Below are 57671 nucleotides of genomic sequence, written 5' to 3' on the forward strand. Positions count from 1 at the left end.
AGCCCCAAGGAACAGCCCGCCATAGTTGGTCATGTGCTGCAGGAAGTAATCGGGGTCGCGCGTCATCACCTGGACGTGCTCGGAGGCGATCCGGTCGGCCTCTTGCACCATCTCCTCGTACGAATCACAAAGGATGATCTCGCCATACTCCTCCCAGGCCACTCGTGCAACGGGGGCTGTTTCCAGTTTTGCCAGTTGTCGCTCGATCTCGTCGGGAACAGCCCGCGCCAGTGCTTCGCAATTGGTCAACAGGATCGCCGGGGAATTGGGACCATGTTCCGCCTGCCCCAACAGGTCGGCCACTGCCAACTCGGCGTCGCAGGTTTCGTCAGCGATGATGAGGGTTTCAGTGGGACCGGCCAGCAGGTCGATGCCGACACGCCCGAACAGCTGACGCTTGGCTTCGGCCACATAGGCGTTGCCCGGCCCGACGATCATATCGACGGGCGCGATCTGCTCGGTGCCCAACGCCATTGCCGCGATGGCCTGGACGCCGCCCATGCAATAGATTTCGTCGGCACCCGCCAGGTGCATTGCGGCGACGATGGCTGCCGAGGGTTTGCCATCGAATGGCGGTGCCGCCGCAATCACACGTTTGACCCCGGCTACTTTCGCGGTCAGTACGCTCATGTGCGCCGAGGCGACCAGGGGGTATTTGCCCCCCGGGATGTAGCAACCCACGCTGTTGACCGGCAGGTTTTTATGACCCAGAACGACGCCCGGCAGTGTCTCGACTTCAACTTCCAGCAACGAGTCCCTTTGCACTTGGGCAAAACGACGGATCTGTTCCTGGGCAAAACGGATATCGGCCAGCGTCTGCTCCGACAGCGAGGCGATGCAAGCGTCGATCTCAGCCTGGCTCAGGCGAAAATTCTCCGGCGCCCATTGATCAAACTTCGAGGAGTAATCCCGCACCGCGCTATCGCCCCCTTTGGCGATATCAGCCAGGATCGTCGTGACCGTGTCGCGCACCTGCGCGCTGATTTCTGCCTTCACTTCTTGCGACTTCGATGCTTTCAGATGCTTGGCCATAAGAACTCCTGCTGACGATTATTGTTGTGGGCCACGAGTGAGTTCGAGTGTATTGGCCAAGGACGCTGGACTTGCCCCCTGCAAAGGAGTGGGGGGCGCGTGACGCCTGATGTGCGGGAAAACACCTGAACCCCGGTGCCGAAAGCACCGGGGTTCAGGTGGAAAGCAGGACGCAAAGGTTGAGAGCTACTACTCGAAAATCACTCGTTGCCCGCTTGCGCACCACGCCTCGATACGGTCGAGATAGTGCTCCTCGATGATACTGCGGCGGATTTTCAGGGTTGGCGTCAGCAGCCCGTTCTCGATGGTCCAGGTTTTTTTAACCACCACAAGGCAGTCCAGGCGCTCATGGTCCTCGAGCTGCTCGTTGACCTGATCGAGCAACGCCTCCAGCTCCGCAACCAGATCGCTATGCTGCATGCCGGTAGCCAACGCTGCGCGAGTTTCTTCCGACAGGGTTATCAGGGCAAAGGGTTGTGGCAGCCCAACCCCGGTCACGCAGACCTCACTGATGCGAGGATTTCCCCCCAGCTTCGCTTCAAGCGGTACCGGGGCGACATACTTGCCTTTGGCGGTCTTGAACAACTCCTTGACCCGGCCGGTGATACGCAGGCGCCCCGCTTCGTCGAATTCGCCACGGTCACCGGTCTTGAAGAATCCGTCGGGCAGGTAACTGGCAGCCGTCAACTCCGGCTGCTTGAAGTAACCCATCATCTGACCGGGACTTTTCACCAGGATCTCGCCGTCTTCGGCGATTCGACATTCAACGCCTGGCAGGCACTCACCGACATAGCCAACGCGCACGCGACCGGCGCGACTGAAATGGGAGCAGGCAAAGTTTTCCGACATGCCATAGCCGTCCAGCAGCTCGAGCCCGAGCTGGCGATACCAGTTGATGATCGGGATAGGCAATGGTGCTGAGCCGGTGAACGCGGCATGCACATGACGCAGTCCCAGCGCGTCGAGGATTTTCGCTTTCATCAACCCCGCTGCCTGTGGATCGGCGAAGGCCGCTTCCTGCTCCCGGGTGGGTATTTGCGTGTTGATGCCTTGATAGAACTTGGTCCACAAGCGCGGGACCGAGAAAAATACCGTCGGTTGGGCCCGACGCAAATCCGCACCGAAGGTTTGCAGCGAATCGTTGAAAAACACGTGGATGCCGTAACGCAGCGAGGTCGACTCGACGCCTTGGCGCTCGGCAGCATGAGCCAGTGGCAGATACGACAGCAGGCGTTCCTGGGAACCCGGTCCGCGTCCCGCGTTATACAGCGCCATGGCATTAATCTGCGCCACCTGGCACATCGTGCCGAAGTCATGCATCACGCCCTTCGGATGACCGGTGCTGCCGGAGGTGTAGACGATCGTGGCGAGATCGTCCGGTGCCGGCATCGCAACCGAAGTCAGTGGTGCCGTGGTCGCGACAATATCGTCCCATTGCGTGCCTTCGCAGCGGGCCGACAATGGCAGGCTGATCACCGGCAGCTGCGCGGGCACGCCCCTGCTGGAGGCCTGCCACGCCGCTGCGTCGCCATCGAGTCGGCCCACGAACAGCAAGCGCGCTTCGGCATGCTCGAGCACATAAGCGATGGTATCGGCGCTCGCCGTCGAGTACAGCGGCACGCTGATATGCCCGCTCATCCAGATGGCAAGATCGGCGATGACCCAGTGGGCGCTGTTCTTGCCCAGAATGGCAATGGTCGAATGTGGCGGCAGGTTCAACGATTGCAGGTAGGCGGCCATGCGCCGGGCCTGATTGCCGACTTCGCGCCAGGTGTAGTCGAGCACCGCGCCATCTGGACAAGGTTGTGTCAGGTAGATCGCTTCGGGCGTGGTGTTCTCCCAATGCTCGAACCAGTGCAGCAGTGTCATTTTCTCTTGTTGTTTGTTCATGACAGGTCCTACGATTTGAAGGCGGTGTAGCCGCCTGATTATTTTAATCGGGTTGTCGCATGCTGTATCGCCCGCAGGTTTTTAACCGCGGATACCTAATCGCGGCGATACATGGTCACCACACAGGCGCCGCCAATACTGATGTTGTGTTGCAAGGCGACACGGGCATAGGGCACCTGACGATTCGCTGCTGTCCCGCGCAACTGCCAGACCAGTTCGGCACACTGGGCAAGGCCGGTCGCCCCGAGTGGATGCCCCATGGACAACAATCCACCCGAGGGATTGATGACCCGGTTGCCGCCATAGGTGTTGTCGCCATCCTCGACGAGTTTCTCGGCATCGCCTTGCCGACAGAAACCGAGCGCTTCATACAGCAGGATTTCACTGGCGGTAGAGCCGTCATGCAGTTCGCACACATCGACCTCTTCCGGGCCGATGCCTGCCCGTTCATAGACGTCACGCGCTGCGGCGAAACCCAGCTCATAACCCAGCGCACGGTTAGCGCAACCCTCGCTGAAACTGCCGGACAGATCGGTGGTCATGGCCTGCGCCGCAATGTAGACCGGATCGTTGATCCCGCGTTTCCTGGCAAACTCATCGGAACACAGCACCACGGCCGCTGCGCCACAGGCCGACGAACAGTACTGCAATCGGGTCAGGGGGGCGCACACTTCCTCTTCCAGCACGTTTTCCAGGCTCAGAGGGTGGCGGTGTAGCGCATAAGGATTGAGTGCGGCGTGTTCGCGTGATTTCACTGCGATCATCGCGAAGGTTTCTTTGCGTGCACCATAACGTTGCATGTATTCCCGCGCAGCCCTAGCGCACAGCTCGGTCGCCATCGGCGACTCACCGTCCTGCCAATGCTGCCCCGTCGATTCAGTCGACGGGGTTTCAAAACCCACTGCCAGCACACATTCGGCGATGCCGTGTTCAATGGCCTGACGCGCCAGGTAAAGCGCGGTCGATCCACTGGCACCATGGTTGCTGACATTGATAATCGGAATTCCGGTCAAACCCAGCTCGGCAACACCACGCTGGCCGGAAAGGGAATCGCCATGGACGAAACCGGCATAGGCCGCCTCGACCCTGCGATACTCGATGCCGGCGTCTTGCAACGCCAGGCGGCCCGCCTCGGCGGCGAGGTCGTAAAAGCGACCACCGACACCGGGCACGGTGAATGGGGTCATGCCTACGCCAATCACATTGACGCGACGATTCATGTAATGGTTCTCCCGTAACAGGCGGCTGCCGCTTGCGTCCCGAGACGCAAGCGGCAGTGCAGTTGCCTCACCGATCAACCTGAGTTGAACGGTGAGGCAGCTTTTCTCACGCTGAGGTTGCCGCCTTGGCAAGGCGCTCGGCAGTAGCAGCGGCGTACAGCTGCTGGTCGATGCCGGCGAACGCTTCCAGCTTCTTCGAAGCCATGGTGTCACCGGTCAGCTTGAGCTTGCCGCCGAAGAACAGCTTCTGCAGTTGCGGTTCTTCACCCGACGCCAGTTCCGGCATGTTCGCTTCCTGGATGACCATGGTCACGTCCGCATTGGCCGCAACGCCTTCATACAGGTCGCCCTTGCCGTTCTTCAGGTCGAGTACCCAGTTGGATTCGCGGTTCTTGACCACGAACTGCATGATCATCTGCGCTTCGGCCGCGATTTCCGGGTGGGCCTGCAAGTGCGCCTTGTACACGCCGAACACGTCGTGTGCGGTCAGGGTCTTTGGCTCTTCCTTGCTGGCGTTAGTCAGGGAAGTGACGTCCGGAACCTTATCGAAGATTTCCACGACGCCGCCTTTGAGTACGACCACGTCACGCTCTACCGCACGCATCTCGAACACGACGCGGGTCGGCGTTTCACGCCACATGCGGGTTTCCAGGGTGTCGCCCGGCATGACAATGGACGCGAAGCGCACGCGGATGCTCTTGAACAGGCGCGAATCGTTGTTGCAGAACGCCTTGATCACGTGACGACCGGCATAACCGAAGGTGCACAGACCGTGCAGGAACGGCTTCTCGTAGCCCGCCGCCTTGGCGTAGTCCGGATCGACGTGCATCGGGTTCCAGTCACCGCACAGGCGATACAGCAAGGCCTGGTTGATCTCGGTCTGCTCGGCGATCACCGCATCCGGGGCTCGTGCAGGCAACTCTGGCTGTGGCGCGCTCTGGACTTTTTCCAGACCGGCACCTGGCACACCGGCGTAGAAGCTGGTGATTTCGTTGTAGAACAGCGGTACGCCGTTTTCGTCAGTGGTTTCCACCGCAAGGATGGAAACGGAGCTGCGCCCCTTGTCGATCGCCTGCTTCAGACGCATGGTGTGCTTGAGCTTGGCGGCCGGTGGCAGCGGACGGTACATCACGGTGTACTGCTCGCCGTGCAGGCCATTGGCAAACGGCAGCTCCAGACCTTCCAGGCTCGGCTTGCCGGACTTGATAGCCTGCAGGAACACTTCGGTCGCCGGCAATACTGCCATGGTCGGCAGCACGCGGAACTCTTCGTCCTTGAACTCGTTGATGTACAGCAGTTCGGTCTCGTCCAGAGGGTCTTTCGCGGCGCCTACGGCCAATGCGTAGAGGGCGGCGTCAGTCTGGTTGTACTCGGTTTCCAGGGTCGACACGGCATTGCTGGCCACTTCCATGTCGACGTACTGGTTGCCGCCCTTGGCCGGCGAATCCAGACGCGCGAACAGTTCCTGGAAGCCTTCGCCACCGTTGGTGTGGTGCACGCTGTGTTCGTCGAACTGAGTGATGCGCTCCCAGTTTTCACGAACCAGTTCCGGGCTCAGGGTATCGGTGTGCAGCACACGGCCCTGGGAACGTTCCCAACGGTACTTGGCGTGGAAGCCACCGCCGACTTCGAACAGGCCGCCGGTTTCCGGGCAGTCTTCATGGCACAACCAGCCAACCAGTGGCGCAATGTGTTCCGAGGCCAGCTTGGCGTGGACGTCTTCCGGCAGGATGCCGCTGGCGACGACCAGGCGAGAAGCAGCAATCGGTGCAATGGTGTTGACGCGGATATTCTTCGGGCCGCCCTCGAAGGCCAGGGACTTGGCGAAGCCGATCAGGCCGGACTTGGCGGTGGAGTAGTTGCACTGGCCGAAGTTACCGAAAATGCCGGCACCAGAGGCGGTCATGATGATGCGGCCGTAGCCCTTCTCACGCATGATCGGCCACACGGCGTGGGTCAGTTTGAACGCGCCCTTGACGTGGATCTCCTGGATGATGTCCCACTGCTCTTCAGTCATCTTGGCGAACGAAACGTCACGCAGAATGCCGGCGTTGTTGATCAGGATGTCGACGGTGCCGAACGCTTCCAGCGCGGTGGCAGCGATCTTCTCGCCATCGGCAACCGAGTTGTAGTCGGCTACGGCTTCGCCGCCCATGGCCCTGATCTCGGCAACCACCGCGTCAGCAGCGGCAGACGAAACGCCCACGCCCTGGAGGTTCACACCCAGGTCGTTGACCACGACCTTGGCGCCGCGCGAGCCCAACAGCAGCGCGTGGGCCCGGCCCAAACCGTTACCGGCGCCGGTGACAATGGCTACTTTGCCGTCAAAACGAAGTTCTTGTGACACGATAACGCTCCTTCCCAATGGGTTTTGATTGTTAGCAAACGGCGACCCGACTCCCCAGAGCCGGGCACCGCTGACAGCTCATTCGCGCAAAATGCGAGAACAGGTTTTGAATGAGTGGCCTTACAGCGTGCGAGCGATGATTTCTTTCATGACTTCGCGGCTGCCGCCCCAGATGCGGTTGCCACGGGTATCGAGGAACAGCCGCGCAATCGGGTATTCGGTCATGTAGCCGTTGCCGCCGTGCAACTGCAGGCACTCCTCGACCACGCGCAGGCTCAACTCGGCGGTCCAGTGCTTGGCCATGGCCGCGGCTTCAGGGGTCAGTTCATTGCGCAGGGCCAGCTCCATGCAGCTGTCGACCCAGGAACGACCGATCTGGATTTCTGCCTTCAGTTCGGCGAGCTTGAAGCGCGAGTTCTGGAAGTCGATCACCGGCTTGCCGAACACCGTGCGGCCTTTGGTGTAATCGATGGTGTGGCGCAGCGCGGCTTCGGCCTGGGCCTGGAAACCGATGGCGCCGCTGATACGTTCCCAGGCGAGGTCGCGCATCAGCTGGCCGAAGCCCTTGCCCTCCTCCGGCCCCAACAGGTTGCTGCACGGAACGCGCACGTTGTCGAAGAACAACATGCAGGTGTCCTGGGCATGCAGGCCGATCTTTTCCAGAGGCTGCGACTTGGCATAACCGTCGCGGCCGCTCTCGACGATGATCAGCGAGATGTCCTTGGCGGTGCCGGTGTTGCCGGTCTTGCAGACCACCACCACGAAGTCCGACTGCACGCCATTGGAAATGAAGGTTTTGGAACCGGTAATGACGTACTCGTCGCCGTCACGCGCTGCGCGGGTCTTGACCGCTTGCAGGTCGGAGCCGGTGTTGGGCTCGGTCATGGCGATCGAACCGATGGCTTCGCCGGAGACCATCTTTGGCAACCAGGTCTGCTTTTGCTGTTCGCTGCCGTAATGCAGGATGTAGCCGGCCACCAGTGCATGCACACCGAAGCCAATGCCCGGGCCCGAAGCGCCAGAACCCATGTACTCCTCGCCAATGACCATGGCGTACAGGCGGTCCGCGCCATAGCCACCGTATTCTTCCGGAATGCACGGCAGCAGCAGACCCAGCTCACCGGCACGACGCCAGATCTCGCGAGGTACACGTTTCTCCTTTTCCCACTGGGCGTGAAAAGGCAGCACCTCATCGGCCAGAAAACGTTGGGCCAGGCGGCGATAGTCTTCGTGCTCGGCGCTGAACAAGGTACGGGGGATCAGATATTCCATGGCAAATTCCTCGATGGGGCCGTGATCAGAGCGTGCGCCCGACCAGCTCTTTCATGATGTCGTTGGCGCCGCCGGCAATACGCAGGACACGGTGATCGAGGTAATGGCGCGCCACCGGGTACTCGAGCATGTAGCCGTTGCCGCCGTGCAGTTGCACGCACTCGTCGACCACCTTGGAATACAGATCGGAACACCACAGCTTGGCTGCCGCCGACGCTTCGGGGGTCAGCTTGTTTTCCAGACACAGGGCCATGCATTTATCGACATAGTTCTGGCCGACGGCGATGTTGATCTTCATGTCGGCGAGCTTGAAGCGGGTGTTCTGGAAGTCGAAGATCGGCTTGCCGAACACGCTGCGACCGCGGGTGTATTCCAGCGTGTGCTCAAGCACGGCCTGGGCGCCGGCGATGCTGTTGCCGGCAATGCCCAGCCGCTCCCAGGCCAGCTCTTTCATCAGCTGGAAAAAACCCTGGCCCGGAACGCCACCGAGGATGTTTTCCTTCGGTACACGCAGGTCTTCGAAGAACAGCATGGTGGTGTCCTGCGCATGCAGGCCGACCTTGCGCAACGGCCTGGATTTGCTCAGGCCCGGACGGTCGCCTTCGACGATGATCAGGGAGATGTCCTGCGAGCCTTTGCCGGTGTTGCCGGTCTTGGCCACGACAACCACCAGATCACAGTTGGTGCCGTTGGAAATGAAGGTCTTGGAGCCGTTGATGACGTAGTCGTCGCCCACCAGCGTGGCACGGGTCTGGACGCCTTGCAGATCGGAACCGGTGCCCGGTTCGGTCATGGCCACGGCCGCAATCGCAGTGCCAGCCGCCATTTTCGGCAGCCACTTTTGCTTCTGTGCTTCAGTGCCAAAGTTGTTCAGGTAGCCGGCGACGATGTCGTGTACGCCGAAACCGATGAGGCCGCTGGCACTGACGCGGGTGACTTCTTCACCGACGATCAGCGAGAAGCGCCGGTCCAGGCCAAGACCACCGTAGACCTCAGGGGTGGTGGCATTGAGCAGACCCAGTTCACCGGCTTTTTCCCAGATGGCACGGGGAACCAGGTGATCCTCTTCCCATTGCTCGTGGTGCGGCATGCACTCGTCGGCAAGGAAGCGCCGCGTGGTTTTGCGGAACTCCTCGTGCTCGTGCTCAAACAGGGTGCGCGGAATCATGAAGCATCTCCTTAGGGCTGGATCTACGCGCCGGGTCAAACCGGCCGGGTCGATGCCACGATAGGAAATGCGCCTTGCCTGCTGTACCCCTCAGGGAGGGGGGGCATCCATCGAAACCTGCACCCCCCTGTAGGAGCTGCCGAAGGCTGCGATCTTTTGATCTTGTTTTTTAAGAGCAAGATCAAAAGATCGCAGCCTTCGGCAGCTCCTACAGAAATGGGGAATGGTGTGTCCCTCCCTGAAATGAGGAGGCCGGGCTTTCGGCAAACACCTTAAGCTGCGGTGGCAGCACGCCTGTGGACGCCCCGCCATTGCAGTCCACGCAACTGCATTGGCGGAGTCGTCCTCAGGATTTTGTGCGGGGTGCAGCTCAGGGAATCAGGCCGTTCTTGCGCGCCCAGGAGACAGCGTCGTAGCGACTGGAAACACCGAGCTTCAAGAAAACGTTCTTCAGGTTCCACTTCACTGTTTCAAGTGAAATGCTTAATGTCAGCGCCACGCGTTTGTTCGACATCGCCTGGCTGATCAGATGAAGGATCGCCAGCTCTCGCGGGGTCAACGTCTTCTGACCTGCCGAGGCGGCGCCATCGCCAGAATGTGCCCCGGCCTTGCCCTGCTCAAATCTCGATAGCAAGTCCTTCAGATAGTCAGTCACCGAGCTGCCAAGCGCACTCCTGCCGACCAGTTGCGTCAGCAATGGGTACAGCGCTGCACTTTCGTCGAGAAAGGTTCGGACCAAACCCAATCGCTGACCGGTTTCCAATGCCTGTATCAGTAAATCGTCGGTGTCGTCCTGTTGTCGAAGGTCCGCATGGGCAATGCTCATCAACAGCAAAGCGGTCACACCCAATTGGCCACGCCGGTGTTGTTGGGCATAACCACGAACATGCTGCAGTTCCTGCAATGCATTGTCCGGGTAGTTGGTTGCCAGAAGCAGGCGCGCCTTGGCCAGGGCGACCATCGCCGGAATTTCCGCCTGGAACCCTACCGCCCCTTGATGTGCCTGCCCCAGCACATCGAGCTGAGCGACATGCACGGCCGCGTTGGCACGGTCGCCCTCGAGCAATTCGATGCGCACCTGCTCGGCGAGGCAATGCACCAATGCGCGGTCCTGGCCAATGCTGCGAAAGTGGCGCTCCTGACGCTCAAGGAAGGCCAGTGCCGTGGCAGCCGACTCTTGCAGCAGATCCAGGCGGGCCCGGCAAATACTGGCACGCATCATGGAGTCGGGCATGGTCCACTGAAGCAGTCCATTGCGATTGGCCAGGATCTCACGTGCCTCGTCTATCCGGTCCAGTTCACAATAGATTTCAGCCAGGTTGGAGGCCCCAGTGTAGGCACTGGCCGAGCGATGTCCGTGAACTGCCACAGAGCGGGTCAGTTGCGCCAGCCCCATGCGTTCGGCATCGACCATCCTGCCTTCCATCAGGCAACACAGGGTCCGGGTACCTTCCGCCAGTAACGCCATCTCGTCGTTTCGGTCGACCTCGGGCACCGGATGGTCATCGAGACAAACCAGCGCATCGTCATACCGTCCCGCCGCCGCATAGGCAAGCGCCAACATCGTCGATGGCCCGTAGCGCATGATGGAATAGTCGTCGATCAGCGGCTGGAATCCTTCGAGCAACGCAATGACCGGCTCGGTACGATCGCGCTGGACATGGATGACCGCCTGAACCAGCGGCAGGCGGAACGCCACGTCTTCAGGCTGCGCAACGCCACTTCGCTCGAATTGCTCAAGCCACGCCTCTGCCTTCGCCGGCCGTGCCGTCAAGGCATAGGCCAGGCAGCCGAGGAAAAATAACCGAGGCCTGGAGAACAGAACTTCCTGCGGCAGCCGGTCAAGCAGGCGCAGAAGCGGACTTAATTGGTCCAGTCCCCAGGTCGTCGGCGCCGCCCGTTCGATGACTTCAACGGCGAACCCCAGATCCCCGCCCGCCGTGGCATGCCGCATGGCCTCGGCCAGCAGTTTGCGTTCAGCGAACCAACGCGCCGCGCGCTGATGCAATTGCGCGACATTCTGCGAGTTACGCCGTACCAGACGCGTGGCCAGAAATTCACTGAACAGCGGGTGGAAGCGATACCACGGCAAGCGGTCATCGGCTTCGACACGAAAGATCAGCAGGTTTTCTTCTTCAAGCCGATTGAGCATTTGTGACGCAGTCGCGTTGCCCGTCACGGCCTCTGCCAGGGAAGCGTTGAAACGCCGGCATATGCTGATGGCCTCCATGAAGTCCGCCAGTTCCTCCGGCAGATGCGCCATCACGTCTTCGGCCAGATAGCTTTGCAGATCGTCCGATCGCCAGCCCAGCTCATGCAAGCTCGCCCGCGCGCCGGGATTGCTGCGCAGCATGATCACGATCAATTGCAGACTGGCGGGCCAACCGCTGGTGAGTTCATGGATAAGGTGGATTTCCTCCTCGTGCAGTTTCAGTGCTGCCAGATTCAATTCGAGGAATGCGCGGGTTTCCGCCAGATCGAAAGGTAACGCGGCGCAGTCAAGCTCCACCACTTGCCCCATCAGGCGCAGTCGACTGAGGCTAAGCGGCGGCTGTACGCGCGCGGCGATCACGAAGTGCAGATTCTCCGGGCTGTGATCGAACAGTTTCTGCATCAACCGGTGCGAACGCGGGTCGGCAACATGCTGATAATCGTCGAGTACCAGAAACAGCTCTTTGTTCACGCTGGAAGCGGCATCCACGATGGCCGCGACAATTTCGTCGATCGATTCTCTGCTGGCACCCTCCAGAGGAGTGCCTGTGTCAATCGTCACACCGAGGCGCTGCAAGGCACCGCGCAAATACGCAAAAAAGGTCGAGAGGTGTTTGTCGTCGGCGCTCAGTGACAACCAGGCGACTTCGGCGCCGGCGCGCATCATGGTCTGGCGCCACTGCACCAATAGCGTGGTTTTGCCAAACCCCGGGCTACCTGTCACCAAACCGACAGTACAGTGTTCTATTCGCTGCAGTTCGTTGATCAGCCGACTGCGCGGAATCGATTGAGTGCCAATTCGCGGGGGGGCGAATTTGGTTGATACAAGCAGTTTGTCGGTATTTATTTGCAAACCGAATCTCCGGTTTCCTGCCTGCCTGATGGAATCCAGTCAGGCCTTATTATTATTGAAGCGGTGCCGACGCGATCATCCCTCAACGCATCTCCCTGGAAAAGCCCGACCGGACCAGTCGCCCTGCAGCGCAGGCCCTTGTGAAAAAACAGACGGCAATCGGCCGGCCTGAACGCATGTTCAGATCGAGCGGCCCGATAGTGCGGTCAAGGTAGCCCCCCCACCCCCCCTCCATTGGAGGGGGGGGCCCAAGCTTTGTCCAACAGCGCTACCTGCAGTGCCTGAAAACACTGCCTGGCGATGCCTGATTCCCCCCCCCCGACGCGCCGACACACAGCCTCCCCCCTCTACATGAGTGGATACCAGCTTCGCACATCTGGGTTCATCTACGCACTCGAAAGCCTTGGCTCGCTTATCGCCGGATACCGATGAGGAAAATATGACTGATCAGCTACTCAACGAACGTGATTTGAGCTTCCTGCTCTACGAGTTGCTCGACACCGAAGCCCTTTTGCAACGTGCGCGATATACCGAGCACGATCGCAATGTATTCGACGCCACGCTGAACACCGCGCGAGACATTGCCGCGCACTACTTCGCCCCGCACAATCACAAGGGCGACACCCTCGAGCCGACCTTCGATGGCCGGCAAGTCCATTTGATTCCGGAAACCAAGGCTGCCTGGCAGGCCTTTGCCGAGGCCGGTTTTCTCTCGGCCCATCACGACTTCGAGGACGGCGGCCTGCAATTGCCAGAAGTTGTGCTGCGCGCTTGCATGGCCTATTTCAACGCCGCCAACGTGGCGACCACGGCCTACCCCTTTCTCAGCATCGGTGCCGCGAATCTGCTCAAGAGCTTTGCCAGTGCCGAACTGTGCGAGCGTTTTTTGCCAGCGATGCTGGCCGGTCGCTTCAGCGGCACCATGGCCCTGACCGAGCCCGGTCAGGGTTCGGCGCTGGGCGATATTCGCACTAGCGCACGCCCGGCGGCAGATGGCACTTATCGGGTGTTTGGGCAGAAGATGTTTATCTCGGGGGGCGATCATGAGCTGACCGAAAACATACTGCATCTGGTGCTGGCGCGCATCGAAGGGGCACCCGCAGGGGTCAAGGGCATCTCTCTGTTTCTGGTGCCAAAGTTCATGGTCGATGCCCAGGGTCATGTAGGCATCCGCAACGACGTGGCACTGGCTGGCTTGCTGCATAAGATGGGCAACCGCAACACTACTTCAACTGTACTCAGCTTTGGCGAACAGGGCGGCGCGACCGGTTATCTGGTGGGTGAGCCGCACAAGGGCCTGGGCTACATGTTCCAGATGATGAACGAGGCACGTATCGGCGTAGCGCTGGCGGCCTCCGCGCTTGCCTGCCAGAGCTTCAATCATGCCCTCGATTATGCCCGCGAAAGGCCTCAGGGCCGCCTGCCTGGCAATAAGGATCCGCTTGCACCGCAGGTACGGATCATCGAGCACCCTGATGTGCGGCGCATGTTATTGCAGCAAAAAACCTACGCCGAAGGCTCTTTGGCTCTGTGCCTGTACGCCAGCAGTCTGATGGAGCAAAGCCATACCGGGCCGAGTGAGCAAGCCCGCAGCAACGCCAGCGAACTGCTCGACTTGCTGATCCCCATGGTCAAGTCCTACCCGTCACGCTACGGCGTGATCGCTTCCGATATCGGCATACAGGTACTGGGCGGCGCCGGCTATACCCGCGAGTACCCACTTGAACAGTATTACCGCGACAACCGCCTGAACCCGATTCATGAAGGCACCGAAGGCATACACGGTCTTGACCTGCTCGGGCGCAAGCTCGGCCAGCGCGGTGGCGCCGGTTATCGACTGTTCCTTGCCGAAGCCCGTGAGACCTTGGCTCAGGCCGTGGATGACCACCGCTGCGCGCCGCTGGCCCGTGCGCTGGGCGATGCGCTGGAGATCCTCGACGAGGTCACGATCAAACTACAGGATCAGGTCCAGCTTGACGCGACCCTCGGCCTGTCAAACGCCACCGTTTACCTGGACCTGTTCGGTCGCGTGCTGGTCGGGTGGCTGTGGCTGCGCATGGCCCTGCTCTCCAGCCGTGCCCTGACGCAGGGAGCCACATCCAGCGAGGCCGATTTCTACCGGGGCAAGTTGCAGGCCGCACGCTATTTCATGGACTGGGAACTGGCCACGCTCGAGGGTCAGGCCCGCCTGCTGATTGCCGGCAACCGTATCCACTTCGATATGCAGGACCCATGGTTCTGAATGCCTAAATCATTTTCATCACATTTTCAGTCCTGCAAGGAGCCATCATGAGCACCCTGGTTAATTATCAAGTCGAAGCCGGGCTGGCGTTGATCGGTCTGGCCCGTCCACCCGTCAACGCCCTCGGCCAGCCGTTGCGCGCGGCCATTCTGGACGCCTGCGAACGCGCTGCCAGCGACTCGACGGTATGGGCAATCATCATCCATGGCGCCAGCGGCTTGTTCTGTGCCGGCGCGGATATCACTGAGTTTGGTGGTTCAGCAGCCTTTGCTGCCCCCGACCTGCCCGGCTTGCTGGTACGTCTGACGCAGATAGATAAACCGCTGATTGCGGCAATTGGCAGTCTCGCACTCGGCGGAGGCCTGGAGCTGGCACTGGCCTGTGGCTATCGCATTGGTGAGCCAAAAACTCGCGTCGGCCTGCCCGAGATCAACCTTGGCCTGCTGCCCGGTGCCGGCGGCACCCAACGCTTGCCGCGACTCCTGGGTGCCGAATCGGCGTTGAACATAATGATTTCCGGTCAACAGATCAGCGCCGATCAGGCGTTGATGCTCGGCCTGCTCGACCGCAACGCCGCCAGCATCGAAGGGTTACTCGACGAAGCCAAAGCTTATGCCCATGAATTGCTCGCGGCGGATGCTCCGTCGCGTCCGGCAGACAGATATACCCACCCTGGGAGCGAACTGGCCGAGGATTTCTTCGCTCGCTACCATGCCGAGCATGAGCCGCGCTGGAAGAGTCGCCTGGCCCCGCGCCTGGTACTGGCCGCTGTCGAAGCAGCCTGCGTGCTGCCACTCAAGCAGGGGCTCGCCCGTGAGCTGGCGCTGTTCAAGCAGGCCGAAGATTCGGCTCAGTCACGAGCCCTGCGCCATGTCTTTTTTGCTGAACGCGAAGCCGGCAAGGTGCCGGGTATAGACGCCAGCACCCCGCTTCGTCCAATCAACAAAGTAGCAGTGATCGGCGCCGGTACCATGGGCGGCGGCATCGCCATGAACTTCGCCAACGCCGGTATCGCGGTCTCGTTGCTGGAGCTCAAGCCTGATGCCCTCGCCCATGGCCTCAGCCAGATCCGCAAAAATTATGAGATCAGCGTCAAGCGCGGCAAGCTCGGTCAGGAACAACTCGAACAACGTATCGCGTTAATCGAAGGCACGCTTGATTACGCCGACCTCGCTGACGCCGACCTGGTGATCGAGGCGGTCTTCGAGAAGATGGAGATCAAGCAACAGGTGTTCCGCACCCTGGACGAGGTCTGTAAACCTTGGGCGATTCTGGCCACCAATACGTCCAGCCTGGATGTCGACGCTATCGCTGCAGTGACCCGGCGCCCACAGGATGTTATCGGTCTGCACTTCTTCAGCCCGGCCAACGTCATGCGCCTGCTGGAGGTGGTCCGCGGTAAAGCCACCGCACCGGACGTGCTGGCTACCACGCTGAAGATCGCCAGGCGTATCGGCAAAATACCGGTGGTGTCGGGCGTATGCTTCGGCTTTATTGGCAATCGGATGCTCGAACCGTACAACCGCGAAGCGCACCGACTGGTTCTCGAGGGCGCCACGCCCGCGGAAGTCGATAAGGTCCTCACGGACCTGGACCTGAACATGGGCGTGCTGACTATGACCGATCTGGCCGGTGTCGACGTCAACTTCCTCGTCCGCGATTCGAATCGTGCCGCTTTTGCCAACGATGGCAGCTACTACAAGATCGGCGACGAGTTGTACGCACTGGGCCGCTACGGTCAGAAAACCGCTCGTGGTTTCTATGTCTACGAAGGTCGCGAGCGCAAGGAGGACCCTGAAGTGGTCGCCTTGGCCGCGCGCGTCGCTGGAGACCTGAACATCCCGCGCCGACCGATTTCCACACAGGAAATCCATGATCGTTGCTTATTCATGCTGATCAACGAAGGCATTCAGCTGCTCGATGAAGGCATCGCCCTGCGCAGCGGCGACATAGACTTGGTCTGGATCAACGGCTACGGGTTCCCTGCTCACCTCGGCGGGCCCATGCACTATGCCGAACAACTCGGCCTGGACAAGGTGCTGGCCGGTATTGAGCACCATCGTCGCGAGCTCGGGGCTTACGGGGAGATGTGGTTCCAGCCCGCCCCGCTCCTCCAACGACTGGTTGCCGCCGGCAAATCCCGCATCGAAAAAATCTGAACCCTGTGACCGACACTTCCGGGTGTCGGTCGGCTGCTCACAAAAGGACTCGCAACATGAAAGAAGCCGTGATTCTCTCTACCGCTCGCACACCGATCACCAAGGCGTTCCGGGGTGCTTTCAACAACACCACGTCGCCTACCATGGCCTCCTTCGCTATTCGGGCCGCTGTCGAGCGCGCGGGTATCGAAGCCGCTGAAATCGATGATCTGGTGATGGGTACCGGCATGCCTTCCGGTACCGCCGGCTGGAACCTGGGACGCATGAGCGTGCTGGCCAGCGGCCTGCCATTGTCGGTCAGCAGCCAGACGCTGGACCGCCAGTGCGCCTCTGGCCTGATGTCCATTGCCACCGCCGCCAAGCAAATCATGGTCGATGGCATGCTCGTCACCATCGGTGCCGGCCAGGAGCACATCAGCCTGGTGCAGAAACGCAATGTTGAATGGGCCATGGCCGAGCGCGACCAGTTGGTCATCCGTAATGCCGCCCATGCCTATATGCCGATGCTGGAAACCGCCGAGCTCGTCGCGAAGCGTTACAACATCAGCCGCGAAGCCCAGGACCTCTACTCCCTGCAGTCGCAGTTGCGGACCGCTGCCGCCCAGCAAGCCGGTTTGTTCGCCGACGAAATCGTGTCGGTCACGGCCACCAGACAAGTGGTCGATAAAACCACCGGCGCCGTCAGCTATGAGCAGGTCACCTTGAACCAGGACGAAGGCAATCGCCCGCAAACCGTGCTTGAGGACCTGGTCAAGCTCAAACCGGTGATCGAAGGCGGCTGCATCACCGCCGGCAATGCCAGCCAACTGTCCGATGGCGCCAGCGCCTGCGTGCTGATGGAGGCGCGCCTGGCCGAGCAACGCAACCTGCAACCGCTAGGGTTGTATCGCGGCATTGCCGTCGCCGGACTGGCGCCGGAAGAAATGGGCATCGGTCCTGTATTGGCGGTGCCAAAACTGCTCAAGCAGCACGGCCTGCGGGTCGACGACATCGGCCTGTGGGAGCTCAACGAAGCCTTTGCCTGTCAGGTGCTGTACTGCCGCGACACCCTGGGCATTGATCCCGACAGGCTGAACGTCAACGGCGGCGCCATTTCCATCGGCCACCCCTATGGCATGAGCGGTGCGCGGATGGTCGGCCATGCCCTGCTGGAAGGTAAACGACGCGGTGTGAGGTACGTGGTGGTGACCATGTGCGTCGGCGGCGGCATGGGTGCAGCCGGCCTGTTCGAGGTACTGTAATGGACGTCTTCAAAAGCTTTTCCCTGGCGGGCAAAACCGTATTAGTGACCGGAGCTTCAAGTGGTATCGGCGCCCACCTCGCCCGGGTGGCCGCGCAAGCGGGGGCCCGCGTGGTGCTTGCCGCAAGACGCCTGGAGCGTCTGTGCAACGTCGCCGAAGAGATCCGGCGCACGGGCGGTCAAGCCCTGGCAGTGACACTGGACGTCACTGACCGTGCAAGCGTTGAATCCGCCTTCGATGCCGCGCAAGCGAAATTCGGTGTGGTCGATGTGGTGCTCAACAATGCCGGAATCGGTCATGGTCAACGGGTGCTGGACATCAGCGAAGAGGACTGGCGGCAGATGCTCTCGACCAACCTCGATGGGGTTTGGCGTGTCGCTCAGGTCGCAGCACAACGCATGTCCGGGGCCGGGACGCCGGGCAACATCGTCAACATCGCCTCGATGCTCGGCTTGCGCGTCGGCACCGGTTACAGCCACTACTGCGCGGCCAAGGCGGGTGTGATCCAGTTGACTCAGTCAATGGCCCTGGAACTGGCGCGTTATCAAATCCGCGTCAATGCCATTGCGCCGGGCTACTTCAAGACCGAAATGAACGATGCGTACTTCGACAGCGACAAGGGCCAGGCTTACATCCGCGACAGCGTACCGATGCGCCGCCTGGGCTACTTGCATGACTTGAGCGGCCCCTTCCTGCTTTTGGCCAGCGATGCGGGTGCCTATATGAGCGGAGCGGTGCTGGCGGTTGATGGCGGGCATCTGGTGGGCAGCTTGTGACAGCTGCCCGAGTGAGAAGTCCGTTTGGACTCCAGATTGTGCTGCGCATCAGCACATTGGAAATAATTGCCCACAGGAAGATGTGACATGAACGAATACACAGCGCCACTGCGTGACATGCAGTTCGTCCTCAATGAACTTGGCCATCTGGACGAAGTCAGCCGCCTTCCCGGCTGCGACGGGCTCAGCGCCGATCTTGCCGACGCGATCCTCAACGAGGCCGGGAAGTTCGCCCAGGGGGTACTCTCCCCGCTCAACGTCAGCGGCGACCGCGAAGGGGCGCGTTGGCTGGATGGCGAGGTCACCACCGCCAGGGGCTGGCGCGAGGCTTACCAGCAGTTCGTCGAAGGTGGCTGGAATGCGCTGTCCTGTGAACCTGAGTTCGGTGGCCAGGACTTGCCGTTCCTGGTGTCGACCCTGGTCGATGAAATGTGGTATGGGGCCAATATGGCATTCGGTCTCTGCCCCATGCTGACCCGTGGCGCCATCGAAGCCATCGAGCTGTGTGGCTCGCACGCGCTGAAAGAAACCTACTTGCCGAAAATGATCAGCGGCGAGTGGACGGGCACCATGAACCTCACCGAGCCACAAGCCGGTTCGGACCTGGCCGCCATACGCAGCCGCGCCGAACCTCAGGCGGATGGAACCTACCGAATCCACGGGCAAAAAATCTTCATTACCTACGGCGAGCACGACCTCACTGACAACATCGTGCATCTGGTGTTGGCTCGCGTCCCGAGCGCGCCAGAGGGGGTCAAGGGTATTTCGCTGTTCGTGGTGCCAAAGTTCCTGGTGGACGCCGACGGCAATTCGGGCGCGCGTAACGATGTGCGTTGCGTGTCGATCGAACACAAGCTTGGTATCCATGCGAGCCCGACCGCCGTGCTGGCCTTCGGCGACAACAACGGTGCCATCGGCTGGCTGGTAGGTGAAGAAAACCGCGGCCTGGAATACATGTTCGTCATGATGAACGCCGCACGATTCTCCGTCGGTGTCGAAGGCATTGGCTTGTCCGAGCGAGCCTATCAACGTGCCCTGGCCTACGCCCGCGATCGCGTGCAAGGCGCCGAGATCGGCAGCAGCAATCGTGACAAGGTCGCTATCATCCGGCACCCGGATGTACGGCGGATGCTGTTGTCGATGAAGTCCCGCACCGAGGCCATGCGCGCCCTGGCGTGCCTCGTGGCGAGCGCCATGGATAGCGCCCATCGCCATGTCGATCCCGAACAGCGCCGGCACAGCCAGGCCTTCGTCGACCTGATGATCCCGGTGGTCAAGGGCTGGTGCACCGAGAACGCGAACGACATTGCCTCGCTCGGCGTGCAGATCCATGGCGGCATGGGGTTCATCGAAGAAACAGGCGCTGCGCAACACCTGCGCGACGCGCGCATCATCAGCATCTACGAAGGCACTACCGGTATCCAGGCCGCCGATCTGATCGGCAGAAAAATTGCCAAAGACAAGGGCGCGGCGGTGGGCCATGTGATCGAACAGATACGCGATCTGGTGCAGCGCCTGGTGGACGCGGACGATCCGGCTCTGCACGGGATCGCCACAGCGCTGGAGCTGGGCATCGTCGCCCTGGAGCAAGCGGTGGCATTTATCGTTTCAAACTATGGGAGCCGGGTGGCAAGGGTATCCGTGGGTGCGGTGCCGTTCCTCGAACTGTTCGGCACCGTCGCGGGCGGCTGGCAACTGGGCCAGTCGGCGCTGGTCGCCCTGCAGCGCCTGAAAGATGGCAGCGCGGAACAGGCTTTCTATAGCGCCAAACTGGTGACGGCAGGCTTCTATGCCGAGCACATTATGGCCCGCGCCAGTGGCCTGGCGCAGACCGTGATTCAAGGGGGTGATGCGGCACTGGCCATGGACGACGAGCAGTTCTGACACTCGCCAGTCGCAGAAGAGTACTTCTCTAAAACAATTGTAGGAGCGAGCTTGCTCGCGAAGGTGTGTCAGCTGCATTGATTCCGACTGACACACCATCGCGAGCAAGCTCGCTCCTACAGGGGCCTCCCGCACGCTGAATCACAGGATCACTTTGCAGTACAACGATCCATGACCTCTCGCATGCGCTGCAGGTATTCCGCGCGCCCGAGATGGATGAGATGGCTGCCCGGGAACCAGTGCAATTGGCTGCCCGGCCAGTGCTGTTGCAGCAAACGCAGGTGGCGCACTGGGCAAACCCATTCCGGTCACAGACAAGCAGACACCGGCACAGGCCTCGTGCCAGAAGTCACGGATCACCGACACCCTCACCCGCATGGTCATCGACAATATTTCGGCTTCCGCGCGCATGGCCGCGCCGCTGAGACGCGTACTGCCCAAGCTCGCCACGCACGGCCTGCGCCGCCTCGCTCAATCGCTGCGATCATCCGAAGGTGGCGTACCGCGCACACGATTTAACGCCAATGTGTCGGCCCAACGTGTCTGGGACTCGGTGACGCTGGATCTCGCCACGGTGAAGCAGATCAAAGGAATGGTCCCCGGGGCGACGATCAACGACGCGGTGCTTGCAATGATCGGCGGCGCGATGCGCCGTTATTTGCAGGCAAAAGACGAACTGCCGGAAAAATCCCTGGTGAGCATGGCGCCCGTCAATACGCGCCAGGAAGGGGCCGAGCGCACGTCCAATACGATTTCAATCCTCAGGTTCCCGTTGGGTACTGACATGGAAGACCCGCTTGAGCGTCTTCAGGCGGTACAGCTCGCCACGGCTGAATGCAAGGCGACCCAGAATGCGATTGGCGCCCATGAACTGACGAATCTGCACAAGTTCACCCCACCGGCGACGCTGGGCCTTGCCGGCCGCCTGGCGACACTGACGGCGGGGGCGGCAAGGGCCCAGTCTTGCTGCACAACTGCATGGTGACCAACGTCCCCGGCCCCAACACGGAACTCTACCTGCTCGGGGCGAAGCTTGTGCACTGGGGCGGCATGGGTCCGCTGGCCGATGGCATGTCACTGATCTGGAACCCGACCAGCTACTGCGGAAAGATGTTCATTTCATTGACCAGTTCACCGAACATCGTTTCCGATCCGGATTTTCTCGCGCGCTGCCTGCTGGACTCCTATGAAGAAATGAGTCAGGCGGCCAGGCAGATGACCCCACCGATCCCGGCGACCAAAGTGCTGAGCAAGCGTCGCAAACAGGCGTCAGGCAAGCCAGGGCAGGTCCGGACTGTAGCCTCCAGGGAGACAAACAACGAGCACTGAGCCCCTCCCCCCCTAACGTTGGGGGGGCCGCAAAACCCCGGCTGCATTATTTTCAACACATGACAATCCGTTGCGCCCTTCACGTTCGCGAACAGGTGAGCCTATGAAAATAATAATAATGCTGTGTGTCATTGCATCGCTGACCGCGATGCTGGTAACCATCACCCCGATCAGGGAAGTCTGGCTGCAATCGCGTTATCTGCCCGACGATCCGTGCAAGGCCCATCCATACACCTGCTTCAGGCCAGTGGTGAGTTTCGCCTCGCTGCACTGACCGCTCTCAGCCGCGACCGACACCGGACCGGGTGCGAAACTGGGCCGGCGTGGTTCCGTGGGCCGTCTTGAAGGCGGCTGTCAGGTGGCTTTGTGAACTGAAACCGCACTCCAGCGCGACATGCAGGATGGGCAGGTCGGTTTGCATGAGCAGTTCGCGCGCGTGCTCGAGCCGCAGGTTCATCACATACCGGTGGGGTGCAATGCCCATGGCATTGTCGAACAGCCGGCGAAAATGCGCCGGGCTAACGCCGGCCCGGGTTGCCAACTGGTTGATCGACAAGTCTTCGGCCAGGTGCTCGCGCATGTAAGCCACCACCGATTGCAGACGCGCCAACTGAATGTGCGGCGGGTTGATCGAACCCAGGGTCTGCAGGCGTAGCGCACGGCACACCTGTTCGAGCATCACCGCCGCCAGCCGCGCCATGAACCCTTGGTCGGCCTGTTTTCCCATATTCAGCTCATCGAGCAGCTGCCGGGCCGCCGCACTGACCAGAGCGTCGCTGAAGGCCAGCGGTGCCTGGGTCCTGGCACAGCACTCCAGCAACTGGCCAAACACACCGTCACTGCGCTCGGGAATGTAGAACACCGCGAAGTCCACGCTGCCCGAGTAGCGCCAATGGGTGGCGCAGTGGGCCGGCATCAGCATCGACATGCTGGGCAAAGTGCTCAGGCGCGACGTCTCGTCCGTGCCCTCTTCCACCCGCGAACCACCGAATTGAGTGAGCAGGGTCATGACCCCCACCGGGGGCATGTCGAGGTCTGTCTCGTGCAGAAAATAGCGCTCGGCGTGCAGCGGCATCTGGTTGCACACCAGGCCACCGACCATGGGCAGCCCCAACACTTCATGGACTTTCTGTTGCGGCGTCACCGGCGCTCCCTGATGAGCAGATTTTGACAAATATGCCCCCTTTTCCAGTGAGTTGTCGATCCCGGGAAGAACAATCATGGCGTCCATGTTCCAGCCCCCACGCGGTCGATTGCGTGGGTTCGTTCCTTCCCCGGATGAGCAAGCGCCAATGATCACATTACATGACACTTTGCAGTTGCCCGCCGTTGGCCTGACGGGTTTTGAAACGCCATTGAGCGAAGAAGAAGCGGCCATCCAGCAATCGGTGCATCAGTTCGCCAGGAACGTACTGCGCCCGGTCGGCCAAGCCCTCGACAAGATGCAAGCGGCCGATGTCTGCGCGCCCGGCTCGCCCTTCTGGTCGGTGTTCGCCCAAGCGGCACAGCTGGGTCTGGACCCGGAACTGCTGGCGCAGTTTCCCGCCGAAACCGCCGTGCGCCTGGAGTCGCTGATTGGCGAGGAAATGGGCTGGGGCGATGCCGGCCTGGCCGTTTCCCTGGCGGTCGCCGGCTTCCCGCTGCGCATGGCAAAGGCCGTGGGCAATCAGGAGCTGGTGGAACTGTGCCAGGGCAAGATCGGCTGCTGGATGATCACTCATCCGGACAAGGGCAGCGACATCATGGTCTATGACATGAAGCGCGAATGGCCTCACGGCCAGTCCGGCAACAAGGGCACCCTCACCGCCAGAGTCGGCAAGGACGAGATCGTCCTCAACGGCCAATGCTCGGCCTGGGTCTCCAACGGGGCCGTGGCGCAGGTGGCGCTGGCCTACATCACCGCCGACTATGGCGACGGCTTTTTCGACGCCGACGGCCGCCCCAACGGCGTTGCCGTGATCGTGCCCCTGGACCTGCCCGGCGTATCGCGCGGCAAGCCGCTGGACAAGATCGGCCAGCGCTCGCTGCCCCAGGGCGAAGTCTATTTCGACAACGTGAAAATACCGGCGCGCTTCGCCATCGCCGGCAAGGATCAATACTACGGCAACCAGTCCTCGGCCTGGTCCTACGCCGGCACGCACATGTCCCAGGTGTTCACCGGAGTGGCGCGCGGGGCGTTCGAAATGGCCTTGCAGTACTGCCATGAACGCAAACAGGGCGGTCAGTTGCTGATCGACCATCAGCTCACCCGCTATCGACTGGGCGACATGCTGCGTCAGGTCGAGCTGGCACGCGCGGTGGCCCGACGCTCCCTGGCGTTCGCCCGCCTGTCGCCACAGAGCCATCCCTACGCCACGGCGTCGGCCAAGGTGACCGTCACCGAAGCCTGCATGAAGGTCGCCCATGAAGCGCTGCAGCTGTTCGGCGGTGCCGGTACTTCCCGCGAATACCCGATCGAAAAGATCTTCCGCGATGCCCGCGCCGCCCTGATCGAAGACGGCGAGAACGCCATCATCACCATGCGTGTTGGCCTGTTGTGCCAACAGCTTTATGCCGAAGGCTGGTCGCAGTACTGACCCCGGCCCTGCCCTCCCAAAAAAAAACAACCAACAACCTGTTAAAAACAAGAGAGACACGAAAATGGCTAAATATCCCGTCGTCGTTTATGGCGCCAGCGGCTACACCGGCATGCTCACCATGGACTGGCTGATCGACCAGAACATCCCCTTCACCGCCGTGGCACGCAATGCCGGACGCGTGCACGAGATGATGGCCCAGCGCGTGGTGCGCCTGGAGTCGGCCACCTATGAAGTCATCGAAGCCGAGCACACGGTCGAGGCGCTGACCGAGGCGTTCCGTGGCGCCAAGGTGGTCTGCAACACCGTCGGCCCGTTCGTCAAATTCGGCCTGACCACGGTCGAAGCCGCGCTCAAGGCCGGCTGCCATCACCTGGATACCACCGGTGAGCAAAGCTACATGCGCGAAGTGCGGGAGAAGTTCGGCCATCTCTATGCCCAGGCCGGCCTGCTGGTCTCGCCATCGTTGTCCTACATGTTCACCTACGCGGAAATCGCCGCCGAACTGGCCCTGGAAACGCCGGGCATCGACGCTCTGGAAACTTCGACCCTGTGCCGTGGCCCGCGCGGAGTCGGTGCCGGTGTGACCGTGGGCTCGACCGCCTCGATCTTCGAGATGTACCGCGCCGAGCAATGCTACCTGTGGGAGAAAAAACTGGTCCCGCACGCCGTCGGCACCTCCTTCAGCATTCCTTCGCCTGACTTCCTGCAGCCGGTCTTTGCCCTGCCATGGGGCGGCACTTCATTGCCGGTGTATTTCGACAACGACCCGCGCGTGCGCTCCTGTGTCTCCTGCGTCGGCTTCTACGACAACGACGTGATGAAGATGGTGCATGGCCTGGGGCAGAAGTGGGACGCCGAATACAAACACCTGCCGGCAGAGCATCAGGATGAAGTGCTCAAGCAGATCGTGCAGTCGACCACGCCGAGCATGCCGCCGCGCGAGCGCACCACCACCGTGCGCATGGTCGACACCGCCATCGGCCGCGGCCAGTTGTCGGCCGTGCGTGCCACCGTGCATGGCACCACCGCCTATATCGCCACCGGGGCCTTGCAGGTTGCCGCCGCGATCAAGCTGATCGATGGCGAAACCGCCAAGGTCGGCTTCGCTTCCGGCTCCAAGGCGTTCGGGCATCGCTACCTGCTGGGCTTCCTGGAAGAGCGTGGCCTGGCACGGGCCACGGTCACCCAGCTCTGATCGGCGGCACGGGAGTCCTTCATGGCCATCATTGATTTCTACGACCGCGGCTGGGGTTTGAACCCGGACGGCATCGCCTATATCCAGGGCGCGCGGTCCTACACCTTCGAGGAAGTCGGTGCGTTGTCCTGTCGCATCGCCAACACCCTGCTGGCCCTGGGCTTGCCCAAGGAAACCAAGGGCGCGGTGTGGTCGGCCAACGACGTCACCGCCTGGGCCTGCACCCTGGGCCTGTGGCGCGCCAACATGACCTGGATACCGGTCAATGCGCGTAACTCGGCACAAGAGAACCACTACATCCTCGATGCCTTCGATTGCGAGGTGATGTTCTACCAGGACGAGTTCGCCGCGATCATCGACGACCTGCGTCCGTCGCTGCCGAAGATCCGGCACTGGGTCTGCATCGATGCCGAAGGTCGCGATGCGCCGTCGCTGCAACGCTGGAGCGCGGAGCAGCCCTCGACCCGTCCTGAAGTCAGCTACGACATGGACGACGTGATCATGCTCTCGCCCACGGGCGGCACCACCGGCATGCCCAAGGGGGTGATGAATACGCACCGCAGTACGCAGACCTTCATCGCCCACTTCATGCTGGCCTGCGCCTACCGCAATGGCGAGACGCCGGTGAACCTGGCCGCCGCGCCCATGACCCACACGGCCGGTCTGCTGGCCGTGCCGTGCACCGCCCAGGGCGGCACGGTGGTGGTGGTGACCAGGCCCGACCCGGCGGTGATGCTCGGCGCGATCATGCAGCACAAGGTCACCGAGTTTTTCCTGCCGCCGACGGTGATCTACAAGCTGCTGGAAATGCCCGGCATCGAGACGCTCGACCTGTCCTCGGTCAAGTACCTGATGTACGGCGCGGCCCCCATGTCGGTGCAGAAACTGAAAAAGGCCATCGAGGTGTTCGGCCCGATCATGGCCGGCGGTTACGGCCAGACCGAAGCCCCGGCCAGCATCGCCTTCCTGCGCCCCGATGAGCACCTGGTCGACGGCCGGATGGCCAGCGACGAGCGCCTGTCATCGGTCGGCCGTCCCTACCCGTTGATCCGCGTGGAGGTCATGGACGATGACCAGCGGATCCTGCCACGCGGCGCCACCGGCGAGATCTGCGTGCGCGGCGACCTGGTCATGAAGGGCTACTACAAGCAGCCGGACAGGACCGCCGAAACCCTTATCGACGGCTGGCTGCACACCGGCGACATCGGTCACATCGACGCCGAAGGCTACCTGCACCTGACCGACCGCAAGAAGGACATGATCATTTCCGGCGGCTTCAACGTGTACCCCAGCGAAGTCGAGCAAGTGCTGTGGAGCCATCCAGCGGTACAGGACTGCGCGGTGATCGGTGTACCGGACGAGAAATGGGGCGAAGCGGTCAAGGCCGTGGTCGAACTCAACCCCGGCCTGAGCGTCAGCGCCCAGGCACTGATCGACTTGTGCAAGGAACGGCTGGGCCACGTCATGGCGCCCAAGTCGGTCGATTTCGTCGACAGCCTGCCGCGCAGCCCGGTGGGCAAGGTGTTGAAGAAAGACCTGCGCCAGCCCTATTGGCAGAACCTGGATCGAAACATCTGACGCCTGTAACCGGCCCTGGCCTGCATCGACGACTGCGCCCGATGCAGGCCCTGGGCCCTCCGATTGCTTCCCTGACTCATCACAAGGAAATTTCATGAGCACCGTCTATATCGCCGGCATCGCCATGACCGTCTTCGGCCGACACCTCGAACGCAGCCTCGATGACCTGGCGCGCGAAGCGCTCGATGGCGCATTGCAGGATGCCGGGTGCCGCACCGAAGACCTGGGCATCGCCTTTTATGCCGGCATGACCAATGGCCCGCTGCAAGGCCAGATCGCCATCCCCGGCCAGGTCGTACTGAGCAAGGTCGGCATCGAAGGCATCCCCATCTACAACATCGAAAACGCCTGCGCCTCGGGCAGTGCCGCCTTCAACCTGGCCGTGCAGAGCCTCAAGGCCGGCACCACCGACGTGGCGCTGGCGATCGGTGCCGAGAAGATGAACATCGCCGACAAGCTCAAGGCCCTCTCGATTTTCGAGGCTGGCTGGGATATTTCCCGCGCCGAGCAGAACTACCAGACCCTGGTGCAAATGGGCGAAGGGGTCGACGTGCCCGAAGGCAGTGAATCGGACAAACCCTACAGCAAGTTCATGGCCATCTACGCTGCGATGTGTCGACACCACATGAGCACCTATGGCACCACGCAACGGCAGATTGCCGCGGTGTCGGCGAAGAACCATACCCACTCGGTGCACAACCCTTACTCGCAGTTCCGTAAGCCTTTCAGCATCGAAGAGATCCTGGCGGCGCCGCCCATCACTTACCCGATTACCCTGCCGATGTGCGCCCCTCTGTCCGACGGCGCTGCCGCCGCCATTCTGTGCACCGAGGAAGGCCTCAAGCGCATCGGTGCCGACAAGAGCCGTTGCATCAAGGTCTCGGCCAGCGTCATCCGCAGTTTCAGCAACCGTCGCCTCGATCAGCCCGAGCTCCACGTCGGGCGCCTGGCCGCCAAAATGGCCTATGAACAGGCCGGCCTCGGCCCCCGCGACATGCACGTGGCCGAAGTGCACGACGCCTCGGCCATGGGCGAAATCATCCAGGTGGAGAACCTCGGCTTCGTCGCCCCCGGTGAAGGCGGTCCGGCCGCCGAACGTGGCGAGTTCACCCTGGGCGGGCGCGTTCCGGTCAACACCTCCGGCGGTCTCGAATCCAAGGGCCATCCGCTGGGCGCCACCGGTATCGGCCAACTCTATGAACTGGTGACCCAGTTGCGCGGCGAAGCCGGCAAGCGCCAGGTCGAAGGCGCGCGGCATGCCATACAGGAAAACGGCGGCGGCCTGCAGGGCGTCGAAGAAGCGGCGGTGGCGATTCATATCCTGAGCAAGTAGCCGCCCTCCCTGCCAATCAAGAGGTAGCCAAGATGTTCAACAACAAAGTGGTGGTGATCAGCGGCGCCGGCTCCGGTATCGGCCGCGAACTGGCTGTGCAACTGGCCCGGGAGGGAGCGCTGCTGGCGCTCTCGGACATCGACCGTTCGAGCCTCGATGCCACCCTGGGATTGCTCCCTGAAGCGAGTCAGGCCCGGGGCTACACGCTGGATGTTTCGTCCTGGTCGGCGTTCCAGGACCACGCCGAAGAGGTCATGCGCGATTTCGGCACGGTTCACTACGTCATCAACAATGCCGGCGCCACGGTGATCGGCACCGTGGCCAACACCAGCATCGAAGAGTTCGAGTGGCAACTGGGCATCAACCTGTGGGGCGTGCTGTACGGCACCAAGGCCTTCCTGCCGACGATGCTGGCCCAGCGTGAAGGTTGCATCGTCAACATTTCCAGCGTGTTCGGCCTGGTCAGCTACCCCACGCAAAGCGCCTACAACATGTCGAAGTTCGCCGTGCGCGGCCTGACCGAATGCCTCTGGGCCGAACTCAGGGGCAGCGGCGTGCGCGCCATCAGCGTCCACCCCGGCGGCATCAGGACCAACATCGAGCGGGCCGGCCGGCGCTGCAAGGCCGCAGGTGAGGAGGAAGCGAAGTTCGCCCGCCTGGCCGACAAGATGCTGCTGACCCCACCCGCCGACTGCGCCGCCGACATCATTTACGGCATGCGCAACGGCAGCCGCCGGGTCATCACCGGCAACAAGTCCAGCACCCTGTTCTGGCTGAGCCGATTGTTCCCCAACAGCTACCCCACCCTGCTCAGGCTGCTGGGCTGAGCCTTGTCTGACCCTATTGAGGAGTACTCCATGTCCAACGCATACGCCCGTACCCTGTTCAGTATCGCCGCCGGCTTCAACATCCTGGCGGGCCTGCCCTTGCTGGTGGCCACGCAGCCGGTCGCCCAACTGATGGGCTTGCAGATGACCCCGACCACCGGCCTGTTCATCCAGATCACCATGATCGTGGTGCTGATGTTCGGCTGGGCCTACTGGATGATCAGCCGCGACCCGGTGCGCTATCGCCCCTACATCGTGCTGGGGATCGCGCTGAAGATCCTCGTGGTCGCGGTCATCACCAGCCACTGGCTGGCGGGCACCATTGCCTGGCCGCTGCCGACACTGGCGGCGAGCGACATCGTCTTTGCCCTGCTGTTCTGGCGCTACCTGAGCAGCACCCGTTCGGCGCAAGCCCTCACGCAATTGCACTGATTGAAGACCGCGCGCATCACCCACCCCCCTCGTCGCCGGGGGGGTAATTTCTGCCCGCTCCCGCACGATGCCACTCAGAACATCCACCTGCCGCCAACGGCCCATCCGAGGAGCACCACCATGCTGTATGAAAGCATCGATACCGCCGCCATCAACGCCGACGACCTGCCCTGGGTGCCTTTCGCGCCTTACAACGACGAGGTTTTCATCAAGTACATCAAGTGCGATCCGGTGCGTGGCGAGGTCATTACCCTGCTCAAGGCACCCGCCAGCATGACCCTGCCCAAGCACCACCACTCCGGCACCGTGATCGTCTACACCATCAAGGGTGGCTGGAAGTACCTCGAACACGACTGGATCTCCACCGAAGGTGGCGTGGTGTTCGAGACGGCCGCCACCAGCCATACGCCCATCGGCCTGCCCGAGCACGGCGACGAGGTGATCACGTTCAACGTCACCCTGGGCGATCTCATGTACATGGACGAAAACGACAACATCGTTGCCATCGAGAACTGGAAGACCAGCGTGCAACGCTACCTGGCCTACTGCGAGGCCAACGACATCCAGCCCAAGGACATCACCAGTTTCTCGGTCTGACCGATACCCGGCGCCCCTCCCCGAGGGGGGCGCCCCACTCACTCCGCCAACAACAAGAACAGGAGTCTTCCATGATTCAGAAGTTTGCGCGCACCGGACATTTCACGCTGAAGGTGAGCATGCTGCTGGCGAGCTCCGTCGCCTGCGCCCAGGACACCCTGCCCTTCGCGCCGACGCCTTCGGCCAGCACCGCCGGGCCGACCCTGCAGGATTCCCATCACCAGAAGCGCCAGGCCCAGTCCCATGTACCCGCCGGTGCACCGAACATCCTGGTGATCATGCTCGATGACGCCGGTTTCGCCCAGGCCGACACGGTTGGCGGCGCCATCCACACCCCGACCCTGAGCCGGGTGGCCGACAGCGGTGTGCGTTACAACGCCTTCCATACCACCGCCATCAGTTCGGCCACCCGCGCCGCCCTGTTGACCGGACGCAATCACCACCGGGTCGGCAATGGCGTGATCGCCGAGCTGGCCACCGATTGGGACGGCTACACCGGCAAGATTCCCAAGAGTTCGGCGACCATGGCCGAAGTGCTCAAGCAATACGGCTACAGCACCGCCGCCTTCGGCAAATGGCACAACACACCGACGTCGGAAACCACCGCCGCCGGACCGTTCGACAGCTGGCCGACCGGCTATGGCTTTGAACACTTCTATGGCTTCATGGCCGGGGAAACCTCCCAGTACGAGCCGCGCCTGTATCGCAACACCACGCCGATCGAACCGCCTCGCGATCCCAAGTACCACCTCAGCGAAGACCTGGCCAACCGCGCAGTGAACTGGCTGCAGGACCACAGGACCTACGCCCCGGACAAACCCTTCTTCATGTACTGGGCCCCCGGTGCCGTGCACGGCCCGCACCAGGTCAACGCCCAATGGGCCGACAAGTACAAGGGCAAGTTCGACGCTGGCTGGGATGCGTATCGCGAGCAGACCTTCGCCCGCCAGAAAGCCATGGGCTTCATTCCCAAGGACGCCAGGCTGACCCCGCGCCCCGCCGAACTGCCGGCCTGGGACAGCCTCGACGCCGGGCAAAAGCAATACCAGGCGCGCCTGATGGAGGTTTACGCAGGCTTCCTCGAGCATGCCGATACCCAGGCCGGGAAGATCCTCGACGAGCTGGAACTGGAGGGTAAACGCGACAACACCCTGATTTTCTACGTGCTCGGCGACAACGGGGCCTCGGCCGAAGGCATGGAAGGCACCATCAACGAACTGCTGGCGCAGAACGGCATTCCGGTGCCCAAGGAGCAGCAGCTCAAGGTACTCAACGGCAGCTACGGTGGCCTGTCGGCCATCGGCGGTCCGAAACTCGAGAGCATGTACAACGCCGCCTGGGCCTGGGCGGGTTCAGGCCCCTTTATCGGGACTAAACTGGTGGCGGGTTACTTCGGCGGCACGCGCACGCCGATGGCGGTCTCCTGGCCCAAGCAGATCAAGGCCGATGCCAAGGTCCGCGGGCAGTTCCACCACGTCAACGATATTGTCCCGACGGTCTACGACATCCTCGACATCAGCGCGCCCAAGGTGGTCAACGGCGTCGAGCAGGACCCGATGGACGGCGTCAGCCTGCGCTACACCTTTGCCGATGCCGATGCGAAGTCGCGCAAGCCTCCGCAGTATTTCGAAGTGCTCGGCAGCCGTGGCATCTACAAGGACGGCTGGATCGCCTCGGTATTCGGCCCGCGCAAACCCTGGGTGCAAGGGTTTGCCCAGTTCATGGGCTGGAACCCGGACAACGACCAGTGGGCGCTGTACGACCTTGGCAACGACTACTCGCAAGCCACGGATGTCGCTGCCAGCCACCCGGAAAAACTCGCTGAGCTGAAGGCCGAGTTCGATACCCAGGCCAAGGCCAACCACGTCTACCCGATCGGCGCCGGTCTGTTTCCCTTCATGAACCCGGATGTACGCCCGGGTACCGACAAACGTGAATGGAATTTCAGCGATCGCACCCAGCGCTTCCCGGAGTTCACCGCGCCCAACCTGCGCAGCCGCAACAACCGGGTACTGGTGACCGCCGAAGTGCCGGCCAAGGCCAGTGGCGTGCTGTATGCCATGGGCGGGATCGGTGGCGGTGTCAGCCTGTACCTGGACGACGGTTACCTGGTCTACGAGTACAACGCCCTGGCCATTGCGCGGGTCAAGCTGCGCTCGACCGAACGCGTGCCGGCCGGTAAAGCCAACATCGAAGTGTTGACCCAAATGAGCACGACCAAACTGGGCGCGCCAGCCAATCTGAGTCTGCGCCTGGGGGGGCAGGAAGTCGCCAGCGGCGTGACGCCGTTCACCCCGGCATTCACCTTCACCGCCAGCGAAACCTTTGACGTGGCCCAGGACCTCGGCTCGCCGGTTGCCCTGGATTACTTCGACCGCGCGCCGTTCGCTTTCAACGGCAAGGTCGACGACGTGCATGTCGCTTACTTGCCCTGAACCCTTGCCCTGCCCAGGAGATTTCCATGGCCACTACCGAACTTAAAAACAAGAACGTCCTGATCACTGGCGCCGCTTCCGGCATCGGTCGCGCCGCGGCCCTCGCATTCGCCCGCCGTGGCGCCCGGATCATTGCCACCGACATCAATCTCGTTGCGCTCAGGCAGGTGCAGATGGACGTCGAAGCCCTCGGTTCCCGTTGCACCATCCATCAGCTCGATGTCTCCAGCAGTGAAGCCGTGCGGGAGCTGGCCGAGAAGCTCCATGCCTCGCTCGGGGCGCTCGACGTGCTGATCAACAACGCCGGCATCGGCTACCTGGGCCAGTTCCTGCAAAGCGACCTGGCCCACTGGCAGCGGGTGCTGGACATCAACGTGATGGGGGTGGTGCATGGCTGCTATCACTTCATCCCGCAGATGCTCAAGGCCGGCGGGCCACGCCATGTGCTCAACGTGGCGTCGGCGGCCGGTCTGTATCCGTCGCCGACGATGGCGGCTTATGCCGCCTCCAAGCATGCGGTGTTCGGGTTCAACGAAGTACTGAAGATGGAGCTGGCCGACAGCGATATCTGCGTGACCACCGTGTGTCCCGGCATCATCAATACGCCGATCACCCATGCCCGCAACAACGTCTCGCCTTCGGTCGACGAAGCCCAGCTCACGCGACTGCACAAGTACTATCAGACCAAGGGCTGCGGGCCTGAGGTGGTCGCCGAAGGCATGGTCCGCGCCGTGCAAAAGAGCCAGGACCTGTTGCTGGTCGGGCCCTTTGCGAAGGTGCTGTACCACCTGCGTCGCCTGTCCTTGGGCCTGTTGCGTCGCTTCGTGCTGAACGATGCACGCAAGGTCGGGTTCCTCTGATGGCGAGCGCTTCTCCTGTCGTGCAAGGGTTGCACTTGATGGCCAAGCCGGTCGGTCCGATCTGCAACCTCGATTGCAGCTACTGCTTCTACCTGGAAAAGGAGCAGTTTTACCCGCCCAGAGAGCGCTTTCGCATGTCCGACGAGGTGTTGCGCGCGTACATCCAGGGTTACATCGCCGCGCAACCCAGCCCCGAAGTGGAGTTCACCTGGCAAGGCGGCGAGCCGACCTTGCTGGGCCTGGATTTTTTCCGGCGGGCGGTGGCCTGCCAGCGCGAGTTTGGCGCTGGCAAGGTCATCCGCAATACCCTGCAAACCAACGGCACCCTGCTCGATGACGAGTGGTGTGCCTTTCTTGCCCGCGAGGGGTTCATGGTCGGCCTGAGCCTCGACGGGCCGCGTGAAGTCCACGACCTCTACCGACCGGACAAGCGTGGCCGCTCCAGTTTCGATGCGGTCATGGCTGGCCTGGGCCTGCTGAAGAAACACGGGGTGCCGTTCAACGTGCTGGTCACCGTGGCCCGCGACGTGGCGAATCATCCGCTGGAAATCTATGGTTTTCTCAAGGCCCAGGGTGTGCGGCATATCCAGTTCAACCCGGTGGTCGAACGCCTTCCGGGCGCAGCGGACGTCAAGCAGGGCCTGAGTTTCGCCACGCCGCCGGAGCTGCGCCTGCATGCCGTGGGCGAACCCGGGGTGGTCACGGCGCAGAGTGTCGAACCCGAGCGCTATGGCGACTTTCTCATCGCCATCTTCAACGAATGGGTACGCCATGACGTCGGCGACATCCATGTGATGAACTTCGAATGGGCCTTGGCGGCCTGGTGCCAGCTGGCGCCTTCGGTCTGCCTGTTCAGCCCGCGCTGCGGCAAGGCTGCGATCGTCGAACATGACGGCAGCGTCTATTCCTGCGACCACTTCATGTACCCGGAGTATCGACTGGGTAATATCCAGGAAGACGACCCGGCCACCCTGCTCGCCTCCCCGGCCCAGCAGGCGTTCGGCGCGGCCAAGGAAACCACGTTGCCGACCTTGTGCCGGCAATGCGACTACCGCTTCGCCTGCCACGGCGAATGCCCGAAAAACCGCTTCATGACCGCGCCCAACGGCGAGCCCGGACTGAACTACCTGTGCCCCGCCTACAAGAAATACTTCCGCCACCTGACGCCCTACATGAACGCCATGGCCCAGTTGATCAGCCATGACCAGCCCGCTTCGCTGATCATGCAGGCCTTCGACGGCCCACTGATCGTGCCGCTCAAGCCTGCGTGATAAAGGGGGGGCTCAACTGCGCCTCCCTGCTGACGTGATTTCACGACGCCCCTGATTCGCAAAATTGGCGTACCCGAACGGGATTCAAAAATCAAAAGATCGCAGCCTTCGGCAGCTCCTACAGGGATTTTTGTCCATCCACGATATTGGCGGTGTACCCGGTTGATGTAGGAGCTGCCGAAGGCTGCGATCTTTTGATCTTGCTTGTTAACGACAAGATCAACAGATCGTCCGAACGCAGCCCGAGCCTATTGAAAAATCAAAATCAAAAGATCGCAGCCTGCGGCAGCTCCTACAGGGATTTTTGTCCGTCCGCGATATTGGCGGTGTACCCGGTTGATGTAGGAGCTGCCGCAGGCTGCGATCTTTTGATCTTCTTGCCCCCTCGTGAGGCGAGCGGAGGTTCTGCGCAGTGGGCACCGCGGCATGGATGGCGGCGGGCTCTGTAGGAGCGAGCTTGCTCCGGGCGGCGTTCCGACGAAAAACCTGAGAGCACCGCGGGGTGTCAGGCCCCCCGCATCATCGTTGACCTCCATCGCGAGCAAGCTCCTACAGAGCCCGCCGTATGGGCGGAACCATTAGCGGTCGTTATCGCAGGAATGGATATGTGCGCGAACAGAGAGCCTGGTCAGCCCGAAGGCCGCCAAGATCAAAAGATCGCAGCCTTCGGCAGCTCCTACAGGTTTTTTGTCCGTCCACGATATTGGCGGTGTACGCGGTTAATGTAGGAGCTGCCGCAGGCTGCGATCTTTTGATCTTCTTGCCCCCTCGTGAGGCCGAGTGGAGGTTCTGCGTAGTGGGCACCGCGGCATGGATGCCGCGGTAGCCGCCCCCGGCCATGGATGGCCGATGGCGGCGGGCTCTGTAGGAGCGAGCTTGCTCGCGAAAAACCTGAGAGCACCGCGGGGTGTCAGGCTCCCCGCATCATCGTTGACCTCCATCGCGAGCAAGCTCGCTCCTACAGGCTTTTCCAAGTGACCCGCTGTAAGAGCGGAACCATTAGCGGCCGTTACCGCAGGAATGGATATGTACACGAACAAAGAGCCTGGTCGGCCCGAAGGCCGCCAAGATCAAGATCAAGATCAAAAGATCGCAGGCAGATCAGCGAGCCTTCCTGAGCAAGAAATGCGACAACGCCGGTATCAGCACCAGCGCTCCAATCATGTTCCAGATGAACATGAAGGTCAGCAGGATCCCCATGTCCGCCTGGAATTTGATCGGCGACCAGGCCCAGGTGATGACGCCCGCCGCCAGGGTGATGCCCACCAGAGCGACCACCTTGCCGGTGAACGCCACCGAGTTCCTGTAAGCCTCGGTCAACGACAGGCCGGCACGCTGCTGGGCCAACTGCACACTGAGCAGGTACAGCGCGTAATCCACGCCGATCCCTACGCCCAGGGCGATCACCGGCAGCGTGGCCACTTTCACGCCCATGCCAAGACACACCATCAATGCCTCGCAGAGCACTGACGTCAGCATCAACGGCACCACCGCCACCACGACCGCGCGCCAGCTGCGAAAGGTGATGAAGCACAGCACGATCACTGCGCCATACACGTACACCAGCATGGTGCGGTTGGCCTCGCGGACCACGATGTTGGTCGCTGCTTCGATCCCCGCGCTACCGGCCGCGAGCATGAACTGGCGTTCACCGTTGCTGTGTTCGCGAGCAAAGGCCCCGGCGACACTGACCACATGCTCGAGGGTCTGTGCCTTGTGGTCGGCCAGGTAGGCCACCACCGGCATCATCGAACAGTCGCTGTTGAACAGTTCAGGGTTGTTCACCGAGGCCTGTTGCGCGCCATAGTTGAGTACGTCCTGATTGCGCGCGATGGTCAGCATCTTCGGGTTGCCTTCATAGGAACCCGCGGTGATCTGCCGTACGGCGTTGACCAGCGACACAGTGGTCTGCACCCCCGGCTGCTGTTGCAACAGCCAGCCGAGACGGTCGGCCTCGACCAGGGTCTCGTACTTCAGGCAACCCTCGCTCGCGGTCTTGACCATTACCGCGAACTGGTCGCTGGACAGCGAGTAGTTGTCGGTGATGTAGGCATTGTCGCGATTGTAGCGGGAGTCTGCGCGCAGCTCGGGCGCACCCGGGTCAAGGTCGCCGATCTGCAACTGGGTGCTGACCATGAACCCGCCCGCCGCCAGCAAGCCGGCGACGATCACCGCGACTGTGGCCCAGCGACGCTCGGTAAAGCGGTCGAGCAGGCTCCACAGGTTGCCCAGGCCCTTGCCGTGCAGTTCCTTGTCTTCCTGACGCAGGCTGCGCGCCGCCGCCTTGCGACTGACACCGCAATACGACAACAACACCGGCAGCAGCACCAGGTTGGTGAAGATCAACACCGCCACACCGATGCTGGCAGTGACCGCCAGGTCCTGGATCACCGGGATGTCGATCAGCATCAGCACGGCAAAGCCGACCGCATCGGCGAGCAAGGCCGTGAGCCCCGCAAGGAACAGGCGGCGGAAGGTGTAGCGCGCCGCGACCAGTTGGTGTGTGCCGCGCCCCACATCCTGCATGATGCCGTTCATCTTCTGCGCACCGTGGGACACGCCGATGGCGAACACCAGGAACGGCACCAGGATCGAGAACGGGTCGAGCGCATAACCCATCAGCGCGACCAGACCCAGTTGCCAGGCCACGGCGATCACCGAGCAGAGAATCACCAGCGTGGTGCTGCGCACGCAGCGGGTGAAGAAATAGATGATCGACGTGGCGATCAGCGCAGCGGCGCCAAAGTACATCATCACCAGTACCAGGCCGTCGATCAGGTCGCCGACCAGCTTGGCGAAGCCGATCACGCGGACCTTGATCGGGCCCTTGCCCTCCTCGCCCCGGGCATGGGTTTCATTACCGCCGGCGAACTCGTACTTGTTACGCAATTGCTCTTCGAGAACCCGCGAAAAAGCGTGGTAGTCGATGGCCTCGCCGGTGACCGGATCTTTCTCCAGCAGCGGCACGAAAATCATGCTCGACTTGAAGTTGTTGCCCACCAGGCTGCCGACGATGCCGGAACGAGCGATGTTCAAGCGCAGCTGTTCGACGCCCTTGGCCGAGCCATCGTAGGCATCGGGCATCACCGGCCCGCCGCGAAACCCCTCTTCGGTCACTTCGGTCCAGCGCACCGCCGGCGTCCACAGCGACTTGACCCAGGCACGGTCCACACCCGGGGTCACGAACAGGGTGTCGTTGATCTGCTTGAGCACATCGAGGTATTGCGGGTCGAAGATATCGCCTTCGGTGTTTTCCACCACCACCCGCACCGCATTGCCGAGCCCGCGCAAGGACTGGCGGTTTTCCAGGTAGTTCTGAATGAACGGCTGGCTTTGCGGCAGCATTTTTTCGAAGCTGGCAGTCAGGCTCAGGCGAGTGGCTGCGAAGTAACCGAGCAGCACGGTGATCACCAGGCAACTCAGCACCACCAGCAGGCGGTTGTTGAAGATCAAGCGTTCGAGCAGGTTGCCGGAACGGGCGTCGAAGCCCTTGAGCTCCCGCACCACCGGCATCGTATCGAGTTCGTAGGTACCCATATCGTGTCTTGTCTCTTTTGTTGTACGCAGGTGGGCTTATTCGAGGGGTAGCTGGCGAAGTCCGCGGGCGCCGGCCAGTACCAGTGCACCGGCCGTTGACACTTGCGCCGCGGCCACCGGCGTCAGGCCGTTTTTCGCCTGCAGCTTGAAACTTGCGCCATCGTCGTTGCTGACCAGTACATGGCCGGCCTGGCTCAACAGGATGATCCGACCGTCTGCAGTGACCGTGCCGGCGGTGATGCTCAGGGGCAGGCCAAGCTCGACCTTGTTCCAGTGGGCACCGCCATCGACGCTGCGGTAGGCGTTGCCGCGCAGACCGAACACCAGCACCGCGCCGGGCTTGCCGACAATGCCGAAAAAACTGCCGTTGTAGGGCGTGGGGGTGGCCTTGAAACGCTCGCTGGCCGGGTCGAACTTGAGCACCAGGCCCTGCTCGCCGACAACGAACAGTGCATTGCCGGCCGGGCGCAAGGCGTACAGGTTCAAGGCGCTTGGGTTGTCGGTCCGGTCTAGCCACGGCGTCCAGCTGCGGCCACCATTGTCGGTACGGAAAATCAGGTTGAAGGCGCCGACGATGTAACCGACCTGGTCATTCTCGAACCACACATCGAGGAACGGCTTGTCGGCGCCCTCTTCGAACATGCGCTGGGCATCGGCCAACAAGCCGGCGACCGTCTCGTCGTCCGGCTGAGCCGCGGCCTGCTTGCGGTAATACGCGAGCAGGGTCGAACCGACGTCGCGGCCGTCGAATTGACGGCGCCAGCTTTCGCCCGCGTCGCTGCTGTGCAACACCACGCCGTCATGGCCGACGGCCCAGCCCTGGGACGGACTGGGGAAATGCACGGCCACCAGGTCAGAACTGACCGGTACCCTGGCCTGACGCCATTGCAGGCCTGCATCGTCCGAATAGAAAATGTGGCCACGCTGGCCGACCGCGACCAGGCGCCCGCCGGCACTGGCCAGTCCCGTGAAAATGCCATGCAGCGCCTTGTCGGTCTGCAACGCCGGCCGGTCGAGGGTGTCGGCGAAATCCGCCGCCACCACGGCACGGGTGAAAGGCAAGGCCAACGCGGCACCCAGTGCAATGAGCACTATCCATCTGAATTTGTTCATCGCTGTTTCCCGGATAAAAAAAGCCACCGGAAGAGGTGTGGCCTCTCCCCGATGGCAAATACCACATGGAGCTCTTTCAGCGGATTCCGGCACCGGCCAGCGATTCCGGAGCCCACTGGGCCTTGGAGAGCGGCTCGATGTACTTCACGCCACCGTACGGCCCGTACATCCCGGTGATGTTGTAGCTACCGGTGATGAAGTCGTAGAACAGGTGGTTGTCGGAGTTCGGCGCCTGCACGTCGTAGCTGTAGGCCATGTGGGCGAAGGCGCCGCGGTACAGCTTGCCGCTGGCGTCGTATTCGTCCGAAGCCAGGGCAATCCAGCTGTCCTCATCGAGGTAGAAGGTGCGCTTGCTGTAGATGTGGCGCTTGCCCGGCTTCAGGGTCGCTTCCACGACCCACACGCGGTGCAGTTCCCAGCGCATCAGGTCGGGGTTGACGTGGTTGGGGGTGGTCACGTCCGCCGCCACCTTGTGGTAGTTCAACTTGTAGGTGTTGTACGGGACGTACATTTCCTTCTTGCCCACCAGCTTGAAGTCGTAACGGTCCAGGGCGCCGTTGAACACCCAGGAATCGTCATAGGTCGAGCTGCCGGCCGACCCCGGGTTCGGCGTGTCGTAGGCGATGTCCGGCGCCAGTTTCACCCGGCGTTGTCCCGGCAGGTACTGCCAGCCACGGCGGCCTTGCTTGAGCGGGTTGACCGCATCGACCACCAGGATGGCTTCACCGGCGCGGCGTGCCGGGCCCTGGTAATACAGCTTGGTCTTGAAGAACACGTCGCTCTCGTTGGCCGCCGTGGTACGGGCCGGGTCGTACAGCGGGTATTCGATGTAGGCGTTGCCGGTGGTGGCCAGGGTCGCCCTGCCCGAGGAATCGACGTTCCAGGAATCGTACTTGGAGTTCAGCGCAAAGCCCTGATAACGCAGCAGATGGTTCCACATGGCTTCATAGCCGTCGGCGGGGATCGGGAACGGCACGCCGGGCAACGCATTGTCCAGGGCTACCCCGCCCTCAGTGGTTTTGGTTCCGACCGCATTTTTCGCCGTGTTGTCCAGCAATCGCTGAGGCATGGCCACGGTACGGTGGGTCGGGTAGACATCGACGCGGAACGACGGGAAGCGCTTGAGCAGTTCCTGGGTCGAGGCTGTCATCTTGCCGGCGTACTGGGCAGCATTACCGGCGTTGATCACCGTCAGCGGCTTTTCATTCTCGAAGGGGTCGGGGCGAAACGAGCTGCCCGCCTGGTAGCTGGCCGGCGCCTGGGTCAGGCCACCGGTATAGGCCGGGATGCTGCCGTCGGCATTGCCGGCTTTTTCGGCACCGACGCCGGTCAGTGTGCTGCCAAGCCGGGCGGCCTGGTCGGAAGATACGGCCGCGTGGGCGGCACCGGTTACCGCCAGCGCAAGGGCTGCGGCCAATACGGATTGGGCGAATTTCATGGGGTCTCTCCTGTTGCCTGGCAACGTTCGATCAGATAGTCGTTTTGAAGGTGAAGGTGACCATGCCGCGATCCTTGAGCTGGGCCGATGTACCGCCAAAGGCAGTGGCCTGCCCCGGGGTGCAGTTGTACTGGCCATTGGCGCCGGGTGCGGCACCTTCTCCCTGGCTGCCGGCATTGCCGGCGCGGTCGCAGGTATCGAACGGACCGAAGTTGTCCACGTACTTCAGGTCGAAGCGATACTGGTTGTGCACGTCCATGCCAACGCCGATCGAATAGCTTCCGGAGTCTTCGTTGCCCCCCATCTGGACGGCGGAGTTGCCATTGAGGCCGACGTTGTAGGTGGCCGGCATGTAGAAATCGATGCCGGGGAAAACCTGATACCAGGTCGGGTTGAAGTTGACGCCGATGACGTAGTTGTCCTTGCTGACCTTGTCCACGCCGCGGTACCAGTCCTCACCCTTGAACAGCTGCTTGTTGTCGGTCACGTCCAGCCAGCGGCTGTAGCCCAGCTCCACCAGCAGCGAGGCGCTGTCCCACACCGGGGTGTCGGCGAAGGTGGTCAGGCCGTTGAGCACCGCATGTACGGTGTTGCCTCGGGCCACGCCGTTGTTGCCATCGAAACTGCCGATGAATCCGGGCAGACCGGCGGCGGCCGCGGCCGGGCTGACGGTGGCGGCGACACTGGCCAGCGGCATGTTCTCGCGGTAGTTGAGGTCGAAACCGACGCTGACCCCGGCGATGCTCTTGGACAGGCTGATGCCGTAGATATCGATATCGTCGACGTAGAACTGGTTGTAGCTGCCGATGTTGCCCGAGATCAGTTGCGCCGGGCCGACAGCGGTCGGCTGCAGGACCAGGTTGGGCAGGATGTCCGAGGTGTTGCGGTAGTAGAAGCCCAGGGTCCCGTCCAGCCATTCCGGGCTCCACTTGGCCATCAGGCCGAAGTCGCCTTGATTGTCCGGGGTGAAGGTGTGGCCGTTGGTCAGGCGCAGGAACTCATTGGCGCCAATGGGGCCCGGGGCACCGAAGAGTGGGTTGCGTCCACCGATCAGCGACAGGTTGTGCCCGCCACTCTGGATGCCGTCGTTGAACCCCAGGTAGGTACCCGATTCAGGCAGGCGCGAGGCGTCCCAACCGAGGAAGTACTGGGCGCTCAGGGTCAGCTCCGGGCCAAAGGTCAGGCTGCTGGACAACTGGTTGCGCGGGATGAACAGTTCCTTGGCCTCGGTGCCCGGTACTGTCAGTCCCTTGGTGATGTCCAGGCCCGACTGGCCATAGCTGTTGCCGTGGGCGAAGGCCAGGATGCTTTCGCCCCAGTACTGGGTATGGCTGCCCAGCTTGGCGCTGAGCAGGGTTTCGTCACCGACCTCGGTGCTGCCAAACACGAAGGCATCGAGGATTTCCGCAGACGGTCCGTTGTAGTAACGGTCGGCATAACCGCTGATATGGCGTGAGTCCGGTACGCCGTTGTTGAGCTGGTTGGTCGAGGCGTTGGCACTGCCGACATTGTCATAGGCATGGTCGTACCAGCTGTTGGCGCTGACGCGAAAGCCGGCCTTCTGCTTGTAGACCACGTCCAGTTCCGAGAGCACGTCCAGACGCTGGGACACCGCACTGCCCGACGAGAAGTTGCGGTTGCCATCATTGTTGTTCCAGCTGTTGGCCAGCTTGCTGTTGGGACTTTCCACGCGCTGGCCGTAGTTGAGCTTGAACGTGTTGTCGAAGCGCACCGACAGGTCTTCGTTGCCCGTATCGATTTCCAGGGCTTGCACGGGCGCGATGCCCATCCCGGCCAGGATTGCTGTAGCCAAAAGCCCTCGACGCAGGTTTGCATGGCAGATCTTATTGTTGTTGTTCATCTAACGGGCTCACCTTCTCTGTGGTTCATGAAAACGCATTGAAACGGCACTGCGACGCTGTCCTTAGGTGCGCTGCAGGATGGTTACCGATACCGAACGACCCAGCGCCGCGTTGTGCGCAAGTGCCGTCCGGACACCGTTGTCGTGCCTGGACGGCGCCGTGCCGCGCAACTGCCAGACCAATTCAGTGATTTGCGCCAGCCCCGTTGCTCCCGGAGCATGGCCGCGACCGAGCAATCCGCCGGAGGCGCAGACATCGACCGAGGTGCCGCGACTGTTGCGCCGTTCGCGCACGAAGCCGTCGATACCTTCCTCCCGGCACAAACCCAGGGCGGCGCTGTACACCATGAAGTCACCGACGCTCTGGTCATGCAGCTCCACGGCCTCAATCTCGTCGGCACCGATACCGGCGTGCTCATACGCCAGCTGCGAAACCCGCCGGGTCGTGGCGCGCCCCAGCACATCGAGCACACAGCCGGACTCCTGCTCGGAGGCCAGATCGCTACCGCGCACACAGGCCCTTACGGCCACCCCGCCGCGGGCGCCGTAGCGGGCCAGGAAACCCGGGGTACACAGCAGCACCGCCGCCGCACCGCTCGCCGGCGGGCAAAGGTAGCGAGCCCGCCAGCCATCGAGGGCCGTGCAGCGGTTGAGCACGGCCATGGGGTTGAGCATGGCCTTGCTCCGGGCCTGACTGAGGACCTGCTCGAAGCTGCTCTGGGCCACGCCCATGCGGGTCAGCAACCAACTGGTCTGGGCCGCGAACAGCGCGGCTGGATGCTCGCGCCGGGCAAAATGAGCCTGGCCGGCATCGGTCTGGCCGAGGCCGTCCCAGGCCTGCGGCGCGCTATCGTCCAGACCAAAGAAGGCGCGGTGGGTAACGTTCGCCGGCATGCATTCGAAGCCCAGTGCCAATGCGCATTCGGCCTGACCGGACAACACGCTGTGACGCGCCAGCTGCAAGGCGCTGCTGGCTGCCGTGCAGCCGTCCGCGAGGGTAAATACCGGGACACCGGTCAGGCCGACCTGGGCCAGGACCTGCTCAGTGCAACCGACAGCGCTGCTGACGCAGGCACTGAACACCTGGTCGACCAGGTCATAGTCAATGCGCGCATCGTCGAGCGCCTGGCGGATCGCCCTGCCCGCCAACGCAGCGACACTGTCGCCAGCGCCCAGCGGGACAAACGCAGACATGCCCACCCCCGCAATCAGCACGCTTTGACTCATACGCCTTACCTCGATAGTCGGCTGATGCCGATCCTCTCTTGTCTTCGAGCAACGCTCGGCAAGCGGCAGATCCGCCGGGCCGGGTTGGTTCAAGTGAGGTCCAGACTATCGGTCAGGCACGATCCAACCCCCCCATCGTCAGGGGGGGTGGAAGAACAAGGGGGGGGGGAAAGATTTCCAGAGAACTGTAGGAGCCAGCCTGCTGGCGATGGACTCCAGTGCGCCGCGTTCATCCAGTTCACCCGCGTTATCGTTAACGACCATCGCTGGCAGGCCAGCTCCCACAATGGACCGTGCCCACGCGAGAAAACTGTAGGAGCCAGCCTGCTGGCGATGGACTCAAGCGCGCCGCGTTGAACCAGGTCATACGCGTAATCGTTAACGACCATCGCTGGCAAGCCAGCTCCCACAGGGGACCGCGTCCGGGTCCAAACCAGTGAAAGCCCAAAAAAGGGGCCTTGACGGACACAGTATCTGTGGCGAGGGAGCTTGCTCCCGCTGGGGCGCGAAGCGGCCCTGAAAATGGGCCTGCTGCGCAGTCCAGCGGGAGCAAGCTCCCTCGCCACAGGCTGCTTATTGTTCGCTCAATCTCTTAAGTGAATGCGCGAGCAGAAGGATCAGGTTTCAGCTGGCAGGATCGAGGATGCCAAGCATGTAGGCACGATCCACCACATGCTTGCGGGTGCCGGCCTGGAACTTGCCGAACAGGTTCTTCAGGTGCCATTTCACGGTTTCTTCGCCGACATTCAGCGCCAGGGCGATCTGCTTGTTCGACAGGTTACGGGCGAGCAATTGCAAGACTTCGCGCTCCTTGGGTGTCAGCAACCGGCTGGGCGACACCGTGCTGGTCGCCAGTGGCGTCGGCGCAGGTGGAGGTGTGCCTTGCGCAGCGGTCGGGGGTACCTCGTGCCGGATCTGGCGCAACCATTTGAGCAATTGCGGGTGGGTGTCTTCGACAATCCGCCGCAGGCCGTTTTCCTCGGCCAGGCTGATCGCTTCACGCAGGCAGGCCAGGCCGTTGCCGCCCGACTCGTGGAGCGCCAATGCCTTGAGCAGTTTGATCTGCACGATTTCACGGCCGCGACGAATGCGCTCGGCTGTTTCGCCGGCACGCTCCAACAGCTCCAGCATTCCTTGCCAGTCACGTTGCACATGGGCGATGTAGACCTTGGCCAACATCACCATCAAGGCCAGTTCCGGCCCGAGCAAGCCTGTCTGTTCATGCGCGACCTGCGGCACCTGGGCATCGAGCCGGCGCCCCAATGCCAGGCAGGTATCGGCCCGGCCTTGCAACGCGTGCAGGCGAATCTGCTCGGCCAGGGCGGCAATGCAGAAACGTGCAATGCCGCGCTCTTCGCCGAGCACGAACAGCGCCTCGAGCAAGTCATAACCGCGATGGCCCTGGCCCTGCAGGACCGCCAGGCGAGAGGCGGTGACAAAACCCAATACAATCGCATCCGGAGAAGCCAGGCGCTCGACCACGTCCAGACGGTTGGCCAGGACCGTGGCGGCTTCTTGCAACTGATCGCGCTCGAGCAACACTGTAGCCAGTCCGCTGGCCAACATCACCGCCACCGGACTGCGTCGGCCAATGTCCTGTTCGGCGCGAGCCAGGCTGTCGCGCAGCGCTCTTTCGGCCGGCACGAGGCGACCTTCGCAGACATAGCTGAGGCCCACCACCCATTCGCCAAAACCGCGGATGGCGTCCAGGCCTGAGCTCCAGGCATACAAGGGTGCCCGCTGAAAGATCCGTCGAGCTTTTTCCGGTTGGCCCTGAAACAGGGTCAGGCGCGCGATCTGGTTGGCGAAGACTGCCTGTAACTTGATCTCGCCAGTCGGCAAGGCGTCCACCCAAGGGGTCACCAGCGCCAGCGATTCGTCCGGCCGGTCGGCAAAATAGGCGGCGGTGGCAACAATCATCGCTGCTTCGCAACGCGTGCTGTCATCGGTCGCCGGGGCCTGCCGGAGACCGGCGACCAGACGCACCGCTTCCTCATGCCGGTCGCTCATGGCCAGGGACCAGGCGGCCGCCAGGCGCATGCGCGAACGCGATTCGACCTCCTGCGCCGGCAGCTCCTCCACCCATTCCAGAACCCGGCTGAACTGCCCGCGCAACATGATTTCGTACAGGCATTGCTCGATCATCTGATACGCCTGGCGGGTGCGCCCGGCCAACAGATAATGACGCGCCGCCTGCTCCGGGAATTCATGGGCCTCGAGCCAGCTGGCCGCCCGCTCATGCAGGTCCAGGCGTCGGGTCTCGGGCAGACTGGCAAAGCGCCCGAGCAGGAATTCCCGGGCCAGCGGGTGGATACGCACCCACTCACTGTCCACGCTTTCGACAAAAATCGGCGTCGCCACGCACAGCTCCTGCAAGCGCAAGCCGGCCTGCTCGTCGCCGCTCAAGGCGATGCACAGGGATGGATGCAACATCTCCAGTAGCGCAATGCTGATCAGAAACTCAATCTGTTCGGCGGGCAGGTGGGCGATCAGGGTGTCGACGAAATAGCGCCGTATATCACCGGTCCCAGCCGACAGCTCTTCGACCGCCGCGACCACGCTCGGGCTTTTTTCGATGGAAGCGATCGCCAGTTGCAGGCCCAGTGACCAGCCCTCGGTGGCCTCGTGCAAGCGCACGCACAGGTCCGGATCGATACGATGGCCGAAGCGGCTGCTGAGGATCGCCACGGTTTCCTCCACCCGCAGGCGCAAGGCGTCCGCACCGATGACGACATAGAAGCCGCGGGCCTGCAGGTCGGCCACCTGCAGGTTCAGGCGCCCACGGGAGGCCATGATGATGCGCAGGTTGGCCGGGGCATTGTGCAGCAGGTAGGCCAGGCAATGCCGCACAGTGGCTTCGGGCAGCCGGTCGGCTTCGTCGAGCATCAGCACGATTTCGCCCCCCAGGTCCGCGACCTCGGCCAACCAGTCGGTCAGCCCTTCCATCTCGTCGCGGCCGGGTCCGGGCATGCGCTCCAGGAAACCGGCAAAGGTTGCCCGTCCACTGCCTATGGCCATGGCCGCGGACAGTCCCCCGGCGAATCGAACGCCATCGTCATGTTCATCGAGCGTCAACCAGGCCACCACCGCCCCACGGGAAAGAAACTCCCGGCGCCACTGGGCCAGCAGAAATGTCTTGCCGAACCCCGCCGGGCCTTGCACGGCAATGGCCATCTTGTCCGCCAGGGCCGCGGAGTCGATGCTCAGCCGCTCACGCATGTGAGCGGTTTTCTGACTTCTCGGTGGCGTGGTCTTGAGAACCAGTTCCGGTGCAATGCGATCCATGGGGGGCCCTTTGGACTGGGGTACAAAGTATCGCTGGTTATAAACGATAGTCCCGGAACTGTTCGCGCAATTTCATTTTTTGCACTTTACCCGTTGCGGTATAGGGCAGTGCCTCGACGAAAGCCACCGCGTCGGGCAGCCACCACTTGGCCACATGGTTCTGTAAAAAGCCGAGCAACTCGTCTCGCGTCGCCAACATGCCCTGGTTGAGCACCACCACCAGCAACGGCCGTTCCTGCCATTTGGGGTGAGGCACGCCGATGACCGCCGCTTCGGCCACCGCCGGGTGACCGCAGGCAGCGTTCTCCAGGTCAATGGAGGAAATCCATTCGCCGCCGGACTTGATCACATCCTTGGCCCGATCGGTGATCTGCATGTAGCCATCCGGGTCGATGGTGGCGATATCGCCAGTGACCAGCCAACCCTGTTCATCGAGCAAGTCCCCGCCCTCGCCCCGGTAATACTGGCTGGCGATCCACGGCCCCTTGACCCGCAAATGGCCGGACGCCTGGCCGTCACGGGGCAGTTCGACACCGTCTGCATCGACGATTTTGATCCTTACCCCGAACAACACCCGGCCCTGCTTGGCCTGCAGGTCGATGCGCTCGTCGAGCGAGGCGTCGCGGTGCTTGGGCAAGGCATTGCAAACCGTGCCCAAAGGCGACATCTCGGTCATCCCCCAGGCTTGCAGCACCCGGGCGTCAAAACGAGTCTCGAAGGTTTCCACCAGACTGCGCGGCGCCGCGGCCCCACCCATCACGACCCGGTTCAGGCACAGGTCCGCGGTCGGCATCAGCCCGGCGTTTTGCACATGCTGTTGCAGGCTCATCCACACCGTGGGCACGCCCAGGGCCAGGGTGACTCTTTCGCGCTGCATCAAGTCATACAGGCTGGCCCCGTCGAGGTCCGCGCCGGGCAGGACCAGGCGCGCGCCGCACATCGCCGCCGAATAGGGCATGCCCCAGGCGTTGACGTGGAACATGGGCACCACCAGCAGCGCCGTATCGGCCGAGGACAGGTTGAAGCCGTCCGACGTGCAGGTGGCCATCGAATGCAGCAAGGTCGAGCGATGGGAGTACAACACCCCTTTCGGATTTCCGGTGGTGCCCGAGGTGTAGCACAGGGAGGCCGCCACGCGCTCATCCAGGCAGGGCCAGGCGAACGTCTCGGGTTCATCGCCGATCAGGTCTTCGTAGCACAGCAGGTTGGGCACGACGATGGGCGGCATCTGGCTGCGTTCGGCCAGGGCGACGAACGCCTTGACCGTGGTCAGTCGTGGCGCAAGCTGCTCGATCAGGGCCGCGAACGACAGGTCGAAAAACAGGTACTGGTCTTCGGCATGGTTGGCGATGAACTCGATCTGCTCGGCAAACAGCCGCGGGTTGATGGTGTGCAGCACTGCGCCCATGCCCGAGACGCCATAGAACATTTCCATGTGCCGGTAGCCGTTCCAGGCCAGGGTGCCGACCCGCTCGCCGGGCTGTACGCCGAGGTTTGTGAGGGCATTGGCCAGTTGTCTGGCACGCCGGCCGATGTCGGCGTACGTGCAGTGATGCAGCGTGCCGTCCTGCAGGCGCGAGGCTATCTCGACCTGGGGGTGCGAGCACACCGCGTGCTCCAGTACCGAAGAAATGAGTAAGGGGTGATCCTGCATCAGACCCAGCATGGCAATCGCTCCGTTGTGGTTTTTGTAAGGTTCGGGCGGTTGTATTCTGCGCAGGCGCCGGGCATTTATTTGATAAAACGCGCCAATCATTTGATACTTCGCGCCATTCATCCTCAAAGGCGTGTGCCATGGATACTCATCTCATTCGCAGCATGTGCCTGTACGGTGCCCGCGAACTGATCGCCGACCTGCACGGCGACCCCTGGCGAGTGGCCCATGGGGCATCGATTGCCTCGCAGTCGCTGGACCAGCTGGACGTCCTCCTGCCGGTGCCGAAGGTGGTGCATTTTCTCGACCTGGCCGCCCGGGAAACCGGTCGCGAGGACTTCGGGCTGCTGCTGGCACAGAAGCAAGGGATGGGCGTATTGGGCAGTGCGCTGCTCGACATCGTCAGCGAAGCGACCACGGTGGGCGATTGGCTCGAACGCCTGTCACGCTACTTCCACGTGCTGATGTCCGGTGCCCTGGTGCACCTGGAGCAACACGAACTGGGAATGACCGTGCACTACGAAGTGACCGCGACGGCCGGAATCGACGAAACCCAGTCCGTCCACCTGGGCCTGGCCCTGCTCGCGCGCAAACTGCGCGGCGCGCTGTATCCGCAGTGGTCGCCGGAACGCGTGATGCTGCGTTGCCGGGAACCCCATAGCCGCGCCAGCTACACACGGATGTTCGGCCAGAACGTGTTCTTCAATCAGGAGTGCAACGGCATGCTGCTCAGCCACCAGGTGCTGGCACATCCACTGAACGAGCAACAGCCCTTCTCCCGCCCCGCCCTGCTTGACTACCAGCGGGAAAACCAACAGCGACGCAACCGTAGCCCGGCCTCGGCAACCGAAGACTCGGTGCGCAAACTGCTGTCCAGCAGTGGCGCGCCCCTGGACGCCGTCGCCCTCAATCAACTGCAGAGCCGCCGCACCCTGCAACGCAGGCTGGCCGGCAGCGGTACCACCTTCCAGGCCATCAAGCAGCAGACCAAGCTGGACCTGGCCCGCAAATACCTGAGCCAGACCGACTTGAAGCTTTCACAGATCGCCGAGGTGCTGGGTTTTTCCAGCCTGAGTGCCTTCAGCCGTTTTTTCCACAACGCCCAGGGCTGCGCGCCCAAAGCCTACCGAGCGCAGGCTGCGGGCACGAACCCGCGGTTCACTTCGCCTTAGGCGGCCCCGGGAAACGGGTTAATCCGATTGCGACTAATGCTTAGTGCTTATCGTGATTAACCTCGGTGGAAAGTTCCGGCCCAGCAGCAATACTCCACTCTGTTTCGAAAACCATTCGAGAATAGCGTGGGGCAATAAGTCATGAACTTGAGCGTCTGCGAAGCGAAAGAATCTCGACTTTCGTTAATCAAGCGATGCCTGCGCCAGCCGTTACTGCACTTTTTAGTTGCCGGTTTTGCACTCTTCGTACTGTACGGAGGTTTGCACCGTTCAACGGTCAATCAAGATCCGCAACGCATCGAAATTACCCCTGAAGTTGTCCAGCGGATCGCGATTTCCTGGCTGGCACGATGGCAACGCCCCGCCTCGGAGCAACAGTTGCAGGCCCTGATCGATGACTATGTGAAAGAGGAAATCCTCTATCGCGAAGCACTCAAACTTGGCCTGGACAAGGACGACACCATCATTCGCCGCCGACTGGCGCAAAAAATGGATTTCCTCGCCGAAGATGTCGCCTCACTTCGCGAACCGGCCCCCGGTGTACTTGAGGCCTGGTACAACCAGCATCAGGACCAATATGCCCCGCCACCCCTGGCGACCTTCCATCATGTGTTCTTCGCCCTGGACAAACGCGGCGCGGATGCACAGGCCCAGGCTCAGGCCGCGCTGAGAGGGCTGACTGACAGCAACAGCGCTGAAGGCGATGCCTTCATGTTCAAAAGCGCCTACATAGAGCAATCACAGGATCAAGTGGCGCGGGTCTTCGGTTCAAAGTTCGCCCTTTCGTTGTTCCAGCAAACGCCGGGACGTTGGGTGGGGCCTGTGGAATCAGGTTTTGGCTGGCATCTGGTGTGGATCGATACGCTGGCCAAGCCACCGGCACCGCCCTTCGAAACCGTGGCCCAGCAGGTCAAGTCCGATTGGTTGTCCGAGCAACGCAGCGAATCGAAACGCGCGAACTTCGATGCACTCAAAGCACGCTATGAAGTCGTGGTGATGATGCCTGCTTCCGCCGCTGACGTTGCCGCTATCCAGACGGAGCGGCCGTGATGAGGCGCAGGGTCTGGCTGCTGTTGCTGCTCGGGTGCATGGGGCTGAGTGCCATGGCCCATGAGTCGCGTCCCGCGTACCTGGAACTCAACGAAACGGCTGCCGGGCGCTATGACGTACTGTGGCGCACGCCGGTGCTGTCAGGCATGCGCTTGCCGATTGCGCTGCGGTTTGCCCAAGGTGTGCGCACTGTCGTTGACCCGGTGGAAAGCCAACTGAACGATTCACTGATCGAACGCAGGGTCATTGAAGCCGGTCCCGCCGGCCTGGTCGGGCAGCGCATCGAGTTTGTCGGCCTGCAAGCGAGCATCACCGATGTGCTGGTGCGTGTCTCGCGCCTGGACGGCAGCCTGACCACCACCCTCGTCCACCCCGCGCAACCCTGGATGGAAATCGCTGCCACGCCGGGAATGTTCTCGGTGGCCGGTGCGTTTCTGGTCCATGGCGTCCAGCACATCCTCGGGGGCTTCGATCACTTGCTGTTCGTCTTCGGTCTCCTGCTGCTGGTGGGTAATGGCTGGATGCTGGTCAAGACCATCACCGCCTTCACCCTCGCCCACTCCATCACCCTGGCGCTCGCAGCATTGGGGGCGGTGCAGCTTCCCGGCCCGCCTGTGGAGGCGACGATTGCCCTGAGCATCCTGTTGCTGGCGGTGGAAATCGTCCGCAAGAACCGTGGCGACGTCAGCTTCACAATCCAATGGCCATGGGTGGTGGCGTTCTGTTTTGGCCTGTTGCACGGCTTTGGTTTTGCCGGTGCGCTGGCGCAGATCGGCTTGCCCCAGCGCGACCTGCCGCTGGCGCTGTTCACGTTCAATGTCGGCGTCGAGATCGGCCAGTTGATGTTCGTCGCCGCCGTGCTGTGCCTGCGAGCGCTGTTGCTGCGTTGCCGGCTGCCACGGTCCGCGGTCCTGTATGCCCGACCGATTGCAGCCTACGGGTTGGGAACCCTGGCGGCCTTCTGGTTTTTCGAACGAGTCTCGAGTTTCTGGGCCTGAACTTCACCCTGTCACTGCCGTATTCCGGAGACGTGGAATATGAAAACCCCTACACACCTCACCACGCCGTCACTGCTCGGTTGCGCCGTGCTCACTGTCAGCTCGTTGGCATGGGCAGAGGGCAACCCGGACCGCGAGGTTTACTTTGGCCAGACGCACTCGCACAGTTCCTGGTCGATCGATGCCTACCTGATCGGCAACCATCAGGTCGATCCCGAGCAGGCCTACCAATACTCGCTTGGCATGCCGGTCAAGCATCCGATGGGGTTTGAAGTGCAGCTCAAAGGTCGACCGCTGGATTTCCATGGCGTGACCGATCATTCGGAATACGTGGGCGTGATCGCCCTGGCCAACGATCCGAAGTCAGACTTCAGCAAACTGCCCATCGCGCAAAAACTGATTGCCAAGACGCCGGCGGATTTCAACCGGGTGTTCAAGTGGATCGCCGGCAGCTTGAACAACCCCATCAAGGAACTGATTGATCCGAAGGTGGCCGGCAACATCTGGCAGCAGAACATCGCCATCGCCGACAAGTACTACAAGCCCGGCAAGTTCACCACCTTCGTCGCCTATGAATGGACCTCGGCACCGAACAATCAGAACATGCACCGCAACGTGTTTTTCCGTGACTCGAAGAAGGTGCCGGACCTGCCCTTCACGGCCCTCGACTCGAGCAAACCCGAGGACTTGTGGAGCTGGATGGACGATCAACGGAAAAAGGGCAACGAAATACTGGCGATCTCCCACAATGCCAACCTCAGCAACGGCCTGATGTTTCCGGTGGACGTCGATGACCGTGGCCGCCCCATCGATGCGGCGTGGGCAGAAACGCGGATGCGCAATGAATCCCTCACCGAAATTCACCAGGTCAAGGGCACTTCCGAAACCCACCCGGAACTGTCGCCAACCGATGAATTTGCCAATTATGAAATCATGAGTTTCCTGATCGGCATCGACAACAGCACCTCCAAACTCAACGGCAGCTACATCAGGCAAGCCTGGCAAAACGGCATGGCCATGCAGGAAGCCCGCGGCTACAACCCGTACAAGATGGGCGTGGTCGGCGCCAGCGACTCGCACAACGGGGTGATTCCCTATTCGCAGAGCAACAACTTCGGCTCCCACGGCTTCACCGACAGCACCCCGGCGGCGCGACTTTCCGGCAAACAGAACTCGGGCATGATGGCCCTGCAAACCAGCACCTCCGGTCTGGCCGGCGTCTGGGCGGAAGAAAACACCCGTGAATCGATCTTCGATGCCATGAAGCGCAAAGAGGTGTACGGCACCAGCGGCGTGCGCATCCCCGTGCGCATGTTTGGTGGCTGGGGCTTCGACAGCAGTCTGTGGAACGAAAAGGACTGGGTGCATGCCGCCTACGCCAAGGGCGTTCCCATGGGCGGCGACTTGCCGGCAAAACCGGGTAAACAGGCACCGTCCTTCGTCGTATGGGCGGTCAAGGATGCCGACGATGGCAACCTCGACCGCATCCAGATCATCAAGGGCTGGACCAAAAACGGCCAGACCTTCGAGAAGGTCTACGACGTCGCCTGGGCCGGTGATCGCCAGCCGGATCCGGTCACCGGCAAAGTCCCTGCGGTGGGCTCAACCGTCGATGTTTCCAAGGCGACCTACACCAATACCATCGGTGCCACCGAGCTGAAAAAAGTCTGGGTCGATCCGGACTTCGATCCGGCCCAGCACGCGTTCTACTATGCCCGCGCGCTACAGATCCCGACCCCGCGCTGGAGCACCTATGACGCGGCCAAGCTGCAGGTACCGCCACCGGCCGACGTCTCGCCCACCGTCCAGGAACGCGCGTGGACCTCACCGATCTGGTACACGCCGACAGCCGAGGACAGCAAGACTGTCGCTGGCGGCAAAACCATCGATCAACTGAAAACCGAAGGCGCCAAAGCGCTCACCAACGAGCAGTTGCAAACCTTCGTGGTGGGCAAAACCATCAAGGTGCGCAACACCGTCACCGGCCAGACATTCGAAATCGTCTATGGCACCGACGGCCAACGCCTGGTCGCCAGCGTCGACGGCAAGCCGCCCGCCGAGGGGGAATACCTGAACATGCTGCATGGCGGTCAGTTCGGCGTACCGGCCAAGTATGAAATCAAGGACGGGCACCTGCTGACAACACTCGGCGGCACACCTTTCGAGGCCACGGTGTTCGAGCAGAACGGCAAGTACGTGGCGGCTCGCAGCAACGAATTCGGTTATGTGAATTATGAGGTTGAAGCGGTCAAGTAGCATCCTTCGCACAGCCATCCCTCGCACCGGGGATGGCTGGAAGGATAGACCTCACTCGACCAGGCCTTCTCGAACCATGTCGAGAAAGGTCGTCAAGATACGCCGCGAGCTCTGCGCGCGCAGGCACACCAGTGTCTCGGTGAAATGCCGCTGGCAGTCAACGATCGGCAAGCCGCGAACCCGTGAATCCGAGCCCAGTTCGGCGGCCGAGACGACCCCGACGCCCATGCCGATCGCCACCGCCTCGCGCGCGGCTTCACGCCCCTCCACTTCGATGGCCTTGCGGATGTGCAGGCCCGCCGCTGCCATCTCCTCTTCCAGGGACAAGCGCGTGACCGAGCCTTGCTCGCGCAGGACCATGGGCGTGTCGTGCAGGTCGGCCAGGCAGATGGACTCTCGTTGCGCCCAGGGATGGTCATGGGCGACGAAAGCGAGCATGGGATCGCTGCGCAAGTGCAGTGTCATCAAGCGGTCGTCTTCGATGTCGCGCCCCAGCAGAGCGATGTCGGCCTGGTGACTGAACAACCGCTGCAGGACCTCATCGGTATTGGCGGTTTCGATCTTCACATCGATACCGGGGTAACGGCTGCAGAAGCGTGAGACATAGGGCAGGACGTGCACCGGCGCATCCACGGCAAGGTTCAGGGTCCCGGTCGACAGGGTGCGGTAGTCCGTGAGCATGTCGTGGGCATCGACACTGATATCGAACAGGCGCTGGGTCAGGCCGAACAGCCGCTCGCCCACTTCCGTCAGGCGCACCAGGCGCTTGTCGCGGTAGAACACCATCACCCCGTAATAATCCTCGAGCTTGCGCACCTGGTCGGATACCGCAGGTTGCGACAGGCAGAGTTGCTCGGCCGCCCGGGTGAAGCTGCCATTCATGGCGACGGCGTGAAACGCCCTGAGTTGGGTATGGGAAATCGTCATCGGTGCACCTTGCTATAGGTTCAACTTATTCGTTCATACGATAAATCGATTTTATTTATGAACAGTGAACTGCAAGCATGATTTTCACAAGTGCCGTCCCTCGTATCCCTCCAGGAATGCCCTATGGAAATTGAACGTTTCGCTGCGACAAAACGCCGTTCGGACATGGTTCGCTACGACACCCATCTGTACATCGGTGGCCAGGTTGCCACCGATCTCAGTGGCGATATCGAGGCACAGACGCGCGAGGTGCTGGCCGCTATCGAGCAGCTTTTGCTCAGCGCGGGCAGCAGTCGCGAGCGGGTGCTTTCGGTGCGCATCCTGCTGGCCCATCGCGAAGACTATGAAGGGCTGAACCGGGTCTGGGACGAGTTTTTCCCTGAAGGCCATGCCCCCACACGTGCTTGCACCCTGGCGCAGCTGATCGACCCCGGTTGGCGCGTGGAAATGATCGTGGTCGCCGCGTGCGGCTGATTGCGTCCCCAACCCTGCCTCGAACCGATCCAACGGAGATGACCCCATGCGCCCCTACTGGCTGGACCAGGCCCTGAAGAATCAACCCGCTGCGCCCTGCCCTGCGCTGCAACAGAACACCCGCGCCGATGTCTGCATCGTCGGCGGTGGCTATACCGGTCTGTGGACCGCCATCATGCTCAAGGAACAGAATCCCGAGCTGGACGTGGTGATCGTCGAAGCCGACATCTGCGGTGCCGGTGCCAGTGGGCGCAATGGCGGCTGCGCGCTGTCATGGTCGGCTAAGTACTTCACCCTGGAGCGCTTGTTCGGCGTCAAGGAGGCGATACGCCTGGTCAAGGAATCGGAGCAGAGCATCTACGCCATCGGCACCTTTTGCGAAAAGTACGCGGTGGATGCCGATTACCGTCTCGACGGCACGCTCTACACGGCGACCAACCGCGCCCAGGTCGGCTCGACCGACGGGGTGATCGCGGCACTGGAGCGCCATGGCATCAACTCTTTCGCCAAATGTGCGCTACCTGACGTGCAACGCATGTCTGGCTCGGCCCGGCACATCGAGGGCTGGTTCTCGCCGGCGGCTGCCAGTGTGCAGCCGGGCAAGCTGGTCCGTGGGCTGCGCCGGGTGGCACTGGAACTGGGCGTACGGATTTACGAGGGCACACCGATGACCGGTCTGGAAGAAGGCATGCCCGCCAGCGTCAATACGCCGAATGGCAAAGTGACCTGCGACCGGGTCGTGCTTGCGATGAACGCCTGGATGGCCCGTGCCTTTCCACAGTTCTCGCGTTCGGTGGCCATTGTCTCCAGCGACATGATCATCACCGAGCCGCGACCGGACTTGCTCGAGCGGATCGGCCTGACCAGCGGGGTCACCGTGCTCGACTCGCGGATTTTCGTGCACTACTACCACAACACCCCGGACGGCCGGATCATGCTCGGCAAAGGGGGGAACACCTTTGCCTACGGCGGTCGCATCCTGCCCGTGTTCGACCAGCCATCGCCCTACGCAGGGCTGTTGCGCAACACGCTGACGGAGTTCTTTCCGGACTTTGCCGACGTCGGTATCGCCGCCACCTGGAACGGCCCTTCCGATCGCTCGGTCACCGGCCTGCCTTTCTTCGGCCGCATGGGCGCGAGCGGCAACGTCTTCTATGGCTTCGGCTATTCCGGCAGCGGCGTGGGTCCGTGCCATATGGGTGGGCAGATCCTGTCGTCGCTGGTGCTCGGGGTGGACAACCCCTGGACGCGCTCGCCGCTGGTGCAAGGTCCGCTTGGGCATTTTCCGCCGGAGCCGGTGCGCTACCTGGGCTCATTGATGGTGCGTAACGCCATTCGCCGCAAGGAGCATGCTGAAGACCACAACCGACCTCCCCGTCGACTTGACGTGCGCCTGGCGAAATTCGCGGCGGCCGCCGGCAAGGCGGACAAGGGATAATCGCCTCGCCCTCCAGGCGAAATTTCACGCTGACCCACAGAAAACCCCGCCCGGTCATGCACCGCGCGGGGTTAATCCGCTTCCTGTCAATTCATGCGTGCAGCGAACGGCGCGTGCTCCGGACAAGTGCATTGCCACTTATAAGCTCAGCTTGTTTGTGACATGTGATAAATCGATTTCAGTTATTTCTTGCCAGATGTTTTTATCCATCCATGCATCACTCCCCACAAAAACAACATCGCCGGAGAAGATCATGACCAAAGCCGAATTCCCGACTACCCAGCCACTGGCAACCCCTGCCTTGGGTGAACCCTACCTGCTGACCCCGGGCCCGCTGACCACTTCCAAAGCGACCAAGGAAGCCATGCTGCGCGACTGGGGATCATGGGACGGTGCCTTCAATCAGGTCACCGCTGAAGTTCGCCAGAAACTGCTGGGCATGGCTGGCGTAGAGGATGACAGCTTCGCCTGCGTGCCACTGCAAGGCAGCGGCAGCTACTCGGTCGAGGC

General features: G+C 62.0%; 41 protein-coding genes (2 of these 41 cut by a window edge). 25 read left to right on the plus strand and 16 right to left on the minus strand.

The features are described from left to right. The 7 genes from hisD to AC3WJW_RS14170 all read right to left on the minus strand — a co-directional run. On the minus strand, positions 1–1032 hold the 5' portion of the coding sequence (gene hisD, locus AC3WJW_RS14140; protein ID WP_493726419.1) for a histidinol dehydrogenase. 255 nt of this gene lie to the left of the window's left edge; the window shows 1032 of its 1287 coding nt (coding positions 1–1032); the start codon lies at positions 1030–1032; the stop codon falls past the left edge of the window. Between the two features lie 189 nt (positions 1033–1221). Further along, entirely contained in the window at positions 1222–2922 is a 1701-nt protein-coding gene (locus AC3WJW_RS14145) for an AMP-binding protein (RefSeq protein WP_493726420.1), read from the minus strand. 95 nt (positions 2923–3017) lie between these two features. Further along, the gene (locus tag AC3WJW_RS14150; protein ID WP_493726421.1) at positions 3018–4142 is read right to left on the minus strand and encodes a thiolase C-terminal domain-containing protein; all 1125 of its coding nucleotides are present in this window, start codon (positions 4140–4142) and stop codon (positions 3018–3020) included. Positions 4143–4248: 106 nt separating this feature from the next. Continuing rightward, positions 4249–6489, minus strand: coding sequence for a peroxisomal multifunctional enzyme type 2 (locus AC3WJW_RS14155; protein WP_493726422.1), 2241 nt, complete (start codon positions 6487–6489; stop codon positions 4249–4251). Between the two features lie 120 nt (positions 6490–6609). Then, a complete protein-coding gene (locus AC3WJW_RS14160) occupies positions 6610–7752 on the minus strand; it encodes an acyl-CoA dehydrogenase family protein (RefSeq protein ID WP_493726514.1) in 1143 nt (380 codons plus the stop codon). 34 nt (positions 7753–7786) lie between these two features. Next, positions 7787–8929, minus strand: a complete 1143-nt coding sequence (locus AC3WJW_RS14165; protein WP_493726423.1) for an acyl-CoA dehydrogenase family protein — start codon at positions 8927–8929, stop codon at positions 7787–7789. Between the two features lie 370 nt (positions 8930–9299). Continuing rightward, positions 9300–11993 carry a winged helix-turn-helix domain-containing protein gene (locus tag AC3WJW_RS14170; protein ID WP_493726424.1) on the minus strand — a complete coding sequence of 898 codons (2694 nt, stop codon included), beginning with the start codon at positions 11991–11993 and terminating at the stop codon, positions 9300–9302. 439 nt (positions 11994–12432) lie between these two features. Here AC3WJW_RS14170 and AC3WJW_RS14175 point away from each other — a divergent pair, with 439 nt between their 5' ends. From AC3WJW_RS14175 to AC3WJW_RS14210, 8 genes are all read left to right on the plus strand, one after another. Beyond that, positions 12433–14235 carry an acyl-CoA dehydrogenase gene (locus AC3WJW_RS14175; protein WP_493726425.1) on the plus strand — a complete coding sequence of 601 codons (1803 nt, stop codon included), beginning with the start codon at positions 12433–12435 and terminating at the stop codon, positions 14233–14235. 47 nt (positions 14236–14282) lie between these two features. Further along, positions 14283–16394: a 3-hydroxyacyl-CoA dehydrogenase NAD-binding domain-containing protein gene (locus tag AC3WJW_RS14180; RefSeq protein ID WP_493726426.1), complete on the plus strand. Its 2112-nt coding sequence runs from the start codon at positions 14283–14285 to the stop codon at positions 16392–16394. Between the two features lie 56 nt (positions 16395–16450). Then, positions 16451–17635: an acetyl-CoA C-acyltransferase gene (locus AC3WJW_RS14185; RefSeq protein WP_493726427.1), complete on the plus strand. Its 1185-nt coding sequence runs from the start codon at positions 16451–16453 to the stop codon at positions 17633–17635. Further along, positions 17635–18411, plus strand: coding sequence for an SDR family NAD(P)-dependent oxidoreductase (locus tag AC3WJW_RS14190; RefSeq protein WP_493726428.1), 777 nt, complete (start codon positions 17635–17637; stop codon positions 18409–18411). The genes AC3WJW_RS14185 and AC3WJW_RS14190 overlap by 1 nt, the downstream gene beginning before the upstream one ends. A gap of 87 nt (positions 18412–18498) precedes the next feature. Continuing rightward, a complete protein-coding gene (locus AC3WJW_RS14195; RefSeq protein WP_493726429.1) occupies positions 18499–20295 on the plus strand; it encodes an acyl-CoA dehydrogenase in 1797 nt (598 codons plus the stop codon). Between the two features lie 376 nt (positions 20296–20671). Next, on the plus strand, positions 20672–21280 hold the full coding sequence (locus AC3WJW_RS14200; protein WP_493726430.1) for a WS/DGAT domain-containing protein: 609 nt from the start codon (positions 20672–20674) through the stop codon (positions 21278–21280). Next, positions 21274–21624: a WS/DGAT domain-containing protein gene (locus AC3WJW_RS14205; protein WP_493726431.1), complete on the plus strand. Its 351-nt coding sequence runs from the start codon at positions 21274–21276 to the stop codon at positions 21622–21624. Before AC3WJW_RS14200 ends, AC3WJW_RS14205 begins: the two co-directional genes overlap by 7 nt. 103 nt (positions 21625–21727) lie before the next feature. Beyond that, positions 21728–21898 (plus strand): hypothetical protein, encoded by a 171-nt coding sequence (locus AC3WJW_RS14210; RefSeq protein ID WP_493726432.1) that lies wholly within the window; start codon positions 21728–21730, stop codon positions 21896–21898. A gap of 6 nt (positions 21899–21904) precedes the next feature. Here the strand turns inward: AC3WJW_RS14210 and AC3WJW_RS14215 are convergent, their stop codons facing one another. After that, positions 21905–22768: a helix-turn-helix domain-containing protein gene (locus AC3WJW_RS14215; protein ID WP_493726433.1), complete on the minus strand. Its 864-nt coding sequence runs from the start codon at positions 22766–22768 to the stop codon at positions 21905–21907. A 148-nt stretch (positions 22769–22916) separates the two neighbouring features. Here AC3WJW_RS14215 and AC3WJW_RS14220 point away from each other — a divergent pair, with 148 nt between their 5' ends. The 10 genes from AC3WJW_RS14220 to AC3WJW_RS14265 all read left to right on the plus strand — a co-directional run bounded on the left by AC3WJW_RS14220 (position 22917) and on the right by AC3WJW_RS14265 (position 34731). Continuing rightward, positions 22917–24200, plus strand: a complete 1284-nt coding sequence (locus tag AC3WJW_RS14220) for an acyl-CoA dehydrogenase family protein (RefSeq protein WP_493726434.1) — start codon at positions 22917–22919, stop codon at positions 24198–24200. 64 nt (positions 24201–24264) lie between these two features. Then, positions 24265–25398: a saccharopine dehydrogenase family protein gene (locus AC3WJW_RS14225; protein WP_493726435.1), complete on the plus strand. Its 1134-nt coding sequence runs from the start codon at positions 24265–24267 to the stop codon at positions 25396–25398. Positions 25399–25419: 21 nt separating this feature from the next. Beyond that, entirely contained in the window at positions 25420–26976 is a 1557-nt protein-coding gene (locus AC3WJW_RS14230) for an AMP-binding protein (RefSeq protein WP_493726436.1), read from the plus strand. A 94-nt stretch (positions 26977–27070) separates the two neighbouring features. Further along, positions 27071–28309 carry a thiolase family protein gene (locus AC3WJW_RS14235; protein ID WP_493726437.1) on the plus strand — a complete coding sequence of 413 codons (1239 nt, stop codon included), beginning with the start codon at positions 27071–27073 and terminating at the stop codon, positions 28307–28309. 32 nt (positions 28310–28341) lie between these two features. Further along, the gene (locus AC3WJW_RS14240) at positions 28342–29136 is read left to right on the plus strand and encodes an SDR family NAD(P)-dependent oxidoreductase (protein ID WP_493726438.1); all 795 of its coding nucleotides are present in this window, start codon (positions 28342–28344) and stop codon (positions 29134–29136) included. A 30-nt stretch (positions 29137–29166) separates the two neighbouring features. After that, positions 29167–29568 (plus strand): hypothetical protein, encoded by a 402-nt coding sequence (locus tag AC3WJW_RS14245; protein WP_218503311.1) that lies wholly within the window; start codon positions 29167–29169, stop codon positions 29566–29568. A gap of 120 nt (positions 29569–29688) precedes the next feature. Continuing rightward, positions 29689–30165, plus strand: coding sequence for a 2,4'-dihydroxyacetophenone dioxygenase family protein (locus AC3WJW_RS14250; RefSeq protein WP_007998330.1), 477 nt, complete (start codon positions 29689–29691; stop codon positions 30163–30165). A gap of 71 nt (positions 30166–30236) precedes the next feature. After that, entirely contained in the window at positions 30237–32600 is a 2364-nt protein-coding gene (locus AC3WJW_RS14255; protein WP_493726439.1) for an arylsulfatase, read from the plus strand. Between the two features lie 26 nt (positions 32601–32626). Then, the gene (locus AC3WJW_RS14260; RefSeq protein WP_493726440.1) at positions 32627–33460 is read left to right on the plus strand and encodes an SDR family NAD(P)-dependent oxidoreductase; all 834 of its coding nucleotides are present in this window, start codon (positions 32627–32629) and stop codon (positions 33458–33460) included. Beyond that, entirely contained in the window at positions 33460–34731 is a 1272-nt protein-coding gene (locus AC3WJW_RS14265) for an anaerobic sulfatase maturase (RefSeq protein WP_493726441.1), read from the plus strand. The genes AC3WJW_RS14260 and AC3WJW_RS14265 overlap by 1 nt, the downstream gene beginning before the upstream one ends. A gap of 1101 nt (positions 34732–35832) precedes the next feature. Here the strand turns inward: AC3WJW_RS14265 and AC3WJW_RS14270 are convergent. The 7 genes from AC3WJW_RS14270 to AC3WJW_RS14300 all read right to left on the minus strand — a co-directional run bounded on the left by AC3WJW_RS14270 (position 35833) and on the right by AC3WJW_RS14300 (position 48858). Further along, positions 35833–38268 carry an efflux RND transporter permease subunit gene (locus AC3WJW_RS14270; protein ID WP_493726442.1) on the minus strand — a complete coding sequence of 812 codons (2436 nt, stop codon included), beginning with the start codon at positions 38266–38268 and terminating at the stop codon, positions 35833–35835. Positions 38269–38304: 36 nt separating this feature from the next. Beyond that, positions 38305–39381, minus strand: a complete 1077-nt coding sequence (locus tag AC3WJW_RS14275; RefSeq protein ID WP_493726443.1) for a WD40/YVTN/BNR-like repeat-containing protein — start codon at positions 39379–39381, stop codon at positions 38305–38307. Positions 39382–39457: 76 nt separating this feature from the next. After that, on the minus strand, positions 39458–40819 hold the full coding sequence (locus AC3WJW_RS14280) for a DUF1329 domain-containing protein (RefSeq protein ID WP_493726444.1): 1362 nt from the start codon (positions 40817–40819) through the stop codon (positions 39458–39460). A 31-nt stretch (positions 40820–40850) separates the two neighbouring features. Then, positions 40851–42680 carry a DUF1302 domain-containing protein gene (locus tag AC3WJW_RS14285; protein WP_493726445.1) on the minus strand — a complete coding sequence of 610 codons (1830 nt, stop codon included), beginning with the start codon at positions 42678–42680 and terminating at the stop codon, positions 40851–40853. Between the two features lie 63 nt (positions 42681–42743). Beyond that, entirely contained in the window at positions 42744–43907 is a 1164-nt protein-coding gene (locus tag AC3WJW_RS14290) for a thiolase C-terminal domain-containing protein (RefSeq protein WP_493726446.1), read from the minus strand. A gap of 624 nt (positions 43908–44531) precedes the next feature. After that, positions 44532–47192, minus strand: a complete 2661-nt coding sequence (locus AC3WJW_RS14295; RefSeq protein WP_493726447.1) for a winged helix-turn-helix domain-containing protein — start codon at positions 47190–47192, stop codon at positions 44532–44534. A 37-nt stretch (positions 47193–47229) separates the two neighbouring features. Beyond that, complete coding sequence (locus AC3WJW_RS14300) at positions 47230–48858, minus strand: 3-(methylthio)propionyl-CoA ligase (RefSeq protein ID WP_493726448.1); 1629 nt, start codon at positions 48856–48858, stop codon at positions 47230–47232. A gap of 128 nt (positions 48859–48986) precedes the next feature. On the opposite strand from AC3WJW_RS14300, the gene AC3WJW_RS14305 reads away from it, so the two are divergent. From AC3WJW_RS14305 to AC3WJW_RS14320, 4 genes are all read left to right on the plus strand, one after another. After that, complete coding sequence (locus AC3WJW_RS14305; RefSeq protein ID WP_493726449.1) at positions 48987–50018, plus strand: AraC family transcriptional regulator; 1032 nt, start codon at positions 48987–48989, stop codon at positions 50016–50018. 141 nt (positions 50019–50159) lie between these two features. After that, on the plus strand, positions 50160–51068 hold the full coding sequence (locus AC3WJW_RS14310; RefSeq protein WP_493726450.1) for a peptidyl-prolyl cis-trans isomerase: 909 nt from the start codon (positions 50160–50162) through the stop codon (positions 51066–51068). Continuing rightward, the gene (locus AC3WJW_RS14315; RefSeq protein ID WP_493726451.1) at positions 51068–52066 is read left to right on the plus strand and encodes a HupE/UreJ family protein; all 999 of its coding nucleotides are present in this window, start codon (positions 51068–51070) and stop codon (positions 52064–52066) included. The genes AC3WJW_RS14310 and AC3WJW_RS14315 overlap by 1 nt, the downstream gene beginning before the upstream one ends. 39 nt (positions 52067–52105) lie before the next feature. Next, complete coding sequence (locus AC3WJW_RS14320; protein ID WP_493726452.1) at positions 52106–54322, plus strand: DUF3604 domain-containing protein; 2217 nt, start codon at positions 52106–52108, stop codon at positions 54320–54322. Positions 54323–54373: 51 nt separating this feature from the next. Here AC3WJW_RS14320 and AC3WJW_RS14325 read toward each other — a convergent pair whose 3' ends face one another. Then, positions 54374–55249, minus strand: coding sequence for a LysR substrate-binding domain-containing protein (locus AC3WJW_RS14325; protein WP_493726453.1), 876 nt, complete (start codon positions 55247–55249; stop codon positions 54374–54376). A gap of 123 nt (positions 55250–55372) precedes the next feature. Between AC3WJW_RS14325 and AC3WJW_RS14330 the strand changes: the two genes are divergently transcribed. The 3 genes from AC3WJW_RS14330 to AC3WJW_RS14340 all read left to right on the plus strand — a co-directional run. Further along, positions 55373–55723 carry a RidA family protein gene (locus tag AC3WJW_RS14330; protein ID WP_493726454.1) on the plus strand — a complete coding sequence of 117 codons (351 nt, stop codon included), beginning with the start codon at positions 55373–55375 and terminating at the stop codon, positions 55721–55723. A 46-nt stretch (positions 55724–55769) separates the two neighbouring features. Continuing rightward, the gene (locus tag AC3WJW_RS14335; protein ID WP_493726455.1) at positions 55770–57161 is read left to right on the plus strand and encodes an FAD-dependent oxidoreductase; all 1392 of its coding nucleotides are present in this window, start codon (positions 55770–55772) and stop codon (positions 57159–57161) included. 253 nt (positions 57162–57414) lie between these two features. Beyond that, on the plus strand, positions 57415–57671 hold the 5' portion of the coding sequence (locus AC3WJW_RS14340; protein WP_218486302.1) for a 2-aminoethylphosphonate--pyruvate transaminase. It continues 910 nt past the right edge of the window; 257 of the gene's 1167 nt are visible here — the first part of the coding sequence; its start codon is at positions 57415–57417; its stop codon lies off the right edge, out of view.

Source organism: Pseudomonas sp. GW821-FHT07G06, assembly GCF_058986625.1.

Bases quoted from the DNA above. Each gene is read 5' to 3' on its own strand.
- AC3WJW_RS14190 (WP_493726428.1), top strand. From the start codon at position 17,635: ATGGACGTCTTCAAAAGCTTTTCCCTGGCGGGCAAAACCGTATTAGTG.
- AC3WJW_RS14175 (WP_493726425.1), top strand. From the start codon at position 12,433: ATGACTGATCAGCTACTCAACGAACGTGATTTGAGCTTCCTGCTCTAC.
- AC3WJW_RS14305 (WP_493726449.1), top strand. From the start codon at position 48,987: ATGGATACTCATCTCATTCGCAGCATGTGCCTGTACGGTGCCCGCGAA.
- AC3WJW_RS14145 (WP_493726420.1), bottom strand. From the start codon at position 2,922: ATGAACAAACAACAAGAGAAAATGACACTGCTGCACTGGTTCGAGCAT.
- AC3WJW_RS14205 (WP_493726431.1), top strand. From the start codon at position 21,274: ATGGTGACCAACGTCCCCGGCCCCAACACGGAACTCTACCTGCTCGGG.
- AC3WJW_RS14325 (WP_493726453.1), bottom strand. From the start codon at position 55,249: ATGACGATTTCCCATACCCAACTCAGGGCGTTTCACGCCGTCGCCATG.
- AC3WJW_RS14295 (WP_493726447.1), bottom strand. From the start codon at position 47,192: ATGGATCGCATTGCACCGGAACTGGTTCTCAAGACCACGCCACCGAGA.
- AC3WJW_RS14310 (WP_493726450.1), top strand. From the start codon at position 50,160: ATGAACTTGAGCGTCTGCGAAGCGAAAGAATCTCGACTTTCGTTAATC.
- AC3WJW_RS14150 (WP_493726421.1), bottom strand. From the start codon at position 4,142: ATGAATCGTCGCGTCAATGTGATTGGCGTAGGCATGACCCCATTCACC.
- AC3WJW_RS14255 (WP_493726439.1), top strand. From the start codon at position 30,237: ATGATTCAGAAGTTTGCGCGCACCGGACATTTCACGCTGAAGGTGAGC.
- AC3WJW_RS14320 (WP_493726452.1), top strand. From the start codon at position 52,106: ATGAAAACCCCTACACACCTCACCACGCCGTCACTGCTCGGTTGCGCC.
- AC3WJW_RS14265 (WP_493726441.1), top strand. From the start codon at position 33,460: ATGGCGAGCGCTTCTCCTGTCGTGCAAGGGTTGCACTTGATGGCCAAG.
- AC3WJW_RS14185 (WP_493726427.1), top strand. From the start codon at position 16,451: ATGAAAGAAGCCGTGATTCTCTCTACCGCTCGCACACCGATCACCAAG.
- AC3WJW_RS14335 (WP_493726455.1), top strand. From the start codon at position 55,770: ATGCGCCCCTACTGGCTGGACCAGGCCCTGAAGAATCAACCCGCTGCG.
- AC3WJW_RS14180 (WP_493726426.1), top strand. From the start codon at position 14,283: ATGAGCACCCTGGTTAATTATCAAGTCGAAGCCGGGCTGGCGTTGATC.
- AC3WJW_RS14225 (WP_493726435.1), top strand. From the start codon at position 24,265: ATGGCTAAATATCCCGTCGTCGTTTATGGCGCCAGCGGCTACACCGGC.
- AC3WJW_RS14210 (WP_493726432.1), top strand. From the start codon at position 21,728: ATGAAAATAATAATAATGCTGTGTGTCATTGCATCGCTGACCGCGATG.
- AC3WJW_RS14290 (WP_493726446.1), bottom strand. From the start codon at position 43,907: ATGAGTCAAAGCGTGCTGATTGCGGGGGTGGGCATGTCTGCGTTTGTC.
- AC3WJW_RS14220 (WP_493726434.1), top strand. From the start codon at position 22,917: ATGATCACATTACATGACACTTTGCAGTTGCCCGCCGTTGGCCTGACG.
- AC3WJW_RS14330 (WP_493726454.1), top strand. From the start codon at position 55,373: ATGGAAATTGAACGTTTCGCTGCGACAAAACGCCGTTCGGACATGGTT.
- AC3WJW_RS14240 (WP_493726438.1), top strand. From the start codon at position 28,342: ATGTTCAACAACAAAGTGGTGGTGATCAGCGGCGCCGGCTCCGGTATC.
- AC3WJW_RS14260 (WP_493726440.1), top strand. From the start codon at position 32,627: ATGGCCACTACCGAACTTAAAAACAAGAACGTCCTGATCACTGGCGCC.
- AC3WJW_RS14165 (WP_493726423.1), bottom strand. From the start codon at position 8,929: ATGATTCCGCGCACCCTGTTTGAGCACGAGCACGAGGAGTTCCGCAAA.
- AC3WJW_RS14285 (WP_493726445.1), bottom strand. From the start codon at position 42,680: ATGAACAACAACAATAAGATCTGCCATGCAAACCTGCGTCGAGGGCTT.
- AC3WJW_RS14280 (WP_493726444.1), bottom strand. From the start codon at position 40,819: ATGAAATTCGCCCAATCCGTATTGGCCGCAGCCCTTGCGCTGGCGGTA.
- AC3WJW_RS14230 (WP_493726436.1), top strand. From the start codon at position 25,420: ATGGCCATCATTGATTTCTACGACCGCGGCTGGGGTTTGAACCCGGAC.
- AC3WJW_RS14200 (WP_493726430.1), top strand. From the start codon at position 20,672: ATGGTCATCGACAATATTTCGGCTTCCGCGCGCATGGCCGCGCCGCTG.
- AC3WJW_RS14270 (WP_493726442.1), bottom strand. From the start codon at position 38,268: ATGGGTACCTACGAACTCGATACGATGCCGGTGGTGCGGGAGCTCAAG.
- AC3WJW_RS14300 (WP_493726448.1), bottom strand. From the start codon at position 48,858: ATGCTGGGTCTGATGCAGGATCACCCCTTACTCATTTCTTCGGTACTG.
- AC3WJW_RS14315 (WP_493726451.1), top strand. From the start codon at position 51,068: ATGAGGCGCAGGGTCTGGCTGCTGTTGCTGCTCGGGTGCATGGGGCTG.
- AC3WJW_RS14235 (WP_493726437.1), top strand. From the start codon at position 27,071: ATGAGCACCGTCTATATCGCCGGCATCGCCATGACCGTCTTCGGCCGA.
- AC3WJW_RS14245 (WP_218503311.1), top strand. From the start codon at position 29,167: ATGTCCAACGCATACGCCCGTACCCTGTTCAGTATCGCCGCCGGCTTC.
- AC3WJW_RS14250 (WP_007998330.1), top strand. From the start codon at position 29,689: ATGCTGTATGAAAGCATCGATACCGCCGCCATCAACGCCGACGACCTG.
- AC3WJW_RS14195 (WP_493726429.1), top strand. From the start codon at position 18,499: ATGAACGAATACACAGCGCCACTGCGTGACATGCAGTTCGTCCTCAAT.
- AC3WJW_RS14275 (WP_493726443.1), bottom strand. From the start codon at position 39,381: ATGAACAAATTCAGATGGATAGTGCTCATTGCACTGGGTGCCGCGTTG.